General features: G+C 71.6%; 50 protein-coding genes and 1 pseudogene (2 of these 51 only partly in view). 21 read left to right on the top strand and 30 right to left on the bottom strand.

What is annotated here, in order from left to right:
- Nucleotides 1–263 carry the beginning of a TetR/AcrR family transcriptional regulator gene (locus tag LX15_RS01370; protein ID WP_253667577.1) on the bottom strand. 316 nt of this gene lie to the left of the window's left edge, so 263 of the gene's 579 nt are visible here — the first part of the coding sequence; the start codon lies at nt 261–263; its stop codon lies off the left edge, out of view.
- Nucleotides 264–356: 93 nt separating this feature from the next.
- On the opposite strand from LX15_RS01370, the gene LX15_RS01365 reads away from it, so the two are divergent.
- Entirely contained in the window at nt 357–1,214 is an 858-nt protein-coding gene (locus LX15_RS01365; protein ID WP_253667655.1) for an NAD(P)H-binding protein, read from the top strand.
- A 117-nt stretch (nt 1,215–1,331) separates the two neighbouring features.
- On the opposite strand, the gene LX15_RS01360 is transcribed toward LX15_RS01365, so the two are convergent.
- From LX15_RS01360 to LX15_RS01340, 5 genes are all read right to left on the bottom strand, one after another.
- Nucleotides 1,332–2,549 (bottom strand): serine hydrolase domain-containing protein, encoded by a 1,218-nt coding sequence (locus LX15_RS01360; RefSeq protein ID WP_253667576.1) that lies wholly within the window; start codon nt 2,547–2,549, stop codon nt 1,332–1,334.
- A gap of 746 nt (nt 2,550–3,295) precedes the next feature.
- The gene (locus LX15_RS01355) at nt 3,296–3,643 is read right to left on the bottom strand and encodes a VOC family protein (protein ID WP_253667575.1); all 348 of its coding nucleotides are present in this window, start codon (nt 3,641–3,643) and stop codon (nt 3,296–3,298) included.
- 339 nt (nt 3,644–3,982) lie between these two features.
- Complete coding sequence (locus LX15_RS01350) at nt 3,983–4,897, bottom strand: NAD-dependent epimerase/dehydratase family protein (RefSeq protein ID WP_253667574.1); 915 nt, start codon at nt 4,895–4,897, stop codon at nt 3,983–3,985.
- A gap of 101 nt (nt 4,898–4,998) precedes the next feature.
- Complete coding sequence (locus LX15_RS01345) at nt 4,999–5,646, bottom strand: GNAT family N-acetyltransferase (protein WP_253667573.1); 648 nt, start codon at nt 5,644–5,646, stop codon at nt 4,999–5,001.
- Nucleotides 5,647–5,697: 51 nt separating this feature from the next.
- Nucleotides 5,698–7,218, bottom strand: a complete 1,521-nt coding sequence (locus LX15_RS01340) for a GMC family oxidoreductase (protein ID WP_253667572.1) — start codon at nt 7,216–7,218, stop codon at nt 5,698–5,700.
- Nucleotides 7,219–7,974: 756 nt separating this feature from the next.
- On the opposite strand from LX15_RS01340, the gene LX15_RS01335 reads away from it, so the two are divergent.
- The 3 genes from LX15_RS01335 to LX15_RS01325 all read left to right on the top strand — a co-directional run bounded on the left by LX15_RS01335 (nt 7,975) and on the right by LX15_RS01325 (nt 10,337).
- Entirely contained in the window at nt 7,975–8,880 is a 906-nt protein-coding gene (locus LX15_RS01335) for an MBL fold metallo-hydrolase (protein WP_253667571.1), read from the top strand.
- Nucleotides 8,881–8,993: 113 nt separating this feature from the next.
- Nucleotides 8,994–9,422 carry a protein-tyrosine phosphatase family protein gene (locus LX15_RS01330; protein WP_253667570.1) on the top strand — a complete coding sequence of 143 codons (429 nt, stop codon included), beginning with the start codon at nt 8,994–8,996 and terminating at the stop codon, nt 9,420–9,422.
- A 294-nt stretch (nt 9,423–9,716) separates the two neighbouring features.
- Nucleotides 9,717–10,337 carry a histone-like nucleoid-structuring protein Lsr2 gene (locus LX15_RS01325; RefSeq protein ID WP_308213387.1) on the top strand — a complete coding sequence of 207 codons (621 nt, stop codon included), beginning with the start codon at nt 9,717–9,719 and terminating at the stop codon, nt 10,335–10,337.
- A 407-nt stretch (nt 10,338–10,744) separates the two neighbouring features.
- Here the strand turns inward: LX15_RS01325 and LX15_RS01320 are convergent, their stop codons facing one another.
- Entirely contained in the window at nt 10,745–10,987 is a 243-nt protein-coding gene (locus tag LX15_RS01320; protein WP_253667568.1) for a hypothetical protein, read from the bottom strand.
- Nucleotides 10,972–12,699, bottom strand: coding sequence for an FAD-dependent monooxygenase (locus tag LX15_RS01315; RefSeq protein ID WP_253667567.1), 1,728 nt, complete (start codon nt 12,697–12,699; stop codon nt 10,972–10,974). Before LX15_RS01315 ends, LX15_RS01320 begins: the two co-directional genes overlap by 16 nt.
- A 97-nt stretch (nt 12,700–12,796) precedes the next feature.
- Between LX15_RS01315 and LX15_RS01310 the strand changes: the two genes are divergently transcribed.
- Nucleotides 12,797–13,549 (top strand): TetR/AcrR family transcriptional regulator, encoded by a 753-nt coding sequence (locus tag LX15_RS01310; protein ID WP_253667566.1) that lies wholly within the window; start codon nt 12,797–12,799, stop codon nt 13,547–13,549.
- 37 nt (nt 13,550–13,586) lie between these two features.
- Here LX15_RS01310 and LX15_RS01305 read toward each other — a convergent pair whose 3' ends face one another.
- Both LX15_RS01305 and LX15_RS01300 read right to left on the bottom strand, forming a co-directional pair.
- Nucleotides 13,587–13,850, bottom strand: a complete 264-nt coding sequence (locus tag LX15_RS01305) for a hypothetical protein (protein WP_253667565.1) — start codon at nt 13,848–13,850, stop codon at nt 13,587–13,589.
- Between the two features lie 192 nt (nt 13,851–14,042).
- Nucleotides 14,043–14,438: a cupin domain-containing protein gene (locus LX15_RS01300; RefSeq protein ID WP_253667564.1), complete on the bottom strand. Its 396-nt coding sequence runs from the start codon at nt 14,436–14,438 to the stop codon at nt 14,043–14,045.
- A 52-nt stretch (nt 14,439–14,490) separates the two neighbouring features.
- Here LX15_RS01300 and LX15_RS01295 point away from each other — a divergent pair, with 52 nt between their 5' ends.
- Both LX15_RS01295 and LX15_RS01290 read left to right on the top strand, forming a co-directional pair.
- A complete protein-coding gene (locus LX15_RS01295; protein WP_253667563.1) occupies nt 14,491–15,480 on the top strand; it encodes a GlxA family transcriptional regulator in 990 nt (329 codons plus the stop codon).
- Between the two features lie 240 nt (nt 15,481–15,720).
- Nucleotides 15,721–17,208: an aldehyde dehydrogenase family protein gene (locus tag LX15_RS01290; protein WP_253667562.1), complete on the top strand. Its 1,488-nt coding sequence runs from the start codon at nt 15,721–15,723 to the stop codon at nt 17,206–17,208.
- Between the two features lie 225 nt (nt 17,209–17,433).
- Here the strand turns inward: LX15_RS01290 and LX15_RS01285 are convergent, their stop codons facing one another.
- From LX15_RS01285 to LX15_RS01260, 6 genes are all read right to left on the bottom strand, one after another.
- A complete protein-coding gene (locus LX15_RS01285) occupies nt 17,434–17,751 on the bottom strand; it encodes a hypothetical protein (RefSeq protein WP_253667561.1) in 318 nt (105 codons plus the stop codon).
- A 121-nt stretch (nt 17,752–17,872) separates the two neighbouring features.
- On the bottom strand, nt 17,873–18,511 hold the full coding sequence (locus LX15_RS01280; protein WP_253667560.1) for an NAD(P)-dependent oxidoreductase: 639 nt from the start codon (nt 18,509–18,511) through the stop codon (nt 17,873–17,875).
- On the bottom strand, nt 18,508–18,942 hold the full coding sequence (locus LX15_RS01275) for a hypothetical protein (protein ID WP_253667559.1): 435 nt from the start codon (nt 18,940–18,942) through the stop codon (nt 18,508–18,510). The genes LX15_RS01280 and LX15_RS01275 overlap by 4 nt, the downstream gene beginning before the upstream one ends.
- 694 nt (nt 18,943–19,636) lie before the next feature.
- Nucleotides 19,637–20,437, bottom strand: a complete 801-nt coding sequence (locus LX15_RS01270; RefSeq protein ID WP_253667558.1) for an MBL fold metallo-hydrolase — start codon at nt 20,435–20,437, stop codon at nt 19,637–19,639.
- 100 nt (nt 20,438–20,537) lie between these two features.
- Complete coding sequence (locus tag LX15_RS01265; protein WP_253667557.1) at nt 20,538–21,410, bottom strand: hypothetical protein; 873 nt, start codon at nt 21,408–21,410, stop codon at nt 20,538–20,540.
- 747 nt (nt 21,411–22,157) lie between these two features.
- Nucleotides 22,158–23,072, bottom strand: coding sequence for an AraC family transcriptional regulator (locus LX15_RS01260; RefSeq protein WP_253667556.1), 915 nt, complete (start codon nt 23,070–23,072; stop codon nt 22,158–22,160).
- Between the two features lie 95 nt (nt 23,073–23,167).
- Between LX15_RS01260 and LX15_RS01255 the strand changes: the two genes are divergently transcribed.
- Nucleotides 23,168–24,085 (top strand): MBL fold metallo-hydrolase, encoded by a 918-nt coding sequence (locus tag LX15_RS01255; RefSeq protein WP_253667555.1) that lies wholly within the window; start codon nt 23,168–23,170, stop codon nt 24,083–24,085.
- A 31-nt stretch (nt 24,086–24,116) separates the two neighbouring features.
- On the opposite strand, the gene LX15_RS01250 is transcribed toward LX15_RS01255, so the two are convergent.
- Together LX15_RS01250 and LX15_RS01245 are read right to left on the bottom strand one after the other, a co-directional pair.
- Nucleotides 24,117–26,993 carry an NACHT domain-containing protein gene (locus LX15_RS01250; protein ID WP_253667554.1) on the bottom strand — a complete coding sequence of 959 codons (2,877 nt, stop codon included), beginning with the start codon at nt 26,991–26,993 and terminating at the stop codon, nt 24,117–24,119.
- Between the two features lie 116 nt (nt 26,994–27,109).
- On the bottom strand, nt 27,110–28,564 hold the full coding sequence (locus LX15_RS01245) for an MFS transporter (protein ID WP_253667553.1): 1,455 nt from the start codon (nt 28,562–28,564) through the stop codon (nt 27,110–27,112).
- Between the two features lie 180 nt (nt 28,565–28,744).
- Between LX15_RS01245 and LX15_RS01240 the strand changes: the two genes are divergently transcribed.
- On the top strand, nt 28,745–29,746 hold the full coding sequence (locus tag LX15_RS01240) for an Lrp/AsnC family transcriptional regulator (protein WP_253667552.1): 1,002 nt from the start codon (nt 28,745–28,747) through the stop codon (nt 29,744–29,746).
- A 36-nt stretch (nt 29,747–29,782) separates the two neighbouring features.
- On the opposite strand, the gene LX15_RS01235 is transcribed toward LX15_RS01240, so the two are convergent.
- Together LX15_RS01235 and LX15_RS01230 are read right to left on the bottom strand one after the other, a co-directional pair.
- Nucleotides 29,783–30,253 carry an SRPBCC family protein gene (locus tag LX15_RS01235; protein WP_253667551.1) on the bottom strand — a complete coding sequence of 157 codons (471 nt, stop codon included), beginning with the start codon at nt 30,251–30,253 and terminating at the stop codon, nt 29,783–29,785.
- Nucleotides 30,234–30,743 carry a metalloregulator ArsR/SmtB family transcription factor gene (locus LX15_RS01230; RefSeq protein WP_443729315.1) on the bottom strand — a complete coding sequence of 170 codons (510 nt, stop codon included), beginning with the start codon at nt 30,741–30,743 and terminating at the stop codon, nt 30,234–30,236. The genes LX15_RS01235 and LX15_RS01230 overlap by 20 nt, the downstream gene beginning before the upstream one ends.
- Nucleotides 30,744–30,844: 101 nt before the next feature.
- Between LX15_RS01230 and LX15_RS01225 the strand changes: the two genes are divergently transcribed.
- On the top strand, nt 30,845–31,441 hold the full coding sequence (locus LX15_RS01225; RefSeq protein WP_253667550.1) for a hypothetical protein: 597 nt from the start codon (nt 30,845–30,847) through the stop codon (nt 31,439–31,441).
- Between the two features lie 112 nt (nt 31,442–31,553).
- Here LX15_RS01225 and LX15_RS01220 read toward each other — a convergent pair whose 3' ends face one another.
- Nucleotides 31,554–32,267: a hypothetical protein gene (locus LX15_RS01220; protein WP_253667660.1), complete on the bottom strand. Its 714-nt coding sequence runs from the start codon at nt 32,265–32,267 to the stop codon at nt 31,554–31,556.
- A gap of 595 nt (nt 32,268–32,862) precedes the next feature.
- On the opposite strand from LX15_RS01220, the gene LX15_RS01215 reads away from it, so the two are divergent.
- Complete coding sequence (locus LX15_RS01215; protein WP_253667659.1) at nt 32,863–33,069, top strand: hypothetical protein; 207 nt, start codon at nt 32,863–32,865, stop codon at nt 33,067–33,069.
- A gap of 138 nt (nt 33,070–33,207) precedes the next feature.
- Complete coding sequence (locus LX15_RS01210; protein WP_253667549.1) at nt 33,208–33,450, top strand: hypothetical protein; 243 nt, start codon at nt 33,208–33,210, stop codon at nt 33,448–33,450.
- A 70-nt stretch (nt 33,451–33,520) separates the two neighbouring features.
- Here the strand turns inward: LX15_RS01210 and LX15_RS01205 are convergent, their stop codons facing one another.
- Together LX15_RS01205 and LX15_RS01200 are read right to left on the bottom strand one after the other, a co-directional pair.
- The gene (locus LX15_RS01205) at nt 33,521–34,354 is read right to left on the bottom strand and encodes a WXG100 family type VII secretion target (RefSeq protein ID WP_253667548.1); all 834 of its coding nucleotides are present in this window, start codon (nt 34,352–34,354) and stop codon (nt 33,521–33,523) included.
- Nucleotides 34,355–36,195: 1,841 nt separating this feature from the next.
- On the bottom strand, nt 36,196–37,383 hold the full coding sequence (locus tag LX15_RS01200; protein ID WP_253667547.1) for an FAD-dependent oxidoreductase: 1,188 nt from the start codon (nt 37,381–37,383) through the stop codon (nt 36,196–36,198).
- A gap of 121 nt (nt 37,384–37,504) precedes the next feature.
- On the opposite strand from LX15_RS01200, the gene LX15_RS01195 reads away from it, so the two are divergent.
- Nucleotides 37,505–38,158, top strand: a complete 654-nt coding sequence (locus tag LX15_RS01195; RefSeq protein ID WP_253667546.1) for a TetR/AcrR family transcriptional regulator — start codon at nt 37,505–37,507, stop codon at nt 38,156–38,158.
- A 24-nt stretch (nt 38,159–38,182) separates the two neighbouring features.
- Here LX15_RS01195 and LX15_RS01190 read toward each other — a convergent pair whose 3' ends face one another.
- Nucleotides 38,183–39,529, bottom strand: coding sequence for a carboxylesterase/lipase family protein (locus LX15_RS01190; RefSeq protein WP_253667545.1), 1,347 nt, complete (start codon nt 39,527–39,529; stop codon nt 38,183–38,185).
- Nucleotides 39,530–39,643: 114 nt separating this feature from the next.
- Between LX15_RS01190 and LX15_RS01185 the strand changes: the two genes are divergently transcribed.
- Nucleotides 39,644–40,249, top strand: a complete 606-nt coding sequence (locus LX15_RS01185) for a TetR/AcrR family transcriptional regulator (protein ID WP_253667544.1) — start codon at nt 39,644–39,646, stop codon at nt 40,247–40,249.
- Nucleotides 40,250–41,258: 1,009 nt separating this feature from the next.
- Here LX15_RS01185 and LX15_RS01180 read toward each other — a convergent pair.
- Nucleotides 41,259–46,790 (bottom strand): ATP-binding protein, encoded by a 5,532-nt coding sequence (locus LX15_RS01180; RefSeq protein ID WP_253667543.1) that lies wholly within the window; start codon nt 46,788–46,790, stop codon nt 41,259–41,261.
- An 811-nt stretch (nt 46,791–47,601) separates the two neighbouring features.
- Here LX15_RS01180 and LX15_RS01175 point away from each other — a divergent pair.
- The 6 genes from LX15_RS01175 to LX15_RS33415 all read left to right on the top strand — a co-directional run bounded on the left by LX15_RS01175 (nt 47,602) and on the right by LX15_RS33415 (nt 51,892).
- Nucleotides 47,602–48,465, top strand: coding sequence for an ABC transporter substrate-binding protein (locus LX15_RS01175; protein WP_253667542.1), 864 nt, complete (start codon nt 47,602–47,604; stop codon nt 48,463–48,465).
- A gap of 182 nt (nt 48,466–48,647) precedes the next feature.
- Nucleotides 48,648–49,196 carry a GNAT family N-acetyltransferase gene (locus tag LX15_RS01170; protein WP_253667541.1) on the top strand — a complete coding sequence of 183 codons (549 nt, stop codon included), beginning with the start codon at nt 48,648–48,650 and terminating at the stop codon, nt 49,194–49,196.
- 75 nt (nt 49,197–49,271) lie between these two features.
- Entirely contained in the window at nt 49,272–49,796 is a 525-nt protein-coding gene (locus tag LX15_RS01165; RefSeq protein ID WP_253667540.1) for a GNAT family N-acetyltransferase, read from the top strand.
- Nucleotides 49,797–49,930: 134 nt separating this feature from the next.
- Nucleotides 49,931–50,407, top strand: a complete 477-nt coding sequence (locus LX15_RS01160; RefSeq protein WP_253667539.1) for an SRPBCC family protein — start codon at nt 49,931–49,933, stop codon at nt 50,405–50,407.
- Nucleotides 50,408–50,556: 149 nt separating this feature from the next.
- Nucleotides 50,557–51,222 (top strand): HAD-IA family hydrolase, encoded by a 666-nt coding sequence (locus tag LX15_RS01155; RefSeq protein ID WP_253667538.1) that lies wholly within the window; start codon nt 50,557–50,559, stop codon nt 51,220–51,222.
- Nucleotides 51,223–51,286: 64 nt separating this feature from the next.
- Nucleotides 51,287–51,892 (top strand): transposase, encoded by a 606-nt coding sequence (locus LX15_RS33415; RefSeq protein WP_372502085.1) that lies wholly within the window; start codon nt 51,287–51,289, stop codon nt 51,890–51,892.
- A gap of 358 nt (nt 51,893–52,250) precedes the next feature.
- Here LX15_RS33415 and LX15_RS01150 read toward each other — a convergent pair.
- From LX15_RS01150 to LX15_RS01130, 5 genes and pseudogenes are all read right to left on the bottom strand, one after another.
- A pseudogene (locus LX15_RS01150) lies at nt 52,251–53,037 on the bottom strand (leucine zipper domain-containing protein); the annotation flags it as partial.
- A 282-nt stretch (nt 53,038–53,319) separates the two neighbouring features.
- The gene (locus LX15_RS01145; protein ID WP_253667537.1) at nt 53,320–54,015 is read right to left on the bottom strand and encodes a type 1 glutamine amidotransferase domain-containing protein; all 696 of its coding nucleotides are present in this window, start codon (nt 54,013–54,015) and stop codon (nt 53,320–53,322) included.
- Nucleotides 54,016–54,266: 251 nt separating this feature from the next.
- Nucleotides 54,267–54,734 carry an NUDIX domain-containing protein gene (locus tag LX15_RS01140; RefSeq protein ID WP_253667536.1) on the bottom strand — a complete coding sequence of 156 codons (468 nt, stop codon included), beginning with the start codon at nt 54,732–54,734 and terminating at the stop codon, nt 54,267–54,269.
- Nucleotides 54,735–54,769: 35 nt separating this feature from the next.
- Nucleotides 54,770–56,530, bottom strand: coding sequence for a ribonucleotide reductase barrel domain-containing protein (locus LX15_RS01135; RefSeq protein ID WP_253667535.1), 1,761 nt, complete (start codon nt 56,528–56,530; stop codon nt 54,770–54,772).
- Between the two features lie 283 nt (nt 56,531–56,813).
- Complete coding sequence (locus LX15_RS01130) at nt 56,814–57,479, bottom strand: TetR/AcrR family transcriptional regulator (RefSeq protein WP_253667534.1); 666 nt, start codon at nt 57,477–57,479, stop codon at nt 56,814–56,816.
- 153 nt (nt 57,480–57,632) lie between these two features.
- Here LX15_RS01130 and LX15_RS01125 point away from each other — a divergent pair, with 153 nt between their 5' ends.
- On the top strand, nt 57,633–57,671 hold the start of the coding sequence (locus tag LX15_RS01125) for an SDR family NAD(P)-dependent oxidoreductase (RefSeq protein WP_253667533.1). 777 nt of this gene lie beyond the right edge of the window; 39 of the gene's 816 nt are visible here — the first part of the coding sequence; it begins with the start codon at nt 57,633–57,635; the stop codon falls past the right edge of the window.

The raw sequence follows: 57,671 nt of genomic DNA, 5'->3' as shown, positions 1-57,671 counted from the left end.
GGATCACCACCGGGACCCAGCGGCGGGGGTCCGCCCTCGACCGACTCCCGCAGCGCGGCGACCCTCGGCTCCAACACGGCGTGCACCAGGGCGGTCCGGTCGCCGAAGCGACGGAAGACCGTGCCCTTGCCGACACCGGCGGCGGCCGCGATGTCCTGCATGGACACGCTCTCCACGCCCTCGCGGTCGAACAGGGCGGTCGCCGCGGCGAGGATCGCCTCCCGGTTGCGGGCCGCGTCGGCCCGCTCCTGCCTGGTGCCCATGCCTCTCCTTGCTATCCGGACCGCCGGTACGTATCTTAGGCCGCGCTGAAGCGGACCATCGGTCCGGTTGAGGTCGCGTCTCGTTTCCCCGTGATGTGGAAGGAACTCGTGGTGATCCTGATCACCGGAGGTCGCGGTCGGATCGCCCGCGCCACCGTCGCCCGCCTGCACGCCGCTGGTCACCGGGTCCGGGTCGTCAGCCGGGCCCCCGACACCCTCGACGTCCCGGAGGGCGTCGAGGTCGTCGGCGCCGACCTCGCGTCCACCACGCGCGCCTCGGACTGGACGCCAGTCCTCGACGGCGTCACGGACGTGCTGCTCTACGCCGACCCCGGCGGTGTCGACCGCTTCCTCGACGCCGCGTCGGCCCGGATCGTGCTGGTCTCGGCGCTCGTCGCGGACGACCTGGTCGCGCCGACCGGTGACCCCATCGCGCGGATGCACCAGGCGGCCGAGGCGGCCGTGCGTGACTCCGGGCTGCCCTGGACGTTCCTGCGGGCAGGTGGCTTCGCGACGAACGCGTTGGGCTGGGCAGCCTCGATCCGCGCCGAGCGCGTCGTCCGCGCGGCCTACCCGGAGTCGCACTCCGCGCCGATCCACGAGCAGGACATCGCCGACGTCGCCGCGCTCGTGCTGTCCGCCGACGGCTCCGAGCACGAAGGCAGGGCCTACGCGCTGACCGGACCGGAGTCCCTGACCCAGCGCGAGCAGGTGGACCACATCGCGGCGGTGCTCGGCGAGGCGGTGCGGTTCGAGGAGATCAGCGCAGGCGACTACCGGGCGATGCTCGGCCAGTGGGGCGACGACAGCATGGTCGACACGCTGCTCGCGCGGCTCGCCGAGGCCGACGGTCGGCCAGCCCTCGTCTCCACGACGTACCAGGAGTTGACGGGACGCCCCGGCCGCTCGTTCGCGCGGTGGGCGCGCGACCACGTGGACAGCTTCCGGTGACGGGCCGCCCAGGGCGTTCTTGAGGAACGGCCACGCGCACCCGCGTGCTCATGGCCGTGAGCCGGCCGCGGGGTCCGGGCAGCGGTCCGGTACGCGCCCCGCGGCCGGCCACAGCGGTCAGGTGTTCTTGGGGAAGGCGGCCGTGATGACGCGACCGGCGATCGCCGGCTGGGGCTGTCCCATGTGGAGGGTGTTCACCGAGTAGACCAGGCGACGGCGCAGGTCCGTCGTCGCGCCCATGCCGTTGTTGTAGCCGGGTCGGTCCCCGGTCTTGCCCCAGATGGTGACGCCGTTCAGCGTGAACTGGGTGAGTCCCGCGCTGTGCACGGCCTTGACGTCGTTCGTCGGGTCGTCGTCGCCGTCGTAGGTCATCACGTCCGGGACCGTGAGCATGACGTCGAGTTGCTCCTGGGGCAGGAGGCGACCACTGAACAGCGCCACCAGGAACCGGTCGAGGTCGGCGGCGGTCGAGATCATCGAGGCCGCCGACCACTGCAACGAGGGGTTGGCCTCGGTGACGTCGACCAGCGTGGTCCTCCCGTTCCTGGTCACCGCCTCGTAGGCACGCGCGTGCGGTCCGTGGATCTTCGGGTCGACGCCGGGAGCCACGGTGTCCCCCATGCCCAGCGGGCGCAGGATGGTGTCCTCGACGACCCTCTCCCAGCGCCGTCCGGTCACCTTCTCCACGAGCAGGCCGGCGACGATGTAGTCGGCGTTGCCGTAGTGCTGCTTCTCGCCCGGCTGGAAGAGCAGCGGCGCCCGGGTGTCGAGCTGTTCACCGGGCCGGAAGGTGTCGAAGCGGTGCTCGAAGAACCACGACGGGTCCTTGCTGTTGACCGCCAGCCCCTGGAGCCCGCTGGTGTAGGTGAGCACCTGGCGGACGGTGATCGGCGGGCGGTCGGCGGGCAGCAGGTCGGGCAGGTAGTGCTGGATCGGCCGGTCCAGGTCGATCGACCCGTCGGCGACCAGTCGCAACACGGTGACGGCCGTGAAGGTCTTGGTCATGCTGCCGATCCGGAACCGGGCGTTGTCCGGCACCGGCCGCCGGGAGCCGTCCTTGGCCACACCCGAGGTCCCCCGCCAGCAGCCGGCCTCGCCGCTGACCCGGACGAGCGCGCCGTTGACGTCGCTGTTGGGCAGGCCGGCGATCGCGTTCCGCAGCGCCCGCTGGTCCTGGTCGGGCAGTGGCGAGCAACGCTCGGCGACGGCCGCCGAACCCTCCGGCGTCGCGGCCAGGGCCGCTGGCGCCACACCCACGACGCCCGCGAGCACCGCGGAGGAGAGGAGCGCGGCCACGACGGCGCGGCGGGGGCGTCGCCTGTCAGTCAGGGTCATTCTGGTCCTTCCGGCTGGGACCGCGAGGGGCGTCGCGGCGACCGACCGAGCAGTCGACCGACCCCGTCACGCCCCTCGCTGATCTTGTTCGCGCCCCAGCCTCACCCGACCGGCGCCGCCCAACATCGGGGACGGGCCCTGGTCTCGTCGGCCTCCGCCCCTGAGACCCCGCTCCGGAATGCCCCGGAGGTCGCGCCGCTCACAGCGGCGCGGGGCAGGGCGTCACAGCCACCGGCGAAGAGGCCCAGCACCACAATGCCCAGCACCACAACCAGGACCAGCGCCCCAGCCCCACTACCCCAGGTCAGCCCCCACCCGCCCTGGGGGGCGAGCCCTGCTCCAGCCTATCCGCCCTGACCCCCGCCCCCAAGGTGATCACGCGAGGCTGTGGACAACTGGAGCGCCTGTGGACAACCCCGTCGCCCGACAGGAGGACCGGCTTGACACCACCCCGAACATCAGCCACAGAACATCCCGCCCTGCCGCCACCGGGCGGGCGGAAGACACCGGCCCCGACACCGGGTGGACACGAGCCCCACCCCTCGCCGAACCGGGATCACGATCACCGAAGGACAGCCCCCACCCGCCCTGGGGGGCGAGCCCTGCTCCAGCCTATCCGCCCTGACCCCCGCCCCCAAGGTGATCACGCGAGGCTGTGGACAACTGGAGCGCCTGTGGATAAACCCGTCCCTCAACAGGATGACAGGCTTGACAGCACACGGAACACGAGCCAACAACCAACAGCGTCAGCGGTGCGCCAGCACGTTGACCACTCGGCCGTTCGGGTCCCTGACGAAGAACCGCCGCACTCCCCACTCCTCGTCGGTCAGCGGATGGATGATCTCCGCGCCGCGCTGGAGCATGGCCTCGTACGCCGCGTCCACATCGTCCACCTCGACGCTCAGGTCGGGCACGACCGGCGCGGTCCTGTCCTCGGTCATGACACTGACCTGCGCCGCGGGGGTGGACGCCGACCCGAGGGTCATGATCCAGCCGTGGTTCATCACCTCTTCGAAGCCGAGCAGGCCGTAGAACTCCCGGCTCTCCCCCACGGCCTCGGACCGGATGTTGGGCACGACACGGCGAACGGCCATCGACGTCTCCAGACGCGTGCGAGCGACACTTCGACTCCCAGGAGTACCACCGCGCACCCGTCGCCCGCACTGTCGAAACGGGACACACGTCGCGGCTTCTCCTTTCGGCCATGCCGCTCCGGCCGCACGCGGGTCCCGTGCCGCGCCGCTCACGACGGCACGGCACGGGACTGCTCCTGAGTTCCTGCCGTGGCCATCAAGGCAGAGCCGGACCTCAGGTTTACCGGAGATTCATCCTCGCCGACAGGACGGACACAACACCGGATCCCCGAGCGACAGCCTCCGATCTGTCCTCTGTGGACTCTCCGACCAGAACCGGACGACCTGTCCTGGACAGTGTCACTCGGCTGTCAGCTCGTGGCGGATCCAGTCGGTCACGGAGCCGTGGCGCGGCGTCCACCCCAGCTCCTCCCTGGCGCGGACGCCGCGGACCCGGCTGTTGGACCCGAGGGCGTAGACGGCGGGCTCGTACCCCCACTCGGCGATCGCCGAGTCGATGTCCCACGGTTCGGCCGGGCCGAGGCCCAGCGCCTCCGCGATCGCCCGCGTCATCTCGGCGAACGACGCCTCGCCGTTCTCCACGAAGTAGAACGCCCCTGCGGGCGCGTCGGCGAGCGCCAGCAGGTACAGGTCGACCACGTCGTCGATGTGGACGGTCGACCAGATGTTGCGGCCAGGGCCGATGTGCCGGGCCACGCCGCTGGCCCTGGCCTGCGCCACGAGCCGGGGGATCTGCACGCTGTCGCGGGCGATGCCGCGCCCGTGGCCGTAGATCAGGCTGTTGCACAGGACCACGGATCGCACGCCCCTGGTTCCGGCGTCGAGCACGAGCCGGTCGATCGCAACCCGAGGGGCCTTGTCCGGGGTGGGCCGCCACGGACCGTCGGGACGGATGTCCTCCTCGGTGTAGACGTGCTCGGAGAGCTCGCCGCGCGCGTCGTCGCCCACGATGCTGGACCCGCTCGTGTGCAGCAGGGGCTTGCCCGAGCCGGCGAGGGCGTCCACGAGCGCCTCGGCCGCCACGCGGTGGTCGCTGTCCGCTGCGTTGATCACGGCGTCGGCCGCGGCCGCCTCACGGGCCAGGACGGCGCGGTCGTCGAGCGTGCCGAGGACCGGCGCGACGCCGCGTTCGCGCAGCGCCTCGGCCCCGCGCTCGGACCGCGTCAGACCGACGACCTCGTGCCCGTCCCGCACCAGGCGGGCGGCGAGGGAGCCGCCGATGTAGCCGGTGGCTCCCGTCAGGAACACGCGCACAGTCCCTTCACCTCACATCCATGCGTAAGCATATTTTTCCTACACAGATAGTGATCATGCATGGAAGTCGTGTCAAGGCCCGGCGCGGGGCATCGAGGTGATCAGGGGCTCCACACCATCGTCTGCTGGTGCACGGGCCGCCCGTGGTGCCGAAGGCCCGGCACCACGGGCGTGGGTCCGTGCTTCTCGAAGCCCATGCGCGCGAAGAAACGCACGGCCCGCGTGTTCTCAACCAGGGTCTGGAGATGACAGCCCGGCGACTCCACCGCCCGCAGATGGTCGAGCCACCGCCGCATCAGGGCCGCTCCCGCGCCGACACCTCGCGCGCGAGGCACGAGGTTGATGTGCAGGTGCGCCGGCCACCGGGGATCGGTGAAGTCCCCGGGCACGGGCTCCCGGCGCAGCGCGCACCGGACGGTGTCGAGCGCGGCTCGGGCGAAGAATGCCAGGGGGCCCGGCCTGAGGAACAGGCGATACGTCCTGATCGCGTGCGTCATCCGCGCGCTTTCCGAGGGAAACCGGGAACTGTCGACGCACCCGGCGAGATAACCAACCATCTCTCCGTCCAACAGGGCGACGAGAAGGGTTTCCGGCGCGTGTTCCACGTACGGCATGAGATAGACGGCGGCCTCGGACTCGGGATGTCCCCAGATTGACCCGGACGGTGTGCCCTCGCCCGCGCGCTCGAACAACTCCCGCACAGCGGCTCGGTCAGCCGGCGCGTACGGGCGCACCTCGATCTCGCTCATGACTCTCCCCCCTCGCGTCGTCCCTCCCAGCATTCCGGAACGGATTAGGTCCTACGCGGCGCTGTGCTCCCTGGCCGCCCGCACCGTCGTCCGCCCGAGGACGAGGTCGGCGGCCTTCTCCCCGATCATCACCACTGGAGCCGTGGTGTTCCCCGTCGGCGCCTGCGGCATGACCGACGCGTCCGCCACCCGCAAGCCCTCAACACCCCGCACCCGCAACTCCGGGTCCACCACCGCCATGCTGTCCACGCCCATCCGGCACGTGCCGACCTGGTGGTGATAGGACAACGTCGCCAACCGCACGTACTCCCGGATCTGACTCCGGCTCACCCGCTCGGCACCTGGGGAGACCTCCGACCCGCGCCAGCCGTCCAACGCCCGCTGCCCGACGATCTCCCGCACCATCCGCACCGAGTCGACCATCACCTCCAGATCGTGCGGCTCCGCGTACACCCTCGGGTCCAACGCCGGGGCCTGCGCCGGATCCGCCGAACGCAACCACAACCGCCCCCGACTGCGCGGATGATCCAACCCCGCCATCGCCGTGAACCCCTGCTCCGGCCGAGACCAGCCCGGCGGCGGGAACGGGAACCCCATCAACACCGGCTGCGTGTCCGGCACCAACAAACCAGGGTGCGACCGCCAGTACAGGTGGGCCTCCAACCCCACCGCCGAGGCCGGCACCGGCTGCCGGGACTCCCACACCAACGGCACCACCAGGTGGTCGTGCAGGTTCTCCCCCACCCCCGGCACGTCGGCGCGCACCCGAATACCCAGCTCGGCGAGCTGGCGGGCGGGGCCGATCCCCGACAGCAGCAGCAGGTGCGCCGAACCGATCACCCCGGCGCACAGCACGATCTCGTCGGCGCGGGCGTGATAGAGCTGCCCGTCCACGCTGTAGTCGACACCGGTGGCCCGACCCCGCTCCACGACCACACGGTGCACCAACGCGTTCGTCACCACCGACAGGTTCCGCTCGCCCATGACGGGAGCGACATAGGACGCCCACGCGCTGGCGCGGCGTCCCGCACGGATCATGCGGGAGGTCAGCGACACCCCCTCCCGCTCGCCGCTCGCGCCATCGTCGATCAGCGGCAGGCCCCACTCCTGCGCCGCGCGCACGAACGCCTCCGCGAGCGCGCTGGGACCACTGTTCCGGGTGACCGGGAGCGGACCACCCTCCCTCCCCGAGGCGGCGGAGGCGTTCCCGTGGTCCTCCGCACGCCGGAAGTAGGGCAGCACCGAGGCCCAGTCCCAGCCATAACACCCCTGGTACGCCCAGTGGTCGTAGTCCGCGGAGGCGCCACGCGTGTAGATCATTCCGTTGATCGCCGAACACCCGCCCAGCACCCGACCACGCGGCCAGTAGATCCGCCGACCACCGCACCCCGGCTGCGGCTCGGTCCAGAACCCCCAGTCCACACTGGACCCCCACAGCTCCAACAACCTGGTCGGGTCGTGGATCGCCGGGTGCTCGTCCCGCCCGCCGGCCTCCACCACCAGCACCCGCCGACCCGCGTCCACCAACCGACGCGCGACCACGGACCCGGCCGTGCCGGCCCCCACCACCATCACATCCCACGAACCGGTGTCACCTCGACGAGGGCCACTCGGGTTCACACTGTTCTTTCTGCTCATCACGCACATCCCCCCACATCATCGGGCACACGTCGACGTGCGCCCGTTTCTCCGAACCATCTACGTCGCACGGAGCACGGGACGCGGCCGGCCGAAGGCAGCCGGACACAGCAACATGCTCACGTTTCTCGCGCCGACCGCCCCTCGGGACGGCCGGACGCCCAGGGAACGCGACGGAAGGCGCGCCCCTCCCTTGACGAGAGCCACAGGACCAGGGACGGCACGCCACTTCTTCCGCGCGGACCCCGGCGACCGCCGCGTGATCAGAGGAGCGTCGCCACGGCGGCGGGAAACATCTCGGAAAGAAAGGGACCGCTGTTCCGCCCCCGGGGCCACCTCATTCCCCGACCGAAATGCCGGGCGCTCCGCGGATTCGGGCGGTCACGAACCCGCCGGACTTCGCGGCGCGCCTCGTCATCACGGGGATTCACGGGGATTCACGATGAAGCACGTCAACAGGGTGTCACGGGCCGCGCCGCGCCACCCCACCCAATTTGACCGAAACCACCCTTTCGCGCTAAGTCGAGTGTCGGGGGCGCGGCGGCGGTCACCCACCCCCTACGCTGACGGCGTGACAAATGATCTTGAGTGTCCAGGGGCGACGCCCAGCACCAGGGCGCCAACCGGCCGGTGACACGCTCGACGCGAGCCCTCCCCGCGTCCGTCACCCCACCCCCGAAAGGACAACCCGTGTCAGCACAACCGCACGTGAACAACCTCAGCGCCCGGGTCGCCGCCTACGTCCAACCCGACGGCGGCTGGTTCCTCAACAACGCCGGCTGGATCACCGGCGCCGAACGCACCGTCCTCGTCGACACCTGCGCCACCGAGAGCCGCACCCGACGACTCCTCGACGCGCTCAGCGCCCACAGCTCCAGCCCCCACGTCCCCCTCACCGCCGCGCTGACCCACAGCCACGGCGACCACGCCAACGGCGCCAGGCTCATCACCGAGTCCGGCGGCACCGTGCTCGTCACCGAGACCGCCGCCAAGGAGATCGCCAACGGCCCGCACACCTACCCGCAGGTCTTCGCCTGCGAATCCTGGGGCGACATCACCCCGCCCGAGAACACCACCGCCATCACCGACGCCACCCGCGTCGACCTCGGCGGCGGCAACACCGTGGAGGTCATCCCCGTCGCCCGGCCCGCCCACACCCACGGCGACCTCGTCGTCTGGCACCCCCACGACGGCGTGCTGTTCGTCGGCGACCTGCTCTCCCACGGCGTGGTCCCCCTGGCCCTGCACGGCTCCGTGGCGGGGTGGCTGTCCACACTGGACTGGATCGACGAGGTCGGAGCCCGCTGGCTCGTCCCTGGGCACGGACCGGTCGCGTCCGCCCGTGACGGCCTCGTCACGAGGGTCGCCGACTACCTGCGCTGGCTGCTCGACACCGCGTCCACCCTCGACGACCCGGCCGACCCCGAGCCGGAACGGCGGGCCCGCGCCCGGTGGGCCGACTGGCTCGACCCCGAGCGGCACGCCGTGAACCTCCGCGTCGCCCACGCCGAGGTCCACGGCTACCCGGTCGACGTGCCGGCCGCGCTCGCCGCGATGCTCACCGCCGCCGGAGGACAGATCACCCTCGATCTCTAGGCGCGCCACGGTGGACAGCGACGACGCCGGGCGTTCCCCGAGTGGTGGCCCCGAGTGGTGGCCCCGAGTGATGGCCCCGAGTGATGGCGGAGTCCTCCGGCTACCCTCACGACATGATCACCACCTGGGAACCCACCGCGCCCGGCGTGCTGCGCCTCCCCTCCGGCCGGCTCGTGCGCGGACGAGGGCTGCGCCACCCCCTCCCGCCCGGACCCACGCCCTCCTTCGCGGTGTACCTGCTGGGGCACGAACCCCCGGCCGTCGACTGGGAAAGCCGGTGGCTGCGGTGGCCCGACTTCTGGCTGCCGTCCGACAGGGCCGAGGCCTCGACCGTGCTGCGCGAGGCGTGGGAACGCGCGGAGAACGAACGGGTCGAAGTGGCGTGCGGCGGCGGATTCGGTCGCACTGGCACCGCGTTGGCCTGCCTCGCGGTGTTGGACGGAGTTCCGGGACGGGAGGCCGTCGCCTACGTCCGACAGCATTACGCGCGCCGTGCCGTCGAGACGCCGTGGCAACGCCGCTTCGTCGCCCGATTCTCGTAACGACCCGCTTTCCGAGCGACTGTCGGTCAGTCGGTCATTGCCGAACCTGTCGACGCGAGGTGGCATTGCCCCGCCGTCCCCGCTGCGACTCGTCGGTCACCCCGCACCCACAAGTGATCAACGGTTACGTCGCCTTCCTCGAAGGCGCCGCGTTGTCGATCACAACCACCGGAGCGCGGGTGCTCAGGATGTTCGCCAGTCGCTACCATCACGGACACTCCGCCGCACACAGAGTTCTCCCCGGGACAAACCGAGCACACGACATCGATTGGGGCAGCACCGTTGGCACGGAAAGTGGTTGTGAACCTTGTCGACGACCTGGACGGCTCCACCGGCAGCGACATCTCCCCGGTGCGCTTCGGCCTCGACGGAGTCGACTACACGATTGACCTGACCGCGTCGAACGCGGCCAAGCTCCGGGACCTCCTGGAGCCCTATGTCGCCTCGGCCCGCCGCGCGCGGGGGTCGCGCAAGGCGCGCGCCGCCACGGCGAGGGTGACCACGGCGGCCTCGGCCAGGACCACGTCGGCCGCCGCGCCGACTGTCACGGAGGACGCGACGACAACCGAGAACGTCGTGGCCCCCTCGGCCAGGGCCGCGTCGAGGTCCTCCGCCAGGTCGTCCCCGAAGTCCCCGAAGTCCTCGGTGAAGTCGGCTCCGAAGTCGGCGACGACGAAGTCCGCGCAGAAGGCAGAGAAGGCGGAGAAGCCCGCGTCGAAGACGAAGGCGAAGGCGCCGAAGGCCGCGGAGGCGGAGCCGAAGGCGACCAACAGGGAGGAGGGCCGGGCCATTCGCGAGTGGGCCGCCGCCAACGGGCACGCGGTGGCGGAGCGGGGACGGATTCCGACCAACGTCGTCACCGCCTACCACTTGGCCCACCAACCCGACATCCGCGCGGCGATCTTCTCCGGCTGACCGCCGACCGACCCCGCCCATCCCGAGCGCGCGGCTCGGGCGCCTTTCCACGGCTCCGACACGTCCGACTCCGTCTTCTGTCGTTGTGCCAGTGCTTTCGAGCCGCCGCGCGGGAACTCTCACGCCCCGGTCCGGGAAACCACGTCCGGGAAAAGCGCTCGCTCGACCGGATTTCCTTTCCGGTTACCGTCAGCTCCGGCGCGCCCCGCGCGTCACGACGTCAGGCACCGCTCGCTTCAGGCACCGCTCACTTCGGACACCGCTCACTTCGGACACCGCTCACTTCGGACACCGCTCGTTTCAGACGCCGCCTCGCCGCTTCCATTCCGGTGATGTGACACCGCAGAACTCGTTCCACGCGAGGCAGTAGGCCCGCGACTCGGGCCCGAGTCGCCACCACAACGCGCTCAGGTCAGATCCCTGGCCCCGGCAGTGAGAAGTGCTTCGAGGAACCCCCTGGCCGAGGCGGCCTGTTCGGTCTCGTTTCCCTCGATCACGACCTTCTCGACGATCTCCAGACACCGGTCGACCTCGTGATCGGTCAGTTCGTCGACGCGTGCGACCAGTTCCCTGCCCATCTCCACGAGCGTCAGGACCATCAGCTCCTCGCCCCACGGGCAGCCAAGGATGTCGCTCAGTTCCTGCGCCACGAAGGCCCAGGCTCCCGCTTCCGCACCGACTCCCCTTCCCGACCCTCCTGCTCCTCCTGGCTCTGGTCCCCGTCGCGGGCGAGCAGTCGGGTGAGGACGCGGGCGAGTTCGTCGGCCGGCTGGTCGGGCAGGGCGGGGACGCGCCAGGCCACGAACCCGTCGGGCCGGACGAGGAGCGCGCCGTCGTCGGCGATCCCGACGACGTGCGGCCACCGCCCTTCGGGGTCGCTCACCTCGGCGTCCGGGGCGATCCGGTGGACCACGAGGTCCACGCCGAGCCGGGCGGCGGCCTCCGCCGCTGCCGGCGTCCAGTCGGCGCCCTCGGCTCCGGTCAGCAGACAGAACCGGGACGCGACGAGATCCAGGGTGGACAGTCGCCGCCCGTCCCGTTCCAGCCAGAGGTGAGGAATCCTCGACCCCGGGGTGCCGTCGAGGTTGGGTTCGAGGTCCTCGGTGGACACCAGCTCCGGCCGGGGGTCGATCACGGCGCGGGAGTCGTAGCGGTATCCCCAGTGGACGACCGGGGCGTTCACGACGCCGGCGGCCGCCCGCGCGGCCGCCGCCTCGGGGCCCACGCCCCAGTGCAGGCGCGGATCAGCGAGTCGGGACAGCGCCTGGTCGAGGGTCAGCGCCGCGACGGGACGCCGTTCGGCCTCGTAGCTGTCCAGGAGCGCCGGGCCGGCCTGGCCCGTGTGGACGGCGGCCAGCTTCCACGCCAGGTTGTGCGCGTCGGCCACGCCGGTGTTCATCCCGAACGCCCCCAGGGGTGGGACCGCGTGCGCGGCGTCGCCGACCAGGAAGACCCTGCCGACCCGGAAGCGGTCGGCGAGCACGCCCCGCATCCGCCATGACTGGGCGCTGAGCACCTCGACGTCGAGGTCCGGGTCTCCCACGGCCGCGCGGATCAGGGTCGTGCAGCGCTCGGGCGTGAAGTCGGCGGGGGCCTGTCCTCGTGCGGGGTCGTACTCGACGTGGAACGTCCATGTCGTCTTCCCGTCCACCGTCATCAGCAGGCCGGGGGAATCCGGGTTGGTGACCGTGCACGAGACGAAGGCGCGGCCTCCGGTGTGCTCGCGGAGGTCCGCGCGGAACAGGATGTTCATCTTCGGGTTGCCGAGCCGGCCCGGCCCGGAGGTGCCGACGCCCAGCGCGTCCCGGACGCCGCTGCGCGCGCCGTCCGCGGCGACCAGGTAGTCCGCCTCGACCACCTGCTGGCCCCCGGAGCAGGAGAGGAGCGCGGTGACGCCGTGCTCGCCCTGCTCGAAGTACACCAGCCTGGTCGAGTACCGGACGTCGGCCCCGCGTTCGGTGGCCGCCCGCAGCAACACGGAGTCCAGCCGGTCCTGCGAGCAGATGCCGCGCAGTCTGGCCGGGCTGTGCTGGGCGAACCACTCGCTCACCTGGCGGTCCCCCGAGGAGGCGGTGCTCGCCGTGGCCGTGAGCCCGGCACTGGCCAGGGTCGGGGCGGAGATCTTGCCGAGGCTGTCGGCCGTCATGTCGACGGCGGCATCGTTCACCGCGTCCTCGACTCCGACCTCGCGGAAGAACTCCATGGTGCGCGGTCCGACGCCGGTGGCGCGGGGGTGGGCGGAGGGACCGGCCTGACCTTCGACGACCAGCGTCGGGACGCCGTGGTGGGACAGGAACAGCGCGGTGGCGAGGCCGACGGAGCCGCCACCGGCGATGAGGACCGGGATTCGGGTGGATGACACGGGCGCCCCCAGTTATGGATACAGTGTTCTCACAACGGCTACACCGTAGCCATGGGGTTACGATGCCCGCAAACGGGTGACGCGTGGGGAGGACGTGATGGCTGGTCAGGAACATCAGCCCGGCGTCGTGTGGAACCGGGATCGCCGGGTCCCCCGCCGCCAGGCCCCGAGCGTGGAGCGGATCGTCGCCAGGGCGGTGGCCATCGCCGACGCGGAGGGGCTGTCCGCCCTGTCGATGCGCCGGGTCGCCGCCGACCTCGGCTCGGGGACGGCCTCGCTCTACCGGTACGTGGCGAGCCGGGACGAGCTGCTGGACCTGATGATCGACGCGGTGCGCGGCGAGGAGGAGCCGCCGGCGCTGACCGGCGACTGGCGCGCGGACCTGACGGCGGTGGCGCGGCGACTGCGCGCCGACCTGCTCCGCCATCCGTGGCTCGGCTCCGAGCTGACCGGCCGGCCGACGCTCGGCCCCCACTCGCTCCGGCACGCCGACGTCGCGCTCGGGGCCGCCACCGCGCTCACCCCGGACATCACCCTGGCCGCGCACGTCGTCGACACGGTGCTGGCGTACGTCTTCGGATCGGTGGCGGGGGAACTGGCCGAGGCGCAGGCCCAGCGGCGGACCGGGCTGACCGAGGACCAGTGGCGCGCCAGCGTCGGCCCCTACATCCGGGAGGTCATCGCGAGCGGGGCCTACCCGCTGTTCGCGCGGCGGGTCACCGAGGCCGAGGACCCCACCCCGGACCAGCGGTTCGAGTTCGGTCTCGCGTGCGTGCTCGACGGCGTCGCCGCAAGAGTCCACAGTGGAGGGAGGGTCGCCGCGGGGCCGGACTCCCCGCCCCGGCAGTAGTCCGTGTCCTGTCAGGGTTCCGGGTTGCCCTTGCTGATCACGGCGGGGTGGGGCGTGTGAGCGGACGGACAGGGCGTGGGTGCGTCGCCGCGTCACAGACGATCATGACGTGCCGGGCGCCGAACCGGTCGCCCACCGCGCCACCGAACGGCAGGAACAGCGACCTGGTCAGCGCGATCGCCGACAGGATGGCTCCCACCGCGGCTCCGCCGTGCGCCGACGCAGCCCAGAAGAGCGCGAAGAACAGCACGGCGTCGCCGAGGAGGAAGGCGAGTGCCGCGCCCAACCAGACCGAGTACACGGTGGGAAACGCGGCACGGGCGGGCGCGGCACTGGTTGGTGGACAACGTTCGGTCCCCCTGTTTCCGTCGCCCGGCCTTCGCGGACAGCGGTCGACGACTTCCCGAGGTGACGGGTTCGTCGGTCAGAGGTAGCAGGGGGCACCGACTCCGCCGGCGCGACGTGATCGCCGGCGTCGAGCGGGTTCGCCAGGTCAGACGTCGAGGGCGTGACCGGTCGTGACGTCGATGTGGTCGGGGATCTCGTCGTGGCGGTCGCCCACGGTGGGTGTCCCGGCGGGCTCGAACATGAGGATCGCGGCCCCGGAGGGCGCGGACGGCTTGTGCTCCGTGCCGCGGGGGACGGTGAAGACCGACCCCTTCGCGAGGCGGACCGTGCGCTCCCCCGCGTCGTCGCGCAGCGAGAGGAACAGCTCGCCGTCGAGGACGAGGAAGAACTCGTCGGTGTTCTCGTGGACGTGCCAGATGTGCTCGCCCTCGACCTTCGCGACGCGGACGTCGTAGTCGTTGACCCGCGTGACGATGCGGGGGCTCCACAGGGCGTCGAAGGAGGCCAGGGCCTCGCTGAGGACGATGGGTCGGTTGCTCACGAATCCATCGTGGACCGTTCCGCGCGGTCGGCGTGAGTGCTAGGAATCGCACATGCCGCAAGAATCCTCGCACGGGGCTCGCCCGCACCGGGTCGTCGTGATCGTGGACGAGAACTCCAACCCCTTCGAGCTGGGCTGCGCGACCGAGGTGTTCGGGCTGCGCCGGCCCGAGATCGGGCGGGACCTCTACGACTTCGCGCTCTGCTCCCCCGAGCCGAGGACGCTGATGCGGGACGGGTTCTTCACGCTCACCGGCGTCGCCCCGCTGGAGGCGGCCGACACGGCGGACACCCTGATCGTCCCCAACCGCCCGGACGTCGAGGTGCCCCGGCGGCCGGCCGTCCTGGACGCGGTGCGGCGGGCACACGCCAGGGGCGCGCGCCTGGTCGGCTTCTGTAGCGGCGCCTTCACCCTGGCCGAGGCGGGTGTGCTGGACGGGCGTCGGGCCACCGCGCACTGGCAGTGGGCGGACGCCTTCCGCGCGCGTTTCCCGTCCGTCCGGTTGGAGCCGGACGTGTTGTTCGTGGACGACGGCGACATCCTCACCGCGGCGGGCAGCGCGGCCGCGCTGGATCTCGGGTTGCACGTCGTCCGCCGCGACCACGGCGCGGAGATCGCCAACGCGGTGAGCCGTCGGCTGGTCTTCGCGGCGCATCGCGACGGCGGCCAACGCCAGTTCGTGGAGCGGCCGGTGCCCGATCTGCCGGACGAGTCCCTGGCTCCCGTCCTGGCCTGGGCGCAGGAGCGGCTGGACGCCCCGCTCAGCGTGGCGGACCTCGCGGCGCGGGCGGCGGTCAGCCCGGCGACGCTGCACCGCCGTTTCCGCGCGCAGTTGGGCACCACTCCCCTGTCCTGGCTCACCGGGGAGCGGGTGGCGTTGGCGTGTCGGCTGATCGAGCGCGGGGAGGCGCGGCTCGACGTGGTCGCGCGCCGCAGCGGCCTCGGCACCGCCGCCAACCTGCGTGCGGTGATGCTCCGCGAGACCGGCCTGACGCCCTCGGCCTACCGTCGCCGGTTCGGCCCTGGCGCCAAGGCCGGGTGAAGGGGGCTGGGTCCGCTCGGGGGAAGCTCGGATCGGGGGAAGCTCGGAGAAATTCGCCGAGAAGAAAACTCGGAGTAACCCTGGATCACCCATTCGGGCGAGAGCTACCCTCCCTCCAACCGCGCCCGACCCGCGTCGACGAGCCCAGAGCCACCGAGAGCCACTCAGAGCCCCTCGGCGCACCCGACCGACCAGGACTGATCGACCCGACCGCACTCCCCCGCACCAAGAAGGACCCGCATGACCTCACCGGACGACACCGACGCACGCACCACCGGACCGGCCAGCCCCACCTGGACCGGCATGGTCTTCGACGGGACCTGGCGGGCCGGTCGGGCCGGCGCCCTGGACGTCACCGCCCCGGCCACCGGCGCGGTGATCGCCACCGTCGGCGCCGCCTCCGCCGAGGACGTCGACCACGCCGTCGCCGCCGCGAGGAAGGCCCAGCGCGACTGGGCCGGCCTGACCTACGACCAGCGGGCCTCGGTGTTCCACCGGGCCGCGTCCCTGCTGGAGGCCGATCCCGACCGGATCCTCCGGTGGCTGGTCCCCGAGTCGGGGTCGGCGATGGGCAAGGCGCGGTTCGAGGTGGGCCTGGTCGCCTCCGAGCTGCGGCACGCCGCCGCGCTCACGACCGAGCCCTACGGCGAGCTGCTGCGCAGCTCCCGGGAGCGGCTCTCCCTGGCCCGCCGCGTGCCGATCGGCGTGGTCGGCGTGATCACGCCGTTCAACTTCCCCGCGATCCTGTCCATGCGGTCGGTCGCGCCCGCGCTCGCCCTCGGCAACGCCGTGGTCCTCAAGCCCGACCCCCGCACCCCGATCTCCGGCGGCCTGGCCCTGGCCGAACTCCTCGCCGAGGCCGGCCTGCCGGAGGGCCTGCTGCACGTGCTCCCCGGCGGGGCCGACGTTGGCGAGGCGCTGGTGCGGCACCCGCACGTGCCCTGCCTGTCCTTCACCGGGTCCACCGGGGCAGGGCGGGCGATCAGCACGGCCGCCGCGCCCCTGCTCAAGCGCCTGCACCTGGAGCTGGGCGGCAACAACGCCCTGGTCGTCCTGCCCGACGCCGACCCGGAGGCCGCCGCCTCGGCGGGGGCGTGGGGCTCCTTCCTGCACCAGGGCCAGATCTGCATGACCACCGGGCGGCACCTCGTCCACTCCTCGCTGCTGGAGGAGTACGTGGCGCGGCTGACCGCGAAGGCGGAGGCGATCCGCGTCGGCGATCCCACCGACCCGGCCAACGCCCTCGGCCCGATCATCGACGAGCGTCAGCGCGACAAGATCCACGACATCGTGACCAGGACCGTCGCCGGCGGGGCGCGGGCGACCACCGGAGCGAGCTTCGACGGGCTGTTCTACCGGCCCACCGTCCTGGTCGACCTGGCGGAGGACGCGCCGGCGCTCACCGAGGAGATCTTCGGGCCCGTCGCCCCCGTCATCGGCTACGACACGGTGGACGAGGCTGTCGAGATCGTCAACTCCTCGGAGTACGGGCTGTCGGTGTCCCTCCTGACCAGGGACGCCTTCGGCGCGTTGGAACTCGCCGAGCGCGTCGAGTCCGGGGCGGTGCACATCAACGACCAGACCGTGGACGACGAGGCCGTCGCGCCCTTCGGCGGCATGAAGGCGTCCGGGGTGGGCGGCCGGTTCGGCGGCAAGGCCAACATCGACACCTTCACCGAACTCCAGTGGATCACGGCCCAGAGTCGCATCCAGTCCTACCCGTTCTGATCCGCCTTCGCGAAGGACGGCCCGCCGGCGAGATCGTTGGCGGGCCGTCCTTTCTCGACCACACCACGAGAAACCCCAGGCTCGACACCGGCCTCACGCCGCCCGCGTCGTCCGCGGGAAAGTTCCCTGGGCACGCTCCCGGTCTCGGGAAGGGGTCCGCCGGGATGACGAGACAGCCACGGTCCACAAAGGACGGTGCGGCACTCCGACGTCGGGGATGAGGGATCAGGTGGCCAGTGTCATGGACAGCCATCCCAGCGACGCGCCGAACTCGCGGATCTCGCGGGGCTGGTCGGGCTGACAGGCCCACTGGATGAGGTCGGTGTCGGCGACCAGGTCGGCCGCGCTCCGGCGGGTCTCCTCGTCGTCCGGCGGTGACGCCCTGAGCGCGTCGCGGAGCCGGAGGACGGGTTCGACCAGCGGGAGCAGCTCGGCGGGTGGACGGCTTCCCGGCGTGAAGACCCGCCGCGCGCTCTTGATCACCATCATCGCCGCCAGCCACGAACTCTGCCAGGTCCCGGCCTCGTCGTTCGGCGGTCGCATGAAGCCAGAGTAGACATCGCGCCGAGGGAACGGCACGCGTCGGGCCAACTCGGGCGCCAGCCATTCCGATGGCCGGTGCCCGAGTTGACCCTGTGCGCGGGCGGACCTGACGAGAGCCTGCCTACCTCGCCCGGCCGACGCCGAGGGCGTGGCGAACGGTCGTGGGATCGTTCAGCACGTCGAGCATCGCGTGGGCGAGGTCGGCCCGGCTCAGGCTGCCTCCCGGCACGCTCGCCTCCAGGGCGGTGCGGTAACCCACCGCCGGTTTGTCGGTCAGGTACGGGGGACGCAGCACCGTCCACTCCGCCGTGCTCGCGCTCAGGGCGCGTTCCATCAACTCCAGGTCCACATAGACCTCGCGGAAGACGGCGCGAACGATCGGGAGAACCGTCGCACGGAACCACAGCGGCTCCCCCGCGCCGGTGCGGAGCACGGGCTGGGCGCTGACCGCGACGATGCGGCGCACGTCGGCGTCGGCCATCGCGGTCAGGATGCTCCGGATCGCGGTCGAACAGACACGCGTGGTGTCCTTCCGACCTCGCGGCCCCAACGCCGACACCACGGCGTCCGCGCCCGACAGGGCGGAGGCGAGGGACGAGGGGTCGAAGACGTCGGCCACGACCACGCTGAGCGCGGGGTGGTCGAGCGGGAGGCGGCTCCATGCGCGGACGACGGCCGTCACCTCGTGTCCCGCCGTCAGCGCCTGGCGGACGAACGCCTGACCGGTGCCTCCGGAGGCTCCGAACACAGTGAGTTTCACGCGTGGCTCCCCGACTGTCGAAGACCGGCGAACGTCAGGCCGGCGAAGGTCAGGACCCACGCCGCGCCGGCGAGCATGAAGGCGACGCCCAGACCGGTGAGCGGCAGGGCGCCGGTGACCGCGAGCGGGAGCATCACCGCTCCGGACAGGGCGTTGGCCGCGATGGCGGCGCGGGCGAGCCCGGCGGGAACGCGCGGGTAGCCGGCGATGAGGCCGAGGGCGGCGGCTCCGCCGAGCATGCCGATCCCGATCGGCGCGAACCAGTCGCCCGGCAGGCCCAGCGGGTCGGCGAGCCACCGGCCGCCCGCGAGCATGACCGCGCCGAAGACGGCGGTCCCCACGCCGTCGACCCGCAGGCTACGCCGGAGCAGGTCGGGTGTGCCGTCGCGAGGGGTGGCTCCCCGCGCGGCCCGCGCGGTCATGACGCTCATACGGATCTCCTCGGTCGACCCTCCGGCCCCTGGTCGGGACCTGTCTGGACAGACCGTGTCAGGAGCGGGGCATGCCTTCAATGACCTCGGAGGTCATGACGACTGTGATCTACGCCCGGTCGTCGGCACGCCGGGGACGCCGGGGACGCGACCATCCCGTGTGGACTGTTCACCGGTCGACGCGACAGGCGCTGGCCCCTGCCGGCCCGTAGGAGGTGTCCTCAAAGCTGGTGTGGCTGGACTGGTGTGATCTTGCGGCGTGGCACGCGCGCACGGTGACCGGCGAGCGCGGCAGATCGAGCCGTTGTTGCCCGCCTTCGACGCGAAAGGACTCCCACCGGTGAGGCACCGGATGACCAACAGGATGACTGATCACGGCGAAGACGGGTGCGGCGTGACCTGCCGGAACGCAGAGGCCAATCCTGGGAGAGGCGACGACAACCAGTTCTGACAGTGATCACGCGCCGAAACCCTGACCACTCTGGCGACAAGTGTGCGGTGATCGCCGAGGTGAACAACGAACGCGACCGGGAGGTCCCGGTCGGCTCCAACACCGTGCGCCCCGTCCACCAGCACACCGCCGGCGCGCCACACCTCCGCGCCCGCCACAGGGAGGCGGATCGTGCGACGGGCACCGTAAGCCACGTGATCACATCATCTGGCCACCCTGCTCATCTGGCTTTGGGGACAGGCACTAGCTGCCGAACGGGATCCGCTCGCCCGGCTCCACGCAGCGCACGCGGTCGGCGAGCCCGCGCCGGCGCACCGCCTCCTCGAACTCGGCGCGGGGCGAACGGAACACCGTGTAGTCCTCGGTGTGCACCGGAACCGCGGTGGTGGGCTTCATCAGGTGAAGCCACTCGGCGCCCTGCTCGCCGTCCATGGTGACCATGATCCCGCCCGGCAACGTGGTGCCGCCGAGGTGCACCACCCCGAGGTCGAGGTGCGGGTACCGGGCCGCGATCTCGCGCAGGCCGTCGAACATCAGGGTGTCGCCGCTGAGGTAGACGCGGCAGTCGACCTCGCCGGAGACGTCGCCGAACTCCAGCAGGCTGCCCATCACCGGGGGCAGCAGCCATTGGATGGGGCCGGGCGCGTGCCGCCCCGGCAGCGAGGTGACGCGGACGGCCGTGCCGCCGCTGACCAGGAGCTGTGACTCCCACGTCGCCAGCCCGCTGGCCCTGCGGAATCCGTGCCAGCCCTGAAGCCGGCGGGCCGCGTGCGGGGTCGTCACGATGGGGATTCCCCGGTCGAGCGCGCGCCGCGCGACGCGGTCCCAGTGGTCGCCGTGCAGGTGGGACAACACGACCGCGTCCAGCTCCCCGAGCTGGTCCGGGGACAGGGCGGGCTCGGTCAGGCGCTTCGCGCTCAGGCCCCACCCCAGGTAGGCGCGCTGGCCGCGGTGCAGGAAGTTCGGGTCGGTGAGGAGTCGCAACGACCCGTACTCGATCAGGACCGTGGCGTTGCCGATGAAGGTGAGCGCGCCGGAGGGCACGCCCGGCGGCTACCCCTGCCCTTCCCGGTCGAAACCCGGCGGGTCGCTGGCCGGCCGCTGGTGGAGCGGGTCCGTGTCCTGTGGCGCACGCGGCACGGCCTCATGGCGTCAGGTCGAGCGAAGCGGTGCCGTAGTGGACGGCGAGCCGGGACCCGTCGCTGACGAGGCGGGCTCCCTCCAGACCGATCGACGGGTGGGTCAGCGCGGTCGCGAGGCCGCGCAGCGGCCCGATCGGCCAGTGCAGACGCCAGTGGTCCAGGTGGCCCCAGAGGAAGCCGTGTCCGTTCCGCGTCGCCGCCGGACTGAAACCGAGTTTGTCCACACGCCACAACCCCTGCGGATGCGCACAGGTCAGCCGGACGAGCAGGGCCGCCAGCAGGTGCTCGGCGTCCTGGCTCATCGGCGGCAGCCGGTGCAGCAACTCCTCCTCGACCGGCTCCAGCGGCGGGCTGTCGTGGGCCAGCGCGTGGAACCGGCGGAGTCGGGCTCGTTGTTCCTCGTCCTGTCGAACGGGGAACGGCCGCTCCTCGCGCGGGAGCCGGGGTTCGACGCGGATGACGGCCTTGCTCGGGTGGTGGTACAGGAAGAAACGGTCGGGCCAGTCGCTGCTCACGACCCTGAGGCCGGGCAGGCCCAGGACGCCGGTCCTGTTCCACAGGCACAGGGTCGTGACGAGCACGCCCGGGGCGCTGGTCCGCAGCACCAACTGTTCGTGGTGGGCGGACACGAGGTCCAGCGGAACCAGGCTCCACCACACGTGGCGGTGGGCCACGGCCGAGGCCGTCGGGTCGTGCGGGTGTCCGGTGGTGAGCAGGAACAACGCCAGCAACGCGCGGAGACGGCGTTGTTGCGGGAGGCAGTGGTCCAGGCCGTGCGAGCGGTCCCTGCCGACGCCGCGCGCGGCCTCGACGTGGGTCTCCTGGGTGTAGCGACAGCGGGTCACGATGAGCTGCCGACGAGCGGACGCGGGCACGCGGGCTCCTTGTACCGGTCGGGCTGCCCGGACAGCCCAGAGCACGCGCCACCGCACCGGGGATGGCTGGTCGACAGGGGAGGACGGACGAGGTAGGTGCCCCACACCTTCTCACCGCTGCGCGTCGTCCGGGCGAGCCAGCGATACCGGAGCCTCGCACCCCGGCACGGGGCGAAGGCTATCCCCGTGACGGAAATTCCCACAATGGAGATCACCTGTCCGAGTGACGATTCACCGAATGACCACACAGGAGCGGGCCAGGTTCTCCTTTGCCCCTCACTGGCGTGACGCCCAATCGAGCGGCACACATCCTCTTCCCACTCGCTCCGCCACACGGCGACAGCGCGGACCCTGTGCTGATGGCGCTCTTCCCTGCCACCTCCCCGCCCCAGAACGGTCCTGGCGAGCACCGGTACGCGGTCGTTCACGGCCCGGCGAGCGTCAACGGCGGGAGTTCTTCCTGACGTCGTCCCCGAGTCCCCGACGCGTCCGCGCCGGCCGGGACCTCGCCGCCAGCCTCACTCTATCGAGTGATCCCCGGCGACGGAAGAAGCGAGTTCGTCCGCCCATGCCCAGCGACGCGCCGACACCGGCTCACGGCGACCACTTCCCGACAGTCCACTGTGGAGCCGCCAGGTGCGGGGCGACCCTTCGCCGCCAGCCCTGCCCTGACTTCCCTTCAGAGAAGGAAAACTCACAGAAACCTCACAACCAGCGCGACGCACCCGTGCGCACCGGAACGTACGATCACCCTTCTGCCCGCTGACCATTCTCCGACGGAGCCGGGACACCCCCGCCAGACCGGAACTGGCCGGGCGCGACACCGAAGTTCCGCTTGAAGGCGTGGGAGAACGCGAACGCCGAGCCGTAGCCGACCTGCCGTGCGATGGCGGGCAGCGGCAGGTCGGTCTCCCGCAGGAGACGAGCGGCGATCGTCATCCGCCACCAGGTCAGGTAGGCCATGGGCGGTTGCCCGGTGAGCGCGGTGAACCGCCGGGCCAGCGTCGCCCGCGACAGGCCCACGCGAGCGGCGAGGTCCTCGATCCGCCACGGCTCCGCCGGGGCCGCGTGGAGCGCTTCGAGCGCGGCGGAGATCTCCGGATCGTGGAACGCGCGCGGCCAGGCTCCCCCGGGATTCTGGGCGAGCCAGGCCCGCACCATGTAGACGAGCAGCAGGTCGAGCAGGCCGGAGAGCACGACGTGCCGGCCGGGCTGGTCGCCGTGCACCTCACGCCCGAGCAGGTCGACGGCCGCACGCAGCTCGGGATGCCGCCCGACCTGGGCGGGCAGGTGGATGACCTCGGGCAGCCCGGTCATCAGCGGATGCGCGCGAGAGCGGTCGAACCGGTACTTGCCGCACAGGAAGTCCACGGAACCGTCCGGCTCGTCGACCGCCCGGTCGACGGTCACCGCGCCCCTGGCGCTCGGGGAGTCGGACAGCACGTGGGCGCTGCCGTGCGGCACGAGGACGATGTCACCCGGCCCGAGCGGGATCGGTTCGGCGCCGTCGGGAATCACCCACGCGTTGCCACGCAGCACCACGTGGAACCCGGCCCCGTCGTAGGGCGCGATCCGGTAGCACCACCCCTCTCCCGCCCGGAACCGGTTCGAGAGGGGCCGCCCGGTGCGCATGACCTCGATCGCGTCGCTCAGCACGTCCACCGGCGCGAGCGTAGTCGCAGCGTTGAGACGATCGCGCATCAGATCGCGCGGATCGCGCATTGGAACGCGCACACCCACTGGCTAGCGTTTGCCGCGTGCACAGCTTCCAACTCGGCGACGTCACGGTAATTAGGGTGATCGAATGGCAGGGCGGGTTCGCCCCGCCTCAACACCTCGTCCCCGGCAGCCCACCGGAACTCTGGCGCGACAACGAGTCCTGGCTCGCGCCGGACCACTGGCGACCGGAGACGGACACCTGCCACGGCACCGTGCAGACCTGGGTCCTGCGCAGCGAGGGCAGAACCATCCTGGTCGACACCGGGGTGGGAAATGACCGTCGTCGACCGCGGAACCCGCTGTTCGACCACCTGAGGACCGACTACCTCGACCGACTGGCGGACGCCGGTGTTCGTCCCTCCGATGTGGACATCGTCGTCAACACGCACCTCCACGCCGACCACGTCGGCTGGAACACCGAACTACGCGACGGCCAGTGGACGCCGACGTTCCCCCACGCCACCTACCTGATCCCCCGAGCCGACCAGGTGTTCTACGACCCGGACAACGCCCACCGCCGGCCGGCTCCCGGGGACGAGACCGAACGACTGCGCAGGGAAAGCGATCTGCTGGTCTACGCCGACAGCATCGCACCCGTCCTCGCCCAGGCGGTGCTGTGGGAGGGCGGCTACCGCATCGACGACAACCTCACCCTTGAGCCAGCCCCGGGGCACACGCCCGGTTCGTCGGTCCTCCGCCTGTCATCGGGCACGGACCGGGCGGTGTTCGTCGGCGACGTGGTGCACACCCCGGTCCAGCTCCTCGACCCCAGCCACAGCAGTTGTTTCTGCGAGGACCCGGACGAGGCGACCACGACGCGTCGCCGCATCCTCGTACGCGCCGCCGACAACCGGGAACTCGTGATCCCGGCGCACTTCGCCGGGTCTGGCGTGGCCGAGGTCCGCCGCGACGGAACCCGCTTCCGCATCACCGGCTGGCCTACCGGGACGGCCTGACCACCGCCGGCCCGGAGGGAGGGAAACCTGGCTACAGGTCATCGCCATAAATCTTCGAGCGATCCCAGCCCGGTGGCGGAGGTCCGAGCACGTCGAATTCCCCGCGGACCCACGAGAGCAGGAAATCCTTGACCTTCTCCGGCATGTCCGCGTTTTCCAGGGCGCGCGTCAGATCCGAATGCACCGCGCCCACCGCCCGCGCGGCGGTCAACTGGTGGACCAGCGGCACCGAGTCAGGCAGGACCAGCGGGAAGTATCCGTGTGCGATTGATTCCAGATAGGGAAGGAGAAGCAGCATCATGGGAGCGAGCGGAGCCTGGCTCCACGGAGCCTCCTCGATCGTGTAAGCGATACCTGATCGCCCACGCAGGCTGTCAGCCGTGAAGTCCGTCCACCAGCGTTCATCAGAGATCCACGGACGGCCCGCCTCGATGAGGGCGTCACAGAACGGCGCGGGCTCAGGAGCATGACGCCCGGCAGCGAAACCCGTGCGAAGCAGGCGTTCGGCCTGGGAAGAGTAGGAAAAGACAAGAAAGGTATCGCAGAGATAGAGAGGACCCGGCCCGAACTCCGCGACGAGGCGAACAAGGCCAGATCCAGCGTGGATCGATTTCCAAGGACCGCGTTCAGCCCACTGCTCCACTTCCTCCACGTACCGCCTCGTCAGCTCGCCATGAACCTCCCTCCATGCCCGGCAAATCCGGTCGTCCACGTCGGGGTAGCGCGTGGACATGTGGACAATGAAGTGCAGGGCGAGGCCACTACCCGACTCGACGTGCCCAGCCAATATGGCCGTGACAAGCCTCTTCAAAACGGGCAGGTTTCCAGGGGAGCAGCGGTACATCACACTGTATAACGCACCATTCAGGGCCTCCATTCGCATGAAGGTCGAGGATCCAACCCAGTAGTGGAAACGATCCGAAACGTCACCTTCGAGCGCGGCCTCCAAGGCGGCTTCCACCACGTCGTGGATCACGTCGTGACCAGGATGGACATAGCCGAGGGCGCGAGCGGCGAAACCAAGAAGCCGCCCGGGTTGCTCGGAGTCGCCGCCCGCCTCCGCCAGGGCCAGACGCAACAGGTCGTCGACGCCACCGTCGATGTTGCGGTCCAGGAGCTGTAAGGCGATCTGGGCCACCACGTCCCACTCACCGGCCAGAATCCGTGGACGCAACGCCTCCCACAGCCGTTCGGGTGTGGGGTGGGTGCGGACGAGATGCTCGGCGGCGAAGTACTCCATGAACGTCCGGTGTGTGAAGCCGTAGCAGGGCTCCACGTCGGTCGCGCCGACGTCGGTGAGAATCCATGCGCGACCGGTGCAGAACTCCACGAACTGCTCAGCCGCCGCCAGCGCGTCGTCCTCGTCGAACTTCTTCGCCATCAGGTGCCGAGCCAGGATCCGCACAATCGCGTGTCGCGGCAACGCCTTCCCCGACTCCTCGGCGCGGAACAACTCCCACGCGAGATACTGCACGGCCGCGCGCAGCCGGCCGTGGAACTGCATGGGCGGGGAGATGCCCCGCATCGAGTCCCACCGATCGAACAGCATGATCGCGCAGCGTTCGTAGATCTGTGCCAGGTTGTGCGGGATGTAGTACTCGCTGGAGTACATCGCGCACAGGAGCGCCAACAGCAACGGGTTCGACCGGAGGTCAGCGATCCCCTTGCTCTCCTTCAGGAACGAGTCGGCCATCCTGGCCCGGTCGCTCTCAGCGGTGCTCTCGTCCAGCGCGAACCATCGCTCGACGTACTGGCGGACCTGGTCGTCGCCCATCTTCGACACGACGCCCACCCGGAACAGCCTCGGATCCAGCGGCGCGTCGGAGTAGCCGATACGCCGGGCCGTGACGAGCACGGGGACCAGCGGGTATCGGCTGACGAAACCTTCGACGAGCTGGACGACCTTGCGGCGCAGCTCGGGCTCGACCAGCTCGTCCAAGCCGTCCAACACCACCACTGCCCGCCCGTTTCGCAACAGGTAGTCGACGGCGTGCGATGGCGGTTCGAGGTTGTACGGGTCGCCGCAGATCCGTTCCAGATAGTGCGCCAACCCCTTGCCACCCTCGCGGAACGAGCTGGTGAAGTTGCGCAGGACCAACAGGAACGGGACGCGGCCCTCGGCGCCCGCCACCCGGTCGCACGCCACGTCGTGGGCGAGCTTCGAGGCCAGGGTCGACTTGCCCGCGCCCGGATCGCCGAGGATCACCGACCGTCGCCCGGGTAACGCCAGGGCCATCAGGTCGGGAACGTCCTGGTGTTCCTGTTCGGGGCACAAAGTCGGCTCGACGTAGAGCTGCTCGTAGGGCACCGAACGGCTGACCCCGAGGTGTGGCAGGCGCATGTGTCCATGGACGGCGGCCACCAGGTCGCGGAGCTGCGCGGCGAAGGTGTGGATCTCCGAGAGGTCGCCGATCTCCCGTAACAGGCGGGAGTTCGCGGCCGCGGCGGCGACCAGGTGGCCGGCCGCGGCCGCTGTCGTCGGGTCGAGATGGTGTCGAACGGTCTGGTCGACGGTCTCGTTCGCAGCGGTGGTCAGGCTGTCGAACAGCACGTCGGCCGCGGTGACCAGCAACTCGGGACGAAGCTTGACGACGTTGTGGAGACCCTGACGCAACTCGTACCGGATGTTGACCTTCAGCCCCTCCCACGGGACGTCGTTGAGCAGCCGGCCGAGGGTGAACTGGAGCGCGATCTCCTCGAAGTCGGGCGAGAGAAGGTACTCGCCAAGCCGGTGGATCTCTTCCGGATCCAGCTCCGCGAGGAAGCCCTCGGCGACCCGGGTGGACACCAACGCCCGGGTGTCCTCCCGCAGTCGGCTCCTCGCGCGGCGACCGCGCACGGTGCCGAGGAGCTTCTGTCCCACCTGCACGAGCACTCGCGCCACAGGTGCTTCCAGTCCCGACGCCACCCGCCCCCTCCCCTGCCACACCGCGGACCCGCGACTCGGGTCGTGTCGATCAGACAGCAGTATGGAGGAGATCGGAATCGCCGTGGTGACAACGGACACCTCACCCGCTGCAAGCGTCAGCGGTCACGTGGGGTGGCTCGGGTGAGCATCAGGGCGGAGGTCACGGCCACCACGGCGATCATGCCTGCGGCCAGCCAGAACGCGAGCTGGACGGCATCGAGTGACGCGGCGGCCGGCATCAAGCCGGTGTGGCCGCCGGTGGCGAAGGTGTGGAGAAAGGTGGTGCCGAGGACCGCGATGCCCAGCGTGCCGCCGAACTGCTGGACGGCGTTGAGCAGGCCGGCGGCCGAGCCGGTCTCGTGGGGCCGGACCCGCGACAGGGCCGTGGTGAAGAACGGGACGGTGAAGAGGCCGTTCCCGATCCCGCCCACGGCCAGCGGCACGAGCAGGAGCCACGGGTACGCGCCCGGCCGGGCGGTGGCGTAGACGGCGATGGCCGAGAGCAGCCCCACGAGCAGGAAGACCAAGCCGGCGCCCATGACCCGGGAGCCGTGGCGCGGGACCAGGTGGGCGCCCGCGACCCAGGAGGCGACGGCCATGCCGCAGGACCACGGCAGCAGCGTCAGCCCCGCCGTGAGGACGTCGCTGCCGAGGCCGAGTTGCACCTGCATCACGATGACCACGGACAACCCGGTCGTGGCGGCGAAGAACAACGTCGAGGTCACCAGTGCCGCCGGGAAGCCCCGGTCACGGAACAGGCTCGGCTCGACCAGCGGCGTCCGGCCACGCCGGGCGCGCCTCCGCTGGTGCAGACCGAACCCGACCAGCACGACGACACCGAACACCAACGCGCCCCAGGTCCAGCCTGGCCAGCCGAGGGTGTCGCCCTGGATGAGCGGGTAGACCACCAGGCCGGTCCCCACCACCACGAGCGCGGTGCCGGGAAGATCCGATCCCGGGGAGTGCGCGGCCCTGTCCTCGCGCAGGAACGGGGCGGTGGCGAGCACGAGCATGGCCAGCGGAACGTTGACCAGGAAAACCGCGCGCCATGACGAGCCGAACAGGTCGGCGTGGGTGAGCACGGCGCCGAGCACCGGACCGCAGATCGCGGCCAGGCCCATCACCGGCCCGATGCTGCCCATGGCCCTGGCCAGCTCCGGCCCGTCGAACAGGGCGCGGATGAGCCCGATGGTCTGCGGGATGACCAACGCGGCGGCGGCGCCCTGCACGGCGCGGGCCGTGATCAGCATGCCGGGGCCGGTCGCGAGCCCGCAGGTCACGGAGGCGAGCACGAACCCGACGACGCCGACGAGGAACACCCGTCGCCGGCCGAACCGGTCCCCGAGCCGGCCGCCGTTGACCAGGAGCACGGCGAACGGCAGCGTGTAGGCCGCGCCGAACCACTGGATGTCGGACTCGGCGCCGCCGAGGTCGGCGTGGATCACCGGCGCGGCGACGGTGACGATCGTGGAGTCCAGCAGGTTCATCGCCTCGGCCACCAACAGCGAGGCCAGGGCGACCCATCGCCACCGTGCGGCGGCGGCCTGCCCGGTCTTCTCCAGCAACAACATGATCGTTTCCTCGTCTCGGAGACTGTTCGCGGGGACTGTTCGCGGGGACTGTTCGCGGGGACTGTTCGCGGGGACTGTTCGCGCGGAGCAGCCTCACCCGGGCGACGAGGTGTGTTCCACTGATCGCGCCCAGCACGAGGATTCGTTCCTCAGACGCGCGCCAAATGAGAAAATGCGCTCATGCTGGACGAGCTGGACCGAGGTCTGATCCACGCGCTGCACGTCGACGGGCGCGTGCCGTTCAGCCGGGTGGCCGAGGTGCTGGGCGTGTCCACCCAGACCGTGACCCGCCGCTACCGACGCCTGCGGGTGGAGGCGGGGCTGCGGGTGGTTGGGCTCGCCGACCCGGCGCGGGCGGGCGAGGTCCAGTGGATGGTCCGGCTCACCACGACCCCGGCCACCGCGCAGGCCCTCGCGCACTCCCTGGCCCGCCGCCCCGACACGTCGTGGGTCAAGCTGACCTCGGGGGGCACCGAGATCTTCACCATCGTCCACGCCCCGCGGGGCGCGGAGCCGTCACGATCGCTCCTGCTCCACGACATCCCGCGCAGGAGCGGCATCACCGCCGTGTCCGCGCACTGCCTGCTCCACACCTACCTGGGCGGCCCCACCGCGTGGTCGGGACGCCTCCGGGCGCTCAGCGAGGAGCAGCGGGAGCGGCTGCGTCCCGACCTCCCGCCCGCCGGCGAGGACATGCCACTAACGAGCGCCGACCACGACCTGGTCAACGTCCTGCGGCACGACGGCAGGGCCAGCTACGCCGACCTCGCGGCGGCCACCGGCTGGTCGCAGGCGACCGTGGCCCGTCGCCTGGCCGACCTCCGCGCCCGAGGCGTGGTCTTCTTCGACGTCGAGGTCGACAGCACGGCCTTCGGCGTCGGCACGCAGGCGCTGCTGTGGATGCGCATCGCGCCGGCGCACCTCGACCACGTGGGGACCGTCCTCGCCACGCACCCCGAGCTGGCCGCCGTGGTCGCGACCACCGGCCCGACCAACCTGCTCGCGCAGGCGTTGTGCTCGGACCCGGCGGACCTGCACCGCTACCTCACCCGGGGGCTCGGCGGTCTCGACCAGATCCTCTCGATCGAGACCGCCCCGGTGCTGCACACCCTCAAGGCGACCGGTCATCTCCTACCCGTCGCGACTCCCCCGTCACCGCCGGCGCACCGGCGGAGGCCCTGAGGGCGACCGAGAGGCACGGGGGCGAGGCACGGGGACTCAGTCGAGCTGGCGCAGGACCTCGTCGAGCCGCTGCGCCACACCGGTGCGCCAGCCGCCGCCCATGATCGAGCGGGCACGCCGCTGGAGCGGGTTGTCCGGGTCGAAGCCGTCGTGCACGAGGAACAGCCGGGTGCCCCGCCCCTCGGGCTGGAGCGTCCAGGTGATCGTCCAGTCCGCGGCGTGGGGGCCGTCGGGGTCGGCGTCCCGCCACGCCACGCGCAGCATGCGCTCGACCTCGAACGCCAGCACCTCGGCGTGGACGGTGCCGGAGAAGCCCGTACCCGGCATGGGCGTTCCCCGCATGGTGTAGCGGTGGCCGACCTCCAACCGGAAGTCGCCGGGCATCAACCACTTCGCGATCAGCTCGGGCTCGGTGAGAGCGCGCCACACCTTGGCCGGCGGGTGCGCCAGGAACTGGTCGACCCTGATCGTGGTCAGGTCGTCCTGGTCAGGGTTCTCGGGTGTCATCGTCGCCGTCCACCTCGTGGGTCTCGTTCACGTCGCCGACGTCGCTGTCGCCCTTCGCGCCGCCGACGTGGTCGTCGTCGTCGTTGTTGTCGTTGTTGTCGTTGTCGTGGTCGTCCATCTCGTCCAGGAGGTCGCGCAGGCCACCCAGCTTGTCCCGCCAGAACCTCTCGAACGGGTGGAGCCACTCCCGCACCTCGAACAACGCCGTCGCCTCCAGCCGGTACAGGCGCTGCCGCCCAGCCCTGGTCTCGCTGACCAGGTCCGCCTCCCGCAGCACGCGGAGGTGCTCGGAGAAGCTGGGGCGGGCCATGTCGAAGTGCGCGGCCAGCTCGTTGACCGGTCGCGGTCCGGTGTCCCGCAACAGGCGCAGCACCTCGCGGCGCACCGGGCTCGCCAACGCCGCGAACACGCGGTCGCTCGGCGCCTCACCGGGCACATCCCGGTGTCGGCGCGGACGGGACCGTGACGTCTCCATCGGTCGGTCGGCCATGCCACGACAATAGGTAGGAAAATTCCTACGTGTCAACCGGGCCTCGGAACCCGCCTCCGGCCCGACCTCCGATCCCGCTCGGCGTCTGGTCCACTGGTCGGATGCGCAACGATGATCAACTCCTGCGGGAGCAGGACGCGCTCCAGACCGAGGCGGACGAGGTCGGCGCCGATCTGGAGCTGAAGACGCTGCTGGGCGGGCTCGGCGACCCGGTGCGGGTGGGCAGCGCCGCCCTCGGGCTGATGGTCGGACGGGACCTGGACGTCACAGTCATCTGCCCGAGGCTGGACGAGGCGACCACGGCCGAGGTCGCCCAGGTCGGGGCCCGGCTCGCCGTGCACCCCCGCGTACGGGAGGTGCGCTTCCGGGACGACACCGGGCACTGGAACACCGACCCGACGTACCCGGACGGCCTCTACCTCGGCATCCACTACCGCTCTCCCCGCGACCACGACTGGACCCTGGACATCTGGTTCGTGGACGAGCCGGAGCGGCAGCCCGACCTCGCCCACCTCAGGTCGCTGCCCCCTCGACTGACCGCCGACGCCCGAGCCACGATCCTGCGGATCAAGCGGGAGCTGGCGGCGCGACGGAACACCGAGCGGGTGCCCAGCTACGAGGTCTACCGCGCGGTGCTCGACCACGGGATCGGCTCCACCGAGGAGTTCGACCGGTGGCGGGAGTCCGAACAGGACTGAGAATCGCGGCCAGGGCGCCTGAGTGTCCACAGAGGACGAAAAAGAGGCGGCGGGCCGCTCACCAGGGTGAGCGGCCCGCCCCTTCCGGAACATCCGTCGTGTCCGGTCAACCTCAGCGCACGTTCCACTTCGACGGCGGCCTGATGTTGTTCCTCTCGCAGTACTCGGCGATGAAGTTCCGCCGGATGCGCTCGCCCTGCTCGCCCATCCCCTCGGTCTGCTGACGGATCTCGTTGAGCAGTTGGGCGGTGTGCTCCCGACGCTCCGGGGGAAGGTTGTTCACGTGCTGCTCGACGGTCTCCCACGGCACGTTGGCGAAGCGACGGACCATGCTGTCCTGGACGGTGTACCGCTCACGCGGGTTGTCGGGATCGAGACGGTTCTCGTTGTTGAGCACGTTGTGGTACTCGAGCACCGTGATCTCCGTGTTGGCGTTGGTGTGCCCGTCCTGGTGCTGCCGGATGTGCCCCATCTCGTGGAACAGGGTCTGGGGTGGCTGACCCTCCGCCAGGAAGAGCACTTCGGACTGCGGCAGGTAGGCGCCGCCACCGACGCCCTCCGTCGCCTGCTGGTACACCGAGGAGTTGGCGGTCTCGGGGTCGTCCATCGGCAGGCCCAGCACCTCCCCGATCGGCCGGGTGTCGGTGTCGGCGATCCCGACCCGGTGCTCGGGGGGAAGTTGGTTCACCGGCGTGCTCATCCTGGGCACCATGGTGCCGCCCGGATTGTTCGGGTCCGGGATGGTCGGCGGGATCCGCAGGATCGGGACCTGACGGTTCGGGTCGATCCCCATCCGCTGCCGGTAGTCCGCGACCTGCTCCACCAACGGCCGGGGGTCCGGCGGCTGGGTCGGCCGCTGCTGGGACGGCCCGGGGTCGCCGGGCGGGCGCGACGGCCCACCGTTGTTCCCCGGCCGGCCCGGGCCACCACCCGGCCTTCCCTGACCGCCACCCGGACGGCCGGGGCCACCGCCCGGCCGGCCCCCCATGGGAGGCGGCGGCGGGGGCGGGGCACCGTGTCCCGCCGAACCCCTCCCCGGCGGAGGCGGGGGTGCGACGGGCGGACCCGACGGGGGCGGCGGCGCGCTCGACGCGGTCGTGGTCGTGACGCCCGACCCCGCCGGCGGCCTGTGCGTCGACGGCGGAGGAGGAGGCGGCGGCGCCACGGGCGGACCCGAGGACGGCCTGCCGCCCGAACCCCCAGGAGCCTGACGCACCGGTGGAGGCGGCGGAGGAGGCGGCGCCGACGACGGGGACGTCGTGTCGCCGCCCGTCGTGGTGGGAGGTGTGCGCACCGGAGGAGGCGGGGGCGGCGGTGGCGCGGAGGACGGAGACGTGGTCGTGTTCGCGCCGGTCGACGGCGGCTGACGGACCGGGGGCGGCGGAGGAGGTGGCGGCGCGGAGGACGGGCTCGTCACCGAGTTGACCGCCGGCGGGGTGATCCCGTCCTGGTGCATCGAGTTGAGCGTGGACGCGATGTTCTGGTCGAGCTGCGACGTGGAGTTGAAGGTGGCCCGCACGCCGGCGCCCGCGTTCGACGCGGCCGTCGCCGCGTCGCGGAGGGTGTTGCCCGCCTGCGTGATCGAGGTGTTCACCTGCCCCGCGATCGTCGCGCCGACCAGCCCGTAGGAGCCGGGCGAGAGCTGGTGCTGCTGCACCCCCACGCTCAGGGTGTTCAGCCTGCCCTCGATGTTCGACAGGTGCTGCGTCATGCCGTCGATCGACGACGGGACCATGCCGAGGCCGGACGTGCCCTGAGGGAGCCCGGTGTCTCCCGGGCGCGTGGAGGTCCCGCCGGGGGTGCCCGAGTTGTTGTTGACCCGGGGCGGGGGCGGCGGAGGTGGCGGGGGCGGGTTCCCGTTGTTCGGGGGCGGCGAACTCGTCTCACTCGGAGGCGGGTTCGTTCCGGTGTTGGCCGGAGGCGGGTTCGTCCCGGTGTTGGCCGGGGGCGGAGGTGGGGGCGGCGGAGGTGGCGGGGTGGAGTTGCCACCACCCGTGGAGGAGCCGTGACTGTTCTTCGGTGCCATGGTTGTCGTGGTTCTCCTGGCCTGACGGGAAAATCGGGCGGACGGGAGCCGGATCAGGGGGCGTTCTGGTAGGCGTCGCCCGCCTTGGCCATCTCGTGGCCGATCTCGCCGACGTCGGCGACGTGCTCGAAGCGGCCGAAGCCGGTCCGCAGCTTGCCCATGCCCTCACCGAGCTTGGCCAACCGGCTGCCCTGCCGGGCGAAGGCGGCGGTCAACCGGGCGATGCGGCTGGCGATGTCCGCCGCCACCGACACGCACTTGGCCACCGCGAAGCCAATGAACCCGGCGATGGACGCGCCGAAGGTGAAGGCGGCCGCCGCGGCCGCGATCAGCGCCCCCTTGATCAACTGGGCGATCACCTCGGCGATGATGTCCCGCACGATGTCGCGGAGCACGACCACGAGCACCCCGGTCACCGCGGCGACCTTGGCGGTGCCCTCCACGGTCTCGGCCAGCGCCTCCAGCTCCTCGCCGTACTTGTTCATGGTGGCGCGGAAGGCGTCGGCGCTCTGCCCGGTCCAGCCGTCGAAGCCCTCCATGGCCCGCTTGTGGTCGTCGGCGACCGCGCGGACCTCCTTGGCCTGCTGCTTGAGCGCTTCGGTGTTCTGCTGGATCTCGTCGGGATCGCCCATCAGCGCATCGAGCGGCTCCCGCAGGAAGCTGACGTGCTCGATGAGCCAGCCCACGCCGGAGGCCAACAGCGTCCCGATCGGGTCCACGACGAGCTTCGCGGTCATCGCCGCCGCGCCGATGGCGCCGAACGTGATGTCCAGGACCTGGACGGTCTCGTTCTCCGACTCGGTCGTGATCGACTGGACCAGCCCCTGGTAGGCCTCGAAGATGCCCGACCCGCGCCACTGGTTCTCCTCAGTGACCTCAACGACCACGGACGCCCCCTCCACTCACTCGGCAGAACAGCACTGTCACGCTCGTGGCCGTGGGCGGACGCGCGCACCCGCCGGCTCCCCCGGCCAGCGCGGGGATCGACCGGGCGCGAGCGAGGAGATCCGGACGGACGGGGCGGTTCCGTGTGGTCCGGGGTGGACGGAAGGCCGGCGGAGGCCCCTCGGCGGGGCGGGCCCGCGTCGACGTCGCGGACATCTCTCCACTCCATGTGAGCCATCGCGGACCCGTTCGCGGTCCTGTCCTCCATCCACAGCGGACTCCCGCGGCCCCCACCCCTCAACGCCGGGGCGGCGACCACGTCGACCGTCACACCGGGACCGGTGTGGACCACACCCATGCCACGGCCACGCGGGGAGGGTAAGGAGGAGGAAGCGCGCGCGACGGCGTCGACCCCGTCGGCGTGCCCGTTCGTCCCGTGAACTCTGCACGATCGTCCTCAGCCCGACCGGTGTCCTGGTCGAGCCAGGTGAGGTGGCGCGAGGCGGGGCGGACAGGTCGCCGACCATGCGCCCGAGATACCGGTCGACGACCGACCGGCCGACCGGCCTTCCGGGGTGAGGTCGACCAGCGGGGCGCTCTGGTCGTCGGGGTCGTCCACCGTCGCACCACGCCGCGCTGCTCCAGCCCCGTGGATGGCGCGTGACGTGCGGCCGGCTACCTGCATCAGGGGGATCTCCCCCGCCCGCAGCGGCGCGCGACCAGGTTCAGGATGACGAGAGTCCTCGTCGCGAGGCGATCCATCGCCAGTCCGACCGCACCGACCGCACCGGCCGCGTGTTCGTCGAGCTGCCCTGAATCAGGGTGTTCGCTGAGCTGCGTGAGCCTGGGCAACAGCGGGGACCGGCCTGTTCGACCTCCTTGTTCGACCTCCTTCACGGTCCACGCTGGACACTCCTGGTGTTGGACGACCAGCGCGCCGGTCGTCCCGCTGTCGATCACCCGAGTGTTCGGTTTCGCTCGCACTCCATCACCACGAGCACCGAACCTGGTTCATCCCCGACCGCTGTCGTGGACACCCAGAGGCACGCGGACCGCTCCTACGCCGTGTCCTCACAGCGTGATGAGCAGCGTGGCCAGATCGATCACGCCCTGGTAGGAGATCGCGGTCTTGTCGAACCGGGTCGCGAAGGCACGGAACCGCGTGAGGCGGGTTGACGCAGCGTTCGACGACGGTGCGGCGGTGGTAGGCGTGCGGTCGAAGGCCGGTGGGCGCCCCCTGTCCGGCCGCGGCGCAGCCGGTGGGCCTGCTGGTCACGGCGTCCGGGAATCGTCGCCTGAGATGTGCCGTCGGCGCAGGTGGGAGCGGATCGGCTGGGGTAGCCGTTGTCCGCGATCATCCGGCTCGCCCGGGGGTGGCGGGTCGGCCCGGAGTGGTCAGGGTTCCGGTGCGTGACCACCGCCAGAACCGGTGGTCGACACCTTTTCCCCGGCCCGTGCCGTTCCGGCAGGTCACGCCATGCCACACCCGTCTTCGCCCTGAAAAGCAATCCCGTTGATCACCCGGAGGTCGTCCCCGTGGACGCCCCTTCACGCCGGAGGCGGGCAACAGCGGGGACCGGCCTGTTCGACCTCCTTGTTCGACCTCCTTCACGGTCCACGCTGGACACTCGTGGCGTTCGACGACCAGCGCGCCGGTCGTCCCGCTGTCGATCACCTGAGTGTTCGGTTTCGCTCGTTCACCGCCACTCGGCGGATATATGGCGATGCGGTGCTCCGTCGCCGACCTCCACCTGGTCGAGCACTACCTGACCACGCGGTTCCTCAGGAGGGTGGCGCCTCACAGTCCATATAGGACAGTAGTGACCCGCGGCAGCCGCCCGTCTCAGCTCCGGGGCTCCGTCGTCGCCGCGGGCTCGGCGGTGAACCCGGGGTCGTAGGTGTACAGCCAGCCCGTGGCCCTCTCGTAGAAGAACCGGAAGACCAGCCTCATCATCCCGTTCCTGACCCACTGCCCGACCGGTCCGGCCGTCTTGGCGTCGCGGTTGTCCGCCCCGACCTTGAGCATCTTCGTGATCCGCGGTCGGCGCTCGGCCTCGTAGTCCGCCAGGGCCCGGGCGACGGACGGGGCGTCGCGGAGGCAGCGGGCCAGGACGAGCGCGTCCTCGATCGCCATCGACGCGCCCTGGCCAGCGCCGACCGGGTGCGCGGCGTCGCCGATGAGCACCATCCGGTCATTTCGCCAGGTCGGCACGGGGTCGAGCGAGTGCATGACGGTGGTCCGGTGCAGCCGGGTGGTGGCGGCGATGATCCGCGAGGGCACCGGTTCCGCCCGGTACAGCTCGGCGACGCGTCGCTGCCACTCGGAGTCGGGGACACCGCGCCGGTCCGGCTCGCGCGGATCGGCCACCTGCGCGGCCCACCACACCCCGCCGTCGGGGACGGGGAGGTGCATGAAGGCCCCGTGGCGGCCCAGGGTCATGTTGAACACGCCCGGCTCGAACCCGTCCATTTCGGACACTCCGGAGACGGTGTAGAGGCCCGCGTAGCGGGGCCGGGGCGCGGCGCCGTCGAGCAGGCCCCTGGTGGCGGACCAGATCCCGTCCGCCCCGACCAGCAGGTCGGCCCGCGTCCGTCGGCCGCTGGAGAACTCGGCGACCACGCCGTCGCCGTCGGGTGTCGCGATGGTCAGCCGCTCGTCGGTGGTGAGGGTGATCCCGGCGCGGACGGCATGCTCGCGCAGCGCGGCGACGAGCTGGGCCCGCATGATCGTCACACTCCGCATCGGGTCGTCGGCGAGACGGCCGCGCGCGACGTCCCCGAGCAGGGCCCCTGACCCCGACCACACTCGCTGCCGGGGGACCTCGACTCCCCGCCGGCGCACCTCGTCCAGGCAGCCGAGCGCCGCCAACCCCCGCAGGCCGTTGACGGCCAGGCCGAGGAAGGAGCCCACGTCCCCGTCGGGATTGGTGTGCGCCTCGTGGACCGTGACCTCGGCGCCGACGCTCCGCAGTGCGATCGCCGCCACCGTTCCGGCGATGCCCGCTCCCACCACCACAACGCGCGGTGTCATGTCGCCCCCTGTTCTGAATCTTGATTCACTGATTCCGAGTTCACTGAATCTGAGTTCAGTGACTGTGCGGTCAGTATGATGACGCCGGCGGGGATCGTCAACAGGTGCCGGGAGACGCGCGGTGGGAATTCGCAGAGCACGGGCGGCCGAGACCCGTGGCGCGCTGATGGACGCGGCCCGACGGCTGTTCGCCGAGCGCGGCTACCTGAACACCAAGATCACCGACATCACCGCGGCGGCCGGCCGCTCGACCGGCTCGTTCTACGAGCACTTCGCGGACAAGGACGAACTCCTGCGCGAGATGGCGCGCGAGATGGAGGCGCAGGGGGACTCGGTGATCGACACCGAGAACTCGGCCGAGCACGACCTCAGCGACCGTCAACAGCTCCGCGACCACGTCGCCGGCGGGTGGACCGTCATGCGCGACCACCTCGGTGTGGTGGTCGCGCACCTCCAGTCCGCCATCGCCGCTCCGCCCGAGTCACGGCAGATGTGGCGCGCGCTGGTCAACCAGACGACGGAGTTCCGGGACCATCTGGAGTACCTGCGCGTGCGCGGGCACCCGCTCCCCGGCGATCCCACGGTCGTCGCCGCCGCGATCGGCGCGATGCTGTCGCTGTTCGGGTACGCCGCGCTGACCGCCGGCGAACCGGTGGCCAGCGACGACGAGATCGTGGACACCCTCACCGACCTGCTGTTGCACGGCCTCGCCGGCCCACCGATCGCGCATGGGTCCGAGTCGGGGAACAAGTCAGGGGACGAGCCCGAGGAGTGAGGCGGCGACGGCCGAGGCAGGCGGTCAGGAGGACCAGTGCCGGACGGCCCGCGTGGTCGGGGTGTGCTCCGGCCACGGCAGGTCCGCGTCGGTCTCCGGCTTGCCGGTGCGGGCGAAGGAGAGCCAGGACGCGCGCAGGCGACGCCCGAGGTCGGCGATCTCGGCCGGGTCCGCGCCGGTGAGCATCGGGGCGTCGGCCCAGTCGGCGTCGGTCCCGAACAGCAACGGCAGTTCGAGGCAGTGGCAGGCCCCGAACGGCGACCCCGCGGGGGCGTAGTCGAACTGGTAGGCCCAGACCCGCGCCCCGACCGCGCTCAACCGCGAGGCCAGGCGCAGCGTCGGCCGGGCGAACACGGCGGAGCCAACGGCCTCCCCCACGGCGTCGGCGGCCCTCGGGCCGTACGTCGGAATCTGGCGCAGGCGCTGGAAGGTCGGGTTGGTGGTGTAGAACGCGCCCATCTCGCGCCCGGTCCACCCCAGGATCACGTCGAGGTCCGGGGCGGTGCGCACGACGTGCTCCCACCAGCGCGCCCGGTCGGGGAGCACCCCAGCGCCGGCGACCGGCATGAACGGCGGGGCGGTGTTCATCCCGAGTGGACCGGACTGTCGGCGCAGGACCCGCTGCTGGGCGTCCAGGATCGCCGGGATCTCGGCCGTGCGGGGGTCCGAGGCGAGGCCCGCGAGGAAGCGCTCGGCGGACCGGCGCGCCCGGCGCGGGTCACCGAGGCCCAGGCCCATCGGCGGGCTCTGGAGGATCGCGCGCCGGAACAACGAACGGGCCTCGGGAATCCCCAGCAGACAGGCCACCGAGTGCGCGCCCGCCGACTGGCCGACCACGGTGACGGTCGAGGGGTCGCCGCCGAACGCGGCGATGTTGTCGCGCACCCACCGCAGGGCCGCGATCTGGTCGCGGAGTCCGAGGTTCCCCTCGGACAGGCCGGGTGAGCGCAGGTAGCCCAGCGCGCCGAGGCGGTAGTTGACCCCCACGACGACGACGTCGCCCTCCCTGGCCAGGCGGTGGCCGCCGTACCACCGCCACGAGCCGGCGCCGGACAGGAACGCGCCGCCGTGGAGCCAGACGAGCACGGGACGCGCGGCGTCGTCGACCCCCGGGGTGGTGATCGTCAGGCTCAGGCAGTCCTCCGCCTGGTCGTGCGGCTCTGGCGCGCCCATCACGTGTTCCAGCCGTGAGGGTCGCTGCGGGGCGATCGGCCCGTCCACCAGCGCTTCCCGGACGCCGGTCCACGCGGGCACGGGGCGGGGCGGCCGGAACCGCTCGACCTCGGCGTACCGGACGCCCCGGAAGACGACGAGCCCGTCCTCCACCCGTCCCCTGAGTTCGCCCTGGCTGGTGCGCGCCGTGGTCCGCATGCGGTTCGCCTCCGAGGAGTCCGAGAAGTGCGCGGCATCGCAAGTCGACTTGCGATACGTCCAGCAAACCGCGCCCTCCACCCCCTGCGCAAGTCGACTTGCGATACTTCCCCTGTGCCAGCACCCCGCCCGCTCCGCCGCGGAGAAGCCGTCCAGCGCGCGATCCTCGACGCGACCGCCCAGGTCATCGAGGCGGAGGGCGTGGCGGGCGCGCGCGTCGCCGACATCGCCGCGCGCGCCGGGGTCCACGAGACCTCGGTGTACCGGCGGTGGGGAACCAGGGCGAACCTGCTGCTGGAGGTGCTGACGAGCCAGCTCGACCGCGCGCTCCCCCTCCCCGACACCGGGACCACGCGCGACGACCTGATCACCTTCTTCACCGCGCTGGCCGGGTTCCTGGCCACGCCGGCGGGCAGCTCCCTGATCCACGCCGCGCTCTCGCCGTCGGAGGACGAGGCCCAGTTCGAGCAGGCCCGGCGCGAGTTCTGGAGCGCGCGACTGGGGCGGGCCGCGGTGCTGGTCCACCGGGGCGTCGAGCGGGGCGACCTGCCCGGGGGCACCGACGCCGAACTGGTCCTGGAGGCGATCGCCGGCCCGATCCAGCTCCGCGTGCTGCTCCGGAACGAACCCGTGGACCGCGGCCACGTCACGCGCATCGTCGACCTGGTGCTGGACGGCGCCCGGTCACCAGAGCAGTCTTCTGAGGCGAGTCTCGGCTGACGACCGCAACTGCCCCCGCGTCGACCCGAGCGGGGACCTCACAGCGCGAACAGAGCCCGCCATGGCGAACACCAGGACTGTCCTGAGTGGACGTACCTGGCCTCGGGAAGAAGGCTTCTGATGCTGGTTTCGCCGCGTCGGCCCGGGAACGCCGGGAACCGCGTTTCGACAGGATTGACTGGTGCCCGTTCCCGCCTGATCAGCAGGGGCAGCCGGCGTGGGGTGCGGCGGCGCCGAGCCGCTCTTCCAGGTGCGCCAACAGAAAGGACCCGGGCCCGCCCACTGCCCCTGCGCCGACGGGCCGTCTGTCCTGAATGGACAGAACGTCGTCGGCCATCTCTCCGACGGACGGTCACGAGGCCGACCTCACGACCACCACCACCAGGACAGCCCCCACCCGCCCTGGGGGGCGAGCCCCGCTCCAGCCTACCGCCGAACACCCCGGAGCGGAGGCCGGCACCGCTCCGCTGTGGATAACTGCGTCGCCTGTGGACAACCCCGTCACCCGGCACGGGGACAGGGTTGACACCACGCGGAAGACGGGAGCACACACACACTCGCCGCCGTAGGGCGGAGAACAAGATCACCAGGGAGAGACCCCCCACCCGCCCTGGGGGGCGAGCCCCGCTCCAGCCTATCCGCCCCGCACCCCGCGTCCAAGCTGATCATCCGAGGCTGTGGACAACTGAAGCGCCTGTGGATAACTCTGTCCCTCACACGAGCGAAAGCCTTGACAGACAACAACAAGACACCTCTCCCCAGAACGGGGAGATGCCCAGGACTCCGGCATCACTGGTGGCCTCCACTGCCACCACAGGGCCGTCGCCTGGTCACCGCGGCGACAGCCAACAGAAGGCACACGACCTCTGCTCCCCCACCCAAGAGAGCCGGAAGCCGGCCGTCGCCCGCGAACCCACCTCCGCGGCCGGAAAGTGCGGCCCAGTTTCGTCACCCTGACAAACGCGAGGCCGGCCGAGGGGACACAGTCCTCGGCCGGCCTCACGCGATGTCAGCGGGTCATGCCCCGCTCGATGGCCTCGATGATCCTCGGCCGCAGCTCGGCCGCGCTGACGATCGCGTCCACCGAGCCGACCTCGACCGCGCGCTGGATGCTGTGCACCCGGTCGAACTCCGCGGCGACCTCACCCAGCTTCTCCGCCCTGACGGCGGACTGGACCTCGGCGAGCCGCGCGTTCAGCGCCGCCCGCTCCGCACCGCTGGCCGCCGAGACCTGCGCCTGGAGCTTGGTCACCCTCGGGTCGGTCGCGGTGCGGTTGTTCACCTCGCCGGAGAACACCACCGCCGCGGCGGGGGCGCCGCCGAGCACCGAGGCGAACGAGCCCTCCAGCGCCAGCACGGTCATGTTCGGGTTGAGCGCCTTGGAGAACACCACGAACGCGCCGCCGTGGTAGCGGGAGATCACGCAGAACACGATCGGGCCGTCGAAGTTGACGATCGCCCTGCCGATCTCCGCGCCGTACTCCAACTGGAGCTTGCGCATCGACTCCGGCGAGCCGTCGAACCCGGACAGGTTCGCCAGCACCACCAGCGGCCGGTTGCCCGACGCCGCGTTGATCGCCCGCGCGATCTTCTTCGACGACAGCGGGAACAGCGTGCCCGCCGTGTAGGTGTCGGGCCCGTCGGTGGGCGGGAAGCCGCGCCGGGGCACCGACCGCGACTCGATGCCGACCAGGCAGACCGGCCAGCCGCCGATCCGCACGTCCTGCACCACCGAGGTGTCGGCGTCGGCCATGCCGGCCCAGCGCTCCAGCACCGGGTGGTCCTGGTCGGACAGCGCACGCATCACGGTGCGGATGTCGAACGGCTTCTTCCGGTCCGGGTTGTGCTCGGACGAGAAGATCTGGCCGACGGTGGTGAAGTCGCTGCCGACGATCGCGTGCGGGAACTCGGAGACGTCGCGGTCGGCCGGGTCGTTCGTGGGCGCCCGCCGCGGCCCCGACTCGCCGGGCACGACGTAGGTGTGGTCGTAGTGCGCCATCAACACGTCGCGGGCGGCCGGCAGGTCCGGCGCCCAGTACTGCGCCTGGCCGTTCGGGCCCATCACCCGGTCGTAGCCGCCGATGCCGAAGTTGTCCTCGGCCGACACACCGCCGGAGAAGTCCAGCGACTGCTTGCCGGTGAGCACCATCGCCGAGTCCGGCGTCATCACCAGGATGCCCCTGGTGTGCATGAGCATCGTCGCCTCGGCGTTCCAGTACGGCTGGGCGCCCACGTTGATGCCCGCGACAACGATGTTGATCTCACCGCCGGCCTGGGTGAACGTGACGATCCGCTTCAGGGCGGCCGCGACCCAGTCCATGTTCTCGGTGCCGGAGGACATCGAGATCCGCGCGCCCGCCGAGAGCGCGAACCACTCCAGCGGGACCCGCATCCGCTCGGCCAGGTCGAGCGCGGCGATCACGCGGGAGCACTCCGGCTCCGACAGCGCGCCGAGCGCCTTCGTCGGGTCGCCGAGCAGCACCACGCGCGTGACGCCCTCGGGGTGCCGCGCGGTCGGGGTCGTGACGACGCCCGCGACGATCGCGGCGGTGTTCCTGCCCTTCGGCCGGTCCACCGGCACCAGCGCGCCGTGCTCGTCGAGGTCGTGCTCGACGAAGCTGCCCTCCGGCCCGGCGAGCATGTCCGTCAGCTCGTACGGGTAGACGTTCCCGCGCCGGGCCGCGCGCAGCACCTTCTGGTGGTAGTCGTCCAGCGGCCGCACCGGCTCGGTCGACGGCTCGCCGACGTCCAGCCGCGCGCCGTGCCCCGGGGTCAGGGTGATCCGCACCGCGACCTCGGTCAGCTCGCCCTCGGCGGTGCGCTGCCGGGCCAGGAACTGGACCTCCTCCAGCCCGGCGCCCGTCGTGGTCGGCAGGATGCGCTGGACCAGCGTGTCCAGCTCGTCGGTGGTCAGCTCGGTCGACGGCCAGACGTACATCATGATCCGGTTCGTGTCGAACCGCTTGTTCTGCGGGCGCTGCGCCTGGATGTTGCGGATCGAGTCGAGGCACGCGGTGAACGTGTCCTCCAGCGCGGGCAGCGCGACCAGCCGGCCGTCGGCCTCGCGCAGCGCGGTCAGGTCGCGGACCTGGGCCATCGCCACGAGCCGCTCGTCGGCCGGGTTGCTCTTCGCGACGGCCTTGAACAGGTAGATCTCCTCGTCGGCCGAGGGCAGCCGGGTGAGGTCGAACTCGCGCAGCCGGTGGAGCTGGAGCCGCTCGGCGATCTGCGGGTGCAGGCCGCGGATCAGCCGGTCCTCCACCAGGGCCGCGCCGTCGGGCCGGAAGGTGAAGTGGTGGTGCATCACCGCGCCGCTGGTGCCGGCGACGGTGGCGGTGATCCGGCTCAGGCCCTCGGGCAGCGGGTGCTCGGCGAGCAGCTCGCCCAGCCGCACGGCCATGGCGTCGGCGTCCGGCTGGTCCTCCCAGGTCACGTAGAGGTCGGCGACCAGCTCCCGCCCGGCGGCCCCGTCAGCGCCCCCGGTGCCCCCGGTGTCCCCGGTGCCCTTGGTGCCAGCGGCGAACGAGCCGACCGCGCCGAGGGCGGCGGGCAGGGCGGCGATGTCCACGGCGGTGGTGACCACGCGCGTCACGCCGTCGGGGCCGGCGTGGTCGGCGGTGACGAACCGGCACCCGGCCGCGTCGACCGCGGTGACGCCGGACAGGCCCCGGTTGCCGTAGTACCGCCGGGTCAGCACCTCCAGCAGCGGGGCGTGGTCGCAGCCGGGCCGGCCGATCCGCTGGCCGACCAGCCGGACCAGCGGCTCGGCGCTGGCGACCATGGCCTGGATACGCTCGGCGCGGTCGGGCGCGTCCGGGTTGCGGTCGAGGTAACGCAGGTCCGCGCGGACGGCGGCGTAGACGCGGGCGCGGTTGCGGCGCAGCAGCGGCTGGGCGAACCAGCGGAACACCACGCCGCGAGCGAGGTCGGAGACCGCGGGGAAGCGCACCTGCGTGGCCTCGATCAGGTGCTCCAGGGTGCGGCCGACGCGCTCGCGCAGCGACTCCAGCGGCGGCGCGCCGGTCAGCCACTGCCGCAGCAGCTCCGACACCACCGCGACGTCCGACGACATCCGCTGCTGCGCCAGGAAGATCCGGAAGACCGCGGCCTCCAGCTCCGGCGTGCGGTCCAGGTCGGTGACGCCGTAGTGCCCGAGCACCCGCCGCAGCTTCGCCTGGAACGCCTCGGGGAGACCGGCGCGCTCGACGTCGAGGCTCCGCAGGTAGCTGTGGAAGTACTCGCGCGGGCTGTGCACCGGGCTGCCGGGCTCGACGTCGAGTTCGCCGCGCGGCTTGTTGCGGCTCAGCTCGGCGAGGTCGGCGAACACGGTGAGCAGGTCCAGCTCGCCCTCCACCGACTGCCCGCCCAGGTCGGCGCGCGCGGCCAGGTAGGCCGACAGCACCCGCTCCCGGTCGAACGGGTCGACGTCGAAGCCGAGGAGCATGCCGCGCAGGTCCCGCAGGCCGCGCTCGACGCGGACGGCGGCGGACGGCTCCGCCGGCTCGACGGGCAGGTCGATCTCGACGGTCCGGCCGGCGCCGGCGGTCGCCTCCTCGGCGGCCTCGTCGGCGAGGGGCTCCAGGCGCATCAGCGGCGCGCCGGTCTCGACCTGGCTGCCCACCGACACCGGGCACTCGCGGACGCGGGCGCGGAACGGCGCGCGCAGCACCGTCTCCATCTTCATGCTCTCCAGCACGAGGATCGGCGCGCCCGACTCGACCTCGTCGCCGACCGACACCGGCGTCGCCACGACCAGCGCGGGCGCGGGGGAACGGACGACGCCGCCCTCGTCCCGGCTGATCCGGTGCGTGACGCCCTCCACCTCGACCAGGTGGATCGGGCCGTGGGTGGCCGACACCAGCCGGAACCGGTGGCCGTTGACCGCGATCTGGCCGCTGTGCGCGTCGAACCGCTCGACCTCGACGTCCGCCATGTGCGCGTCCCCGCCGCCGGAGATGCCGACGCGGAAGCGCTTCTGGCCGACGCGGGCGACGCTCACGCGGTAGTCGACGCCGCGGAGCTTGAGGCCCAGCGGGCGGCCGCTCTCGTGCCGCACCTGCGGGCGCCCGCCGTGCGCGGTGGACAGCAGCCGGCTGCGGCTGACCTCCTCCTCGTCCTGGTACGCCTCGATGGCGGCGGCGGCCAGGGCGATCGCGGAGTGCCGGTGGGTGACCAGGCGGCCCTCGGCGCGCACGCGGTCGATCCAGCCGGTGTCCGCGCTGGCGTCGATCACCTCGGGCTGGTCGAGCAGGTCGAGCACGAAGCTCTTGTTGGTGGTGCCGCCCTCGATGACCACGGTGGTCTCGGCCATGGCGCGGCGCAGCCGGGCCAGCGCCTCGTCGCGGTCGCGTCCGTAGGCGATGATCTTCGCGATCATCGAGTCGAAGTCGGCGGGGATGGTGTCGCCCTCGCTGACGCCGGTGTCCACGCGGATGCCGGGGCCGGCCGGCAGGACCAGCCGCGCGATGCGGCCGGGCGAGGGGGCGAAGTCGCGGTCGGGGTCCTCGGCGTTGAGCCGCGCCTCGACGGCGTGGCCGCTCTCGGCCGGCTGCGGACCCTCCAGCCTGCCGCCGCGCGCCACGTGCAGTTGCAGCTTGACCAGGTCGGTGCCGGTCGTGATCTCGGTGATCGGGTGCTCGACCTGGAGGCGGGTGTTGACCTCCAGGAAGGCGAACAGCTTCTCGCCGGGGTGGTAGAGGAACTCGACGGTGCCGGCTCCCCGGTAGTCCACGGCCAGCGCGAGCCGCTCGGCCGCCGCCTTCAGCTCGGCGGCCTGCTCGGGGGACAGCACCGGGGAGGCGGACTCCTCGATGATCTTCTGGTTGCGCCGCTGCACCGAGCAGTCCCTGACGCCCAGCGCCCACGCCGTGCCCTGGCCGTCGGCGATGACCTGCACCTCGACGTGACGGGCCCCGGTGACCAGGCGCTCCAGGAAGACCACGCCGGAGCCGAAGGCCCGCTCGGCCTCCTGGCGGGTGCGCTCGAAGGCGTCGGCCAGGTCCTCGGCCGAGGTGATCTTCCGGATGCCGCGCCCGCCGCCGCCGGCCGCGGCCTTGAGCATCAGCGGGTAGCCGATCTCGTCGCCGGCGCGCAGCGCCTCCTCCAGGGTGGCGACCTCGCCCCGGCTCCACGGGGCGACCGGGACGCCGACCTCCTCGGCGATCAGCTTGGCGCCGATCTTGTCGCCGAGCCGGCGCATCGCCTCGGCGCTCGGCCCCACGAAGGTGACGCCGATCCTGTCGCACAGCTCGGCGAACGCCGGGTCCTCGGCGACGAAGCCCCAGCCGACCCACGCGGCGTCGGCCCCGGTCTCCACCAGCGCCCGCTCCAGCACGGCGTGGTCGAGGTAGGGGCGGGCCGAGGCCGGGCCCAGCGGGTAGGCGACGTCGGCCTCGCGGACGAAGGTCGCGTCGCGGTCGGCGTCGGTGTAGAGCGCGACCGTCTCGATCCGCGTCCCGGTTTCCGCCGAAAGATCCCGGACGGCGTGGATGAGCCGCATCGCGGCCTCTCCACGGTTGACGATGGCGACACGACTGAACACCGGCTGAGCCTCCCAGGTACCCGCATGACTGAAGGCGTCGCCCGAAGTCCGGAGCGTCGCCCACACCTGTACCCTGCTCGATCTCCGCCGGGCGCACCAATGTGCCAGTTCGCGCATGCCGGGGCCCCTGCGTTGTGGGGACCCGACAAAAAGCGAGTTCCGCACGCCACCTGGCCGTCATTTGACGCGAGATCTGCCACAAAGTGCGCCCGCGTGCCGTGCACGTGGAGTGTCCGGAGAAACACCGGATTGAGGAAAGGGTTCGGCAAGCGCGGCGAATGGGGACCGGGTCGTCGGCCCTTCCGGGTGGGCGGGACAGCCGGCCCCGCGTACTCCTTCCGCACGCGGCTGGACGGCGGTACTGGAACGCGTGTGAGCGGAGTTACGCTCCCCTGGCTCCACGGGACCACTCCCCTGCGGCAACCGGGGAGGTTGGTCGAGGTCCGGAACTGTCGCGTGATCGCGGATCGACGCGAGGCGACCGGTCTGGTCACCGCGCCGGCGGGTGCGACGTCCATCCGCTGTGGTGAACCGCAGGGGGGACGTTCTGCATGCGGTGTCGATCTGGAGCGGCGAACGACAGGACGGCTCGCGGCCACGCCCCCGCGCTGGGGCTCGCCGCGCCGCGCGCCCCTGCGCGGGCATCGCCCAGGTTGTCCCAAGTGGACTTCGACGGCCTCACCCAGCACCGCAGCCGTGGAGCCGAGAAACCGGCTGTGACGAAAACCGCCGCCCCCTGGCGACGATCTCCCGCCCGGTTCCGCCCTTTGACGTTCCGCCACACTGAAGAACAAGGCATGGGGGTAGCGCAGTGAGACGACTTTTGTCCGGTCTGTCCGCCCTGGCGGTGTCGGTGGCCGCGGCCGTGGCCGTCGCGCCGTCCGCGGGAGCGGTCAGCACGACCGGAGGCTACGACGGGATCTGCACCGGCAAGGACGCGCTGACCGGGGTCACCGTCGTCATCGACTTCCAGGAGCTGGACGGCAACGGGGGCGTCGCGGCGCCGACGATCACCCGGTGCTCGCCGAACCCCAACCCCGGCACGTCGCGCACGGGGATCAAGGCGTTGCAGGACGCGGGCATCGCGGTGACCGGCACCGCCCGCTGGGGTCTGGGCTTCGTGTGCCGGCTGGAGAACCGCCCGTCGCCCACGGAGACGATCCCGATCACCTCGAACCCCGACTACAGGGAGCCGTGCCTGAACACGCCGCCCGCCTCGGCGTACTGGTCGTACTGGCACGCCGACGGCTCCGGCACCACCTGGACCTACAGCGACTACGGCGCCATGGGCCGCAACGTCACGCCCGGCGGCTTCGAGGGGTGGTCGTTCTCGCTGAACAGGACGGCGGACACGAACCCGCCGCCTGGTGTCACGCCGAGGAACCCCGCGGTCGGCCCGAACCGGCCCACGGTGAGCCTGTCGGTCGACGATCTCGACCAGAAGATCAGGCTCGGTGAGAGCACCTCGCTGAGCTGGACGTCGACCAACGTCACGTCGATCACCGCGCACTCGGTCTCCCCCGCCACCGGCGGCGGGAGCTGGTCGGGCGCGTTGGCCGTGCCGAAGGGCACGCGCACGATCACGCCGACGGCCAGGGGCACCTACACGTACACGATCAAGGCCACCGGGACCGGAGGCACGGTCTACTCGACGGCGACGCTGACGGTCGTCTGAGCCGAGCTGGTGGGAACCGGGCGGCGCACGCTGCGAGCGCGTCGCCCGGCAACCCGCCGATCCGGGCTCTCGCGGGCCATGTGGGAAGGGCGCGGAGCGGCACGAAAAAGAGGTGCGAAGGGGGCGGATACGACGAATAGGGTCGGCTCGGACGCAAGTCGACCCACAGGAGTAGCGCACCCATGACGACAGAGCCCGCCACCACCCCGACCGTCACGCGGGATTCCGAGCTGACCTTCCGACGGATCAGCGCCCTCAACGTCTGCGAGGTGTGCGAGCTGAGCGAGACCCTGTCCGAGCAGCAGCGCGGGATGGTGGCCGACAACGGGACCTCCATCGCCGAGGGGTTCTGTTCGACGAACGCCTGGTTCCGCGCGATCTACGCGGACGAGACCCCGGTCGGGTTCGTCATGCTCCACTTCGGCTCGGACTGGGATGACGGCATCGAGTGCCACGGCGCCTACCTGTGGCGACTGATGATCGGCGGGCCGTTCCAGGGCATGGGCTTCGGGCGGCGCGCGGTCGAGTTCGTCGTGCGCGAGGTGCGCGCGCGGGGGTACCGGGAGCTGTTCACCAGTTACGGCGAGGGCGAGGGCAGCCCGGAGCCGTTCTACTCGTCGTTGGGCTTCGTCCGCACCGGTGACCACTACGGCGACGAGCCCGAGGCCGTCCTGGTCTTCGAGAAGGCGGGACCCGAGCGCGCCGCCGAGGTCTCTCCACACAGGACATAACTCTCCACAGAGGACATGCTGGAACGCTCTTCGCCGTGGGAGCTGCTGCCTGTGAGTGCCGAAGCGGTGCGACTCGTGACGGAACGCCCCGGGCTGGAGCTGCGGTCGCTGCGGCCGGAGGACGGCGCGGCCTACGCCCGCCTCATGTGGGACAACGCGGCGCATCTCACCCGCCACGGCGACTACGTGGACATGGTGGCGGCGTCGGCCGAGGACCACGCCGCCACCTTCTCCGCCGGTGATCCCCTTCTGAACTTCGGCGTCTACGAGGACGACCGCCTCGTCGGCCGGGTGGAACTGGTCGTCGGCGAACCCCCGAAGTACGGACTGGGCTACCTGCTCGCCGAACACGCCTGCGGGCGCGGCCTCGCCACGACCGCCCTGCGCGCCCTGGTGCGGCACGCGCGGTCGCGCCTGTCCGCCACCGACCTCTTCGCGGGGGTGACCCGGGGCAACCACCCGAGTGTGGCCGTGCTCCGCCGGCTCGGCTTCACCCGTGTCGCGTCGTTCGACACCTACGACCGCTACCACCTCGACCTCATCACTCCCGGTGAAGTCGGTTCCGGTCCCGGTTCGCCTCCGACTCCTTCGGGTCCCTGACCGCCTGCGCGCACCGCGCCGACACGTGCTCGCCCGACTACGCTGACGCCACAGCACGAACGCGAGCCCCAGATCCGACGGTGACCGGGACGGCCACGTCGGCCGCCCGCCTTCGCGGAAGGAGCGAGGTCATCGTGCTCACCGACCACCTGACCAGGCCGCCGGTCCTCACTGCCCAGATGGTGATCCGCAGGCCGGCCGACGAGGTGTTCAGGGCGTTCGTGGATCCGGAGATCACCACGAGGTTCTGGTTCACCAGGAGCAGCGGGCGGTTGGAGCCCGGCGCGAGGGTCACCTGGGAATGGGAGATGTACGGCGTCTCCACGGTGGTCACCGTCGTGGAGGTCGAGGAGGATCGGCGGATCCTCGTCGAGTGGAACCCGGAGGCGCCCACCCGGGTCGAGTGGCGGTTCGTCCCCGGGCCGGACGGCCACACCCTGGTGAAGATCACCGAGAGCGGGTACGGCGGGTCCGCCGACGAGGCCGTGTCGAGGGCGATCGACTCCATGGGCGGGTTCACCATGGTCCTCGCGGCGGCCAAGGCGCTCCTGGAACACGGAATCGTGCTGACCGTCGTCGCGGACGCCTTCCCGGAGGGGTACTCCGAGTGACGCGTCGCCGGCGTGCCGCGTCGTCCGGCGTCGTCCGGCGTCCGCCACCGTCACCGTCACCGCCTCGACCTCGTCACTCCCGACGAAGTCGGTTCCCGCTCGCGTTCACCCCGCGCCGACACCCGGTGGACGACCTAGGCTGGGCGCCCATGGAGATCGGTTGCGCTGCCCTCCTGTTCGACGCGGACGGCACCCTGGTCGACTCGCGGGCGGCCGTGGAGCGCTGCTGGGGCGCGTGGGCGGAGCTGTACGGGCTCGACGTGGCGGCCGTGCTCGCGGTCTGCCAGGGGCGTCGCTCGGAGGAGACGATCGCGCGGTTCCTGCCGGCCGACGAGGTCGAGCCGGCCGTGGCCCGGCTCGACGCGCTGGAGCTGGCGGACCTGGCCGACGTGGAGCCCTGTCCCGGCGTCCCCGAGCTGCTCGCCGCGCTGGACGGGCCGGGACGGCCGTCGTGGGCCGTGGTGACCTCGGGCATCCTGCCGCTGGTCACCGGGCGGATGCGGGCCGCCGGTCTGGCCCTGCCCGAGGTGGTGGTGACCGCGGAGTCGGTGACGGCGGGCAAACCGGACCCGCAGGGGTACCGGCTCGCGGCCCGGCGGCTGGGCGTGCCGATCGAGCGGTGCGTGGTGGTCGAGGACGCCCCGGTCGGCGTGCGGGCCGGGCGGGAGGCCGGCGCGCGGGTCGTGGCGGTGACGACGACGCACACCGCCGAGGAGCTGTCCGAGGCCGACGTGGTCGTCGAGTCGTTGGGCCAGCTCGTGGTCGGCGACGGGACGCTCACCGTCGTCTCGCCGGGCAGGGAGGTCGGGGTCTAGGACCTGTCCGCAAAGCTGGTGTGGCTGATCCGTGTGATCTTGCGGCGCGACACGCGGACACGAGGTGACCGACGAGCAGTGGCAGGCGATTGAGCCGCTGCCGCCCGCCTCCGGCGGGAAGGGACGTCAACCGGTGAGGCGTCGCGTGATCAACGGGATGCTGGTCAAGGTGAAGACGTGCGCGGCGAAGCGTGACCTGCCGGAACGGTACGGGCCGTGGAAGAGGCGCCGGCAACCGGTTCTGGCGGTGGTCACGCACCGAAACCCTGGCTACGCAGACGACAGAGGTGCGGTGATCGCCCAGACGACCAACGGATCCCGACCCGGAGATCTAGGCCGACTCCAGCACCGTGCACGCCCACCAGCACACCGCCGGTGCGAACCAGGCAATCATGCCGTCGGCTGTTCCCGCAGTGGCCCCACCACGAAGATCCACCTGGCCTACCGTGGGCATGGCCGGCCACTACCGGCGGTGTCGACCGGCGGCAACGTCCACGACCGCGCGCTGTTCGAGCAGGTGACGGCCGCCGTCGTGTTCCGGCGCCCCGGTCCGAGCCGACCCGCCACCAGGGGCGAGCCCGGTGATCGCGGACAAGGACTACCCCAGCCGCGCCACCCCCGAACACCTGGCCCGACGCGCCATCAGATCGACCATCCAGCAGAAGGATGACCAGGCCGAGAACGCCATGGGGACCTGTCCTCAAAGCTGGTGTGGTTGATCTGTTTGGCCCAATCGGGAGGACCCGGTCGACTCCAGCACCGTGCGGGTCCCCAGCACACCGCCAGCGCCCGCAGCACCCCGCGTCCCAGGACAGGGGGCGGACACAGTGCACCAAGTGATCACGGCATCGGCCGTCCCCGGGCTTGTGACCCCGCCACCTACCCACGTCGCACCGTCATCGAACGCCGCGTCAACCGGCTCACGTGGTTCCGCGCAATCGCCATCCGCAACGACAAGACCGCCATCTCCGACCGAGGGATGACCGATCCGGCCGCCCTGCTCATCTGCCTGTCAGGACAGGTCTCAGTGATGGGTGGGGCTGGTGGTAGGCCCATTCGTCAAGCAGGGCGCGGTGGAACCGCTCTCCTCCGCCGTTCGTTTCCGAGTGCCGAGGGCGAGTGAAGCGTCGTGGGATGCCGAGGCGAGTTGCAGGTGCCGCGCCAGGTGTTGTGGGCGTAGCACCAGGCGCTGCCGGTGAGCACCCGCTCGATGACGATGCCTTGGGTGCTGAACCACGTCGTCCAGCGCGGTGTGCAGGAACACCGAGCCACGGCGCTGGGCGTGCTGCTGGTTGGTCCGGCCGGCAGCACCCCCGAGAACCTTCTGGCCGCCGCCGGCGGGGATGCCGCCTCGTCTTGTCACCTCGACATGGACTAGCTCGCCCGGCCGGTTGCGTTCGTCTCGGCGGATCGGTTCCGCGGTGGCACGCCCCTCACACGCGGCCAGCGGCAGCACGCCCCATGCGGCCAGCGGCGGCAGGCCATCGCGGCGTAGGACCTGGTGCAGGGTCGAGGCGGCAACCGGGACCCAGGCGGCGACACGCAGCGGAGACGATCTTAGGTTCCCGCCGTGGTCGCACGATCCGCTCCTCGACCGCCGTCGGTGTCCAGCCGCGGGCTGTGGCGCGGACGGCACGAGCGATCAACCATCGCCGCCGCACCCCACGACCGACAGCGGCAGGCCCAGCGGACCACGGTCGTGTGCGAGACCTGGAACCGTTCCGCCGCCCGCCGCAGCGGCCACCCCTCGCCCACGACACACCACGCCCCACCCAGCCGGCCCGTCAGGGTCAACGGGGCATTGCGGTGGACCACCGAGGACCTCCCGGGTTGCGGTGCGGCGTGTGGTGATCCACATCGAACCCGCAGGCCCTCACCTTGATCACCATCATCAACCGCGTGGCAGCCCGCACCAACGTTCCCGAACAGCACACCTGGGGCGGCCGGGGTGGGCAGGACACACCCGCCGACCCTCCACTGTGGACGTACGGCTGAGGGTCGTGGCGATGGACAGCGACAACGCCGGCAGGCGACGACGACGGGCGACGACGACGGCGGCGGCGACGGCGGCGGCGGCGGCGAGCGGGGCGCCAGGGGTCAGCGGAGCTTCCTGACCACGGCCTCGGCCACGGCCCTGGCGCTCGCCGGGTTCTGCCCGGTGATGAGCCGGTCGTCCTCGACGACGTGGCTGGCGAAGGGCTGGTCCGTCGCCCGGTACCGGGCGCCGCGCTCCCTGAGCCCGTCCTCCAGGCTGTAGGGGACGGCTTTGTCTCGCCGGGCCAGCTCCTCCTCGCGCCAGGAGAACCCGGTGACGTTCCTGTCCCTGATGAGGTGCTCGCCGCTGGACAGCCGGGCGTTCAACAACCCGCACGGGCCGTGGCAGACCGCGGAGACCACCTTCCCCGACTCGTGGAAGTCGCGGACCAGGTCGGCCAGGCGTTGGCTGTCGGGGAAGTCGAACATCACGCCGTGGCCGCCGGTGAGGTAGATGGCGTCGTGGTCGGCGGCCTCGACCTCGGCGACCGACCTGGTCTCGTCCAGCAGCCTCATGAAGTCCCGGTCGGCGTAGCGCCGGTCGGTGCCCCACTCGGCCAGGACGTCGTGCGCCAGGCTCTCCGGGTCGATCGGCACGTGGCCGCCCTCGATGCTGGCGATCGTGACGCCGAACCCGGCCTGCTCGGCGACGGCGTAGAAGTGGGTCAGCTCGCCGAGCCACAGCCCGGTGCGGAAGCCAACCTTCTCGTACTCCCCCGCGCTGGTGACGATGACCAGAATGCGTCCGGTGCCCGCCACGACCCGCACCTCCGTCCCGTCGGCGTTCTCCTACGTTCTCCGTGCGTTCTCCTGCATTCTCCCCGCGTCCCGGGACCCAGTGCGGCGACACCGGGCCCCCGACCCAGGGAACGCCGCTGGGCCGGATCGCGCCACCGGGCGCCCCGACCAGGTCCCTGTCCCTCCGCGAGGCGCTCTCCCCGGCGGGGTGGGGCGGCGTCGTCTTCAGGCCGACGCCGGCCGCCCCCTTCCCCTCTCGTCCGCGTGCTGTTTCACCCGTCCGAGTTGTCCCACCCGTACTCGTCGAAGTGGCGGCCGGTCCTGGCGTTGGTGATCGCGCGTCCCACGAAGTCCAGCGCGTCCTCCGGGAGGTCGTCGGGATCGACCCACACGAGGTCCGCGCACTTGTGCGGCTCCCGGATCTCCGGTTCGCCCTCCCAGGTGCCGACGCTGAAGAAGAAGTCCACCCTCGGCTCCAGGGAGCGGCGGAACATCACCCCGGCCGGCGTCAGGGCGTGGCGGTCCACGACGACGCCGAGTTCCTCCTCGGCCTCCCGCGCGGCGCAGGCGCTGGGCGTCTCCCCGAGGTCGACGTGCCCGGCCGGCAGGGCGAGCAGCCCGTCGGCGTAGCCCGTGCCGGCGCGCCGCATGAGCAGCACGCGGCCCGCGCGGTCGGTGAGGATCACGTGGGCCGCCACCGGATAGCGGTCGTGCTCGGTGTCGAACACGTACTCGGTCATCCGCTCATCTCCTGTGCCAGGTCCGCCCGGTGGGGTCACAGCGCCTTCGGCTGCACCTGGCGGGAGCCGTCCACGTAGACCGTAATTCCCTTGCAGCCGGCCTCCCACGCCGACAGGTAGGTCCGGTGGACCTCGTCCGGTCCGGCGGTCCCCGGCAGGTTCACCGTCTTGGACACCGCCTCGTCCACGCAGGCCTGCACGGTCGCGGCCATCGCCAGGTGCCCGGAGGGGGCGATCTGGGTGGCGGTGGCCAGCAGGGCGCGGAGCGCCTCGGGCAGGTCGGCGTCCTCCGGCAGCCGGCCGTGGGTCGCGACGTGGTCGAGCACGTCGGTCCGGCCGGCGCGCTCCAGCGCGGACCGCGCCGCCGGGTGCACGCGTCCCGGCAGGTGCGGCTCGGACAGGCGGAACAGGGGCTCGATCCCGGTGGAGGCGCCCACCACCAGGGCGCTGCGGCCGGTCGGCGGCACCGCGATGGTGGAGGAGTTGCGCAGCATCCCGGTCTCGGCGATGTCCTCCGCCAGCGTCGTCCACTCCTCCTCGGAGACCGTGCTCACCGGCAGGGCCGCGAACCGCCCGAGGAAGGCGGTGTCGGCGTACCTCGACCGTCCACATCGGACTGCCGGACACGGTCCACGATGGACGGCCAACTCCCACGAGGCGCGTTTGGACGCGTGGTTGACGAACGCCAGCACCTCCATGGCCAGCGCCCTGCCCTCGTCGCTGTCGTAGGGCCGGCCGGCGGCGAGCAGCAGGTCCGCCAGCCCGCACACGCCGACCCCGATCTTGCGTTTGGCGGCCATCACCCTGGCCGACAGCGGGTCGGGGTAGTGGCTCAGGCTGGCCTCGATCGCGTCGTCCAGCGCCCTGACGAGGATCGTGACCGTGTCCGCGAGGGCGTCGAGGTCGACGGCGACCGCCCCGGAGCCGGTGTGGAACCGGCCGAGGTTGACGTACCCGAACTGGCAGGTCTCCCCGGCCACCAGCCCGACCTCGGCGCAGGGCGCGGTGGAGACGTACGCGCCGACCTCGGGCGTCGGGTTGGCCTCGTTCATCCGGTCGGCGAACACCAGGCCGGGGTCGGCGCAGACGTGCGCGGCCCGCGCCGCCGCGACGAGCAGCGCGTGCTCCCGCCCGTCCCCGTCGCGCGCGGCACGCATCTGGGCGTCGGTGCAGGCCAGGGAGATGTTGAACTTCCACTCCTCCCCGCGCGCGTCGGCGCCCACCTTGCAGTGGATGAACTCGGCCACCCTGGGGTGGGACAGGGACAGGATCGCCATGTTCCCGACGGGCCGGTCCTCGGCGCCGGACCGCGCTCCGCGCACGGCGACGTCGTTGAGGTACCGCAGGACCGCGACCGGGTCGTCGAGGTCGTCGAGGTTGAACCCGGTGCCCATGCCGGCCCGGTGGTAGTCGTCGACGGTCGTCCTGACCGCCGCGAGGTCGCCCCGGAGGTCCACCGGGGGCACGGCGCACGCGGCGAGCGGCCGGTCCGTGTGCCGCCCGGCGTTGGTCATGATCGGGGTGGAGAAGACGATCCGCCCCGCGTCCATGGCGGCCCCGAGCCGCTCGGCGAAGTCGTCCGCGCCCTCGTGATCGGCACGGCCGGCGCGATCGGCACGGCCGGCGCGATCGGCGCGGCCGGCGCGATCGGCGCGGTCGAAACGCCGGTCGGCGTCCGCGAGCGTGGCGACCACGCGGTTCACCATGTCCCTGGCGGTCTCCTCGGGCGCGGTCATCCGGCCCGCGCGCAGGTAGGCGTCGGTGGCGGTGCTGTGCGGGAAGGTCGAGGCGTACATCTGGGCGCACCCTTCCTCAATGAGGGATGGCGGGAAGTCCTGCCACAACACCGCGCCGTTCCCCCTGGTCAGGACTGCGGAGGCGACACCATCGGTGTGGTGCCCGGAGACGGCTCCGACGGGCAGGTACCCCAACAAGGAGGCCGACGGCCGCCAGCGAATACGCCGTTCGTCGCATCCGGAACCGCGACGTGAGGCCGTCGCGAACGAACCGGTCGATTGCGGGCGGAGAACTCGGATCGTCAGGAGGCGACCCGTGCGCGCCAGATACGTCCGAGTGTCGTTACCGGTCGGTGGTCTCCGCCCCGAACGCCTGGAGGAAGGTGTCGACGGCGGCCCGCGCCACGGCGCGCAGCTCCGCGTCCGGCACCTCCCGCGTGCCGAGCCGGGACCGCGTCTCGGCGGGCCCGGTGAGCAGGGCGACGAACTGTTCGGCCGCGACGAGCGGGTCCCGCGCGCGCAGGGCCCCGGCGACGGTCAGGCGGGCCATGCGGTCGGCGAGGGCCTCGGTGACCCGGTCGACGGCGTGCCCGTGGACGATGTCGAGCAGGTCGGGGAACTGGTTGATCTCGCCGGACAGCAGCCGGCGCAGGGCCCACGAGCGTTCGTCGCAGTAGCACCGGAGCAGCCGGAGGCCGACGTCCTCCATCCGCGCGCGGAGGTCGCCGTCCTCAGTGGACAGTCGGCCGACGACGGCCATGTTCTCGGCCATGGCCTGGTCGGCCGAGGCGGCGACCGCCTCGCGGAGCAGGTTCTCCTTGTCCCGGAAGTGGTTGTAGACGGTGGCCTTGGCGACGCCGGCCTCGGCCGCGATCACGTCCACCCCGGCCTGCGCGTACCCCTCGCGGGCGAAGACGGTGAACGCGGCGTCGAGGATCGCCTGTCGCTTGTCGATCCGGCCGCGCGCCCCCGGGGACCGCCGGTCTCCGGACGTCCTGGTTCCACCCACGGCGGAATCATACCCAACAGCTCGACAAACTAGACCCACGCGTCTAGTTTGATGATCACACCAGTTCACCTGACGAGGCCGGCGCCCGCGACGACCGGTCTGGTCCTCCAACCCATGACGGGAAGCCTCATGACACACGCGACGAGAACGATCGTGATCTCCGGTGGGACCGACGGGATGGGCAGGGCCCTC

It is taken from the genome of Streptoalloteichus tenebrarius, assembly GCF_024171885.1.
Lineage (GTDB): Bacteria > Actinomycetota > Actinomycetes > Mycobacteriales > Pseudonocardiaceae > Streptoalloteichus > Streptoalloteichus tenebrarius.
Note: the sequence above shows the minus strand (reverse complement) of the source record. Positions and strands in the feature narration are given on the sequence as shown.

Bases quoted from the DNA above. Each gene is read 5' to 3' on its own strand.
- LX15_RS01365 (WP_253667655.1), top strand. From the start codon at position 357: ATGTGGAAGGAACTCGTGGTGATCCTGATCACCGGAGGTCGCGGTCGG.
- LX15_RS01360 (WP_253667576.1), bottom strand. From the start codon at position 2,549: ATGACCCTGACTGACAGGCGACGCCCCCGCCGCGCCGTCGTGGCCGCG.
- LX15_RS01355 (WP_253667575.1), bottom strand. From the start codon at position 3,643: ATGGCCGTTCGCCGTGTCGTGCCCAACATCCGGTCCGAGGCCGTGGGG.
- LX15_RS01345 (WP_253667573.1), bottom strand. From the start codon at position 5,646: ATGAGCGAGATCGAGGTGCGCCCGTACGCGCCGGCTGACCGAGCCGCT.
- LX15_RS01340 (WP_253667572.1), bottom strand. From the start codon at position 7,218: ATGGTGGTGGGGGCCGGCACGGCCGGGTCCGTGGTCGCGCGTCGGTTG.
- LX15_RS01330 (WP_253667570.1), top strand. From the start codon at position 8,994: ATGATCACCACCTGGGAACCCACCGCGCCCGGCGTGCTGCGCCTCCCC.
- LX15_RS01310 (WP_253667566.1), top strand. From the start codon at position 12,797: ATGGCTGGTCAGGAACATCAGCCCGGCGTCGTGTGGAACCGGGATCGC.
- LX15_RS01295 (WP_253667563.1), top strand. From the start codon at position 14,491: ATGCCGCAAGAATCCTCGCACGGGGCTCGCCCGCACCGGGTCGTCGTG.
- LX15_RS01290 (WP_253667562.1), top strand. From the start codon at position 15,721: ATGACCTCACCGGACGACACCGACGCACGCACCACCGGACCGGCCAGC.
- LX15_RS01285 (WP_253667561.1), bottom strand. From the start codon at position 17,751: ATGCGACCGCCGAACGACGAGGCCGGGACCTGGCAGAGTTCGTGGCTG.
- LX15_RS01275 (WP_253667559.1), bottom strand. From the start codon at position 18,942: ATGAGCGTCATGACCGCGCGGGCCGCGCGGGGAGCCACCCCTCGCGAC.
- LX15_RS01245 (WP_253667553.1), bottom strand. From the start codon at position 28,564: ATGTTGTTGCTGGAGAAGACCGGGCAGGCCGCCGCCGCACGGTGGCGA.
- LX15_RS01240 (WP_253667552.1), top strand. From the start codon at position 28,745: ATGCTGGACGAGCTGGACCGAGGTCTGATCCACGCGCTGCACGTCGAC.
- LX15_RS01235 (WP_253667551.1), bottom strand. From the start codon at position 30,253: ATGACACCCGAGAACCCTGACCAGGACGACCTGACCACGATCAGGGTC.
- LX15_RS01230 (WP_443729315.1), bottom strand. From the start codon at position 30,743: ATGGCCGACCGACCGATGGAGACGTCACGGTCCCGTCCGCGCCGACAC.
- LX15_RS01225 (WP_253667550.1), top strand. From the start codon at position 30,845: ATGCGCAACGATGATCAACTCCTGCGGGAGCAGGACGCGCTCCAGACC.
- LX15_RS01200 (WP_253667547.1), bottom strand. From the start codon at position 37,383: ATGACACCGCGCGTTGTGGTGGTGGGAGCGGGCATCGCCGGAACGGTG.
- LX15_RS01190 (WP_253667545.1), bottom strand. From the start codon at position 39,529: ATGCGGACCACGGCGCGCACCAGCCAGGGCGAACTCAGGGGACGGGTG.
- LX15_RS01170 (WP_253667541.1), top strand. From the start codon at position 48,648: ATGACGACAGAGCCCGCCACCACCCCGACCGTCACGCGGGATTCCGAG.
- LX15_RS01155 (WP_253667538.1), top strand. From the start codon at position 50,557: ATGGAGATCGGTTGCGCTGCCCTCCTGTTCGACGCGGACGGCACCCTG.
- LX15_RS01140 (WP_253667536.1), bottom strand. From the start codon at position 54,734: ATGACCGAGTACGTGTTCGACACCGAGCACGACCGCTATCCGGTGGCG.
- LX15_RS01135 (WP_253667535.1), bottom strand. From the start codon at position 56,530: ATGTACGCCTCGACCTTCCCGCACAGCACCGCCACCGACGCCTACCTG.